46 protein-coding genes and 1 pseudogene (1 of these 47 running past the window's edge) are annotated in these 53,235 nt (G+C 72.3%); 17 read left to right on the top strand and 30 right to left on the bottom strand.

The window, feature by feature from the left end:
• Window positions 1-329: 329 nt before the first annotated feature.
• From ABZS77_RS17345 to ABZS77_RS17335, 3 genes are all read right to left on the bottom strand, one after another.
• Window positions 330-2,063: a DEAD/DEAH box helicase gene (locus ABZS77_RS17345; protein WP_354823611.1), complete on the bottom strand. Its 1,734-nt coding sequence runs from the start codon at window positions 2,061-2,063 to the stop codon at window positions 330-332.
• 179 nt (window positions 2,064-2,242) lie between these two features.
• On the bottom strand, window positions 2,243-2,887 hold the full coding sequence (locus ABZS77_RS17340; RefSeq protein WP_354823609.1) for a trimeric intracellular cation channel family protein: 645 nt from the start codon (window positions 2,885-2,887) through the stop codon (window positions 2,243-2,245).
• 40 nt (window positions 2,888-2,927) lie between these two features.
• On the bottom strand, window positions 2,928-3,146 hold the full coding sequence (locus ABZS77_RS17335) for a DUF3039 domain-containing protein (RefSeq protein ID WP_007456912.1): 219 nt from the start codon (window positions 3,144-3,146) through the stop codon (window positions 2,928-2,930).
• Window positions 3,147-3,236: 90 nt separating this feature from the next.
• Between ABZS77_RS17335 and ABZS77_RS17330 the strand changes: the two genes are divergently transcribed.
• A complete protein-coding gene (locus ABZS77_RS17330) occupies window positions 3,237-4,172 on the top strand; it encodes a pseudouridine-5'-phosphate glycosidase (protein WP_354823607.1) in 936 nt (311 codons plus the stop codon).
• The gene (locus ABZS77_RS17325) at window positions 4,169-5,068 is read left to right on the top strand and encodes a PfkB family carbohydrate kinase (protein ID WP_354823605.1); all 900 of its coding nucleotides are present in this window, start codon (window positions 4,169-4,171) and stop codon (window positions 5,066-5,068) included. The genes ABZS77_RS17330 and ABZS77_RS17325 overlap by 4 nt, the downstream gene beginning before the upstream one ends.
• A gap of 79 nt (window positions 5,069-5,147) precedes the next feature.
• Here ABZS77_RS17325 and ABZS77_RS17320 read toward each other — a convergent pair whose 3' ends face one another.
• Complete coding sequence (locus ABZS77_RS17320) at window positions 5,148-5,507, bottom strand: DUF3099 domain-containing protein (protein WP_354823603.1); 360 nt, start codon at window positions 5,505-5,507, stop codon at window positions 5,148-5,150.
• A gap of 103 nt (window positions 5,508-5,610) precedes the next feature.
• On the opposite strand from ABZS77_RS17320, the gene ABZS77_RS17315 reads away from it, so the two are divergent.
• Both ABZS77_RS17315 and ABZS77_RS17310 read left to right on the top strand, forming a co-directional pair.
• Window positions 5,611-5,898, top strand: coding sequence for a hypothetical protein (locus tag ABZS77_RS17315; protein WP_124771959.1), 288 nt, complete (start codon window positions 5,611-5,613; stop codon window positions 5,896-5,898).
• A 14-nt stretch (window positions 5,899-5,912) separates the two neighbouring features.
• The gene (locus tag ABZS77_RS17310; protein ID WP_354823623.1) at window positions 5,913-6,224 is read left to right on the top strand and encodes a hypothetical protein; all 312 of its coding nucleotides are present in this window, start codon (window positions 5,913-5,915) and stop codon (window positions 6,222-6,224) included.
• Between the two features lie 3 nt (window positions 6,225-6,227).
• Here ABZS77_RS17310 and ABZS77_RS17305 read toward each other — a convergent pair whose 3' ends face one another.
• A complete protein-coding gene (locus tag ABZS77_RS17305) occupies window positions 6,228-6,803 on the bottom strand; it encodes an HhH-GPD-type base excision DNA repair protein (protein ID WP_354823601.1) in 576 nt (191 codons plus the stop codon).
• Between the two features lie 103 nt (window positions 6,804-6,906).
• On the opposite strand from ABZS77_RS17305, the gene ABZS77_RS17300 reads away from it, so the two are divergent.
• Window positions 6,907-8,391 carry a methyltransferase gene (locus ABZS77_RS17300; RefSeq protein ID WP_354823599.1) on the top strand — a complete coding sequence of 495 codons (1,485 nt, stop codon included), beginning with the start codon at window positions 6,907-6,909 and terminating at the stop codon, window positions 8,389-8,391.
• Window positions 8,391-8,813, top strand: a complete 423-nt coding sequence (gene dtd / locus ABZS77_RS17295; RefSeq protein WP_354823597.1) for a D-aminoacyl-tRNA deacylase — start codon at window positions 8,391-8,393, stop codon at window positions 8,811-8,813. The genes ABZS77_RS17300 and dtd overlap by 1 nt, the downstream gene beginning before the upstream one ends.
• 142 nt (window positions 8,814-8,955) lie before the next feature.
• Here dtd and ABZS77_RS17290 read toward each other — a convergent pair whose 3' ends face one another.
• Window positions 8,956-9,744, bottom strand: coding sequence for a sporulation protein (locus ABZS77_RS17290; protein ID WP_354823621.1), 789 nt, complete (start codon window positions 9,742-9,744; stop codon window positions 8,956-8,958).
• Window positions 9,745-9,975: 231 nt separating this feature from the next.
• Here ABZS77_RS17290 and sigB point away from each other — a divergent pair, with 231 nt between their 5' ends.
• Entirely contained in the window at window positions 9,976-10,992 is a 1,017-nt protein-coding gene (gene sigB, locus ABZS77_RS17285) for an RNA polymerase sigma factor SigB (protein ID WP_354823595.1), read from the top strand.
• 51 nt (window positions 10,993-11,043) lie between these two features.
• Here sigB and ABZS77_RS17280 read toward each other — a convergent pair whose 3' ends face one another.
• From ABZS77_RS17280 to ABZS77_RS17270, 3 genes are read right to left on the bottom strand one after another with little or no spacing between them, the layout of a single operon-like run.
• Window positions 11,044-13,599 (bottom strand): GNAT family N-acetyltransferase, encoded by a 2,556-nt coding sequence (locus tag ABZS77_RS17280; RefSeq protein ID WP_354823593.1) that lies wholly within the window; start codon window positions 13,597-13,599, stop codon window positions 11,044-11,046.
• 13 nt (window positions 13,600-13,612) lie between these two features.
• Complete coding sequence (locus ABZS77_RS17275; protein WP_354823591.1) at window positions 13,613-14,794, bottom strand: acetoin utilization protein AcuC; 1,182 nt, start codon at window positions 14,792-14,794, stop codon at window positions 13,613-13,615.
• 38 nt (window positions 14,795-14,832) lie between these two features.
• Window positions 14,833-15,693, bottom strand: a complete 861-nt coding sequence (locus ABZS77_RS17270) for a sulfurtransferase (RefSeq protein ID WP_354823589.1) — start codon at window positions 15,691-15,693, stop codon at window positions 14,833-14,835.
• A 100-nt stretch (window positions 15,694-15,793) separates the two neighbouring features.
• Between ABZS77_RS17270 and ABZS77_RS17265 the strand changes: the two genes are divergently transcribed.
• Entirely contained in the window at window positions 15,794-16,483 is a 690-nt protein-coding gene (locus ABZS77_RS17265; RefSeq protein WP_354823587.1) for a metal-dependent transcriptional regulator, read from the top strand.
• 10 nt (window positions 16,484-16,493) lie between these two features.
• On the opposite strand, the gene ABZS77_RS17260 is transcribed toward ABZS77_RS17265, so the two are convergent.
• Both ABZS77_RS17260 and ABZS77_RS17255 read right to left on the bottom strand, forming a co-directional pair.
• Window positions 16,494-17,042 (bottom strand): hypothetical protein, encoded by a 549-nt coding sequence (locus ABZS77_RS17260; RefSeq protein ID WP_354823585.1) that lies wholly within the window; start codon window positions 17,040-17,042, stop codon window positions 16,494-16,496.
• 99 nt (window positions 17,043-17,141) lie between these two features.
• Window positions 17,142-17,396, bottom strand: coding sequence for a DUF5522 domain-containing protein (locus tag ABZS77_RS17255; RefSeq protein WP_354823583.1), 255 nt, complete (start codon window positions 17,394-17,396; stop codon window positions 17,142-17,144).
• A 141-nt stretch (window positions 17,397-17,537) separates the two neighbouring features.
• Here ABZS77_RS17255 and ABZS77_RS17250 point away from each other — a divergent pair, with 141 nt between their 5' ends.
• Window positions 17,538-18,395, top strand: a complete 858-nt coding sequence (locus ABZS77_RS17250; RefSeq protein ID WP_354823581.1) for an alpha/beta hydrolase — start codon at window positions 17,538-17,540, stop codon at window positions 18,393-18,395.
• 33 nt (window positions 18,396-18,428) lie between these two features.
• Window positions 18,429-19,370, top strand: coding sequence for a MerR family transcriptional regulator (locus ABZS77_RS17245; RefSeq protein WP_354823579.1), 942 nt, complete (start codon window positions 18,429-18,431; stop codon window positions 19,368-19,370).
• A 28-nt stretch (window positions 19,371-19,398) separates the two neighbouring features.
• Here the strand turns inward: ABZS77_RS17245 and ABZS77_RS17240 are convergent.
• The 6 genes and pseudogenes from ABZS77_RS17240 to nrdR all read right to left on the bottom strand — a co-directional run.
• Window positions 19,399-20,331: pseudogene (locus tag ABZS77_RS17240) on the bottom strand (DUF2332 domain-containing protein); the annotation flags it as partial.
• Window positions 20,332-20,423: 92 nt separating this feature from the next.
• Complete coding sequence (pyrE, locus tag ABZS77_RS17235) at window positions 20,424-20,948, bottom strand: orotate phosphoribosyltransferase (RefSeq protein ID WP_354823577.1); 525 nt, start codon at window positions 20,946-20,948, stop codon at window positions 20,424-20,426.
• Window positions 20,949-20,970: 22 nt separating this feature from the next.
• A complete protein-coding gene (locus ABZS77_RS17230; protein WP_354823575.1) occupies window positions 20,971-21,936 on the bottom strand; it encodes a CU044_5270 family protein in 966 nt (321 codons plus the stop codon).
• Between the two features lie 17 nt (window positions 21,937-21,953).
• Entirely contained in the window at window positions 21,954-22,523 is a 570-nt protein-coding gene (locus ABZS77_RS17225) for a sigma-70 family RNA polymerase sigma factor (RefSeq protein WP_354823573.1), read from the bottom strand.
• 171 nt (window positions 22,524-22,694) lie between these two features.
• A complete protein-coding gene (locus ABZS77_RS17220) occupies window positions 22,695-25,601 on the bottom strand; it encodes a vitamin B12-dependent ribonucleotide reductase (protein ID WP_354823572.1) in 2,907 nt (968 codons plus the stop codon).
• Between the two features lie 33 nt (window positions 25,602-25,634).
• Entirely contained in the window at window positions 25,635-26,135 is a 501-nt protein-coding gene (gene nrdR / locus ABZS77_RS17215; RefSeq protein WP_354823570.1) for a transcriptional regulator NrdR, read from the bottom strand.
• A gap of 538 nt (window positions 26,136-26,673) precedes the next feature.
• Here nrdR and lexA point away from each other — a divergent pair.
• A complete protein-coding gene (gene lexA / locus ABZS77_RS17210; protein WP_139586160.1) occupies window positions 26,674-27,459 on the top strand; it encodes a transcriptional repressor LexA in 786 nt (261 codons plus the stop codon).
• Window positions 27,460-27,511: 52 nt separating this feature from the next.
• Here lexA and ABZS77_RS17205 read toward each other — a convergent pair whose 3' ends face one another.
• Window positions 27,512-29,230, bottom strand: coding sequence for a hypothetical protein (locus ABZS77_RS17205; RefSeq protein ID WP_354823568.1), 1,719 nt, complete (start codon window positions 29,228-29,230; stop codon window positions 27,512-27,514).
• A 50-nt stretch (window positions 29,231-29,280) separates the two neighbouring features.
• Complete coding sequence (gene hflX / locus ABZS77_RS17200; protein ID WP_354823566.1) at window positions 29,281-30,735, bottom strand: GTPase HflX; 1,455 nt, start codon at window positions 30,733-30,735, stop codon at window positions 29,281-29,283.
• Between the two features lie 183 nt (window positions 30,736-30,918).
• Here hflX and ABZS77_RS17195 point away from each other — a divergent pair, with 183 nt between their 5' ends.
• On the top strand, window positions 30,919-32,385 hold the full coding sequence (locus ABZS77_RS17195; RefSeq protein WP_354823564.1) for an NAD-dependent malic enzyme: 1,467 nt from the start codon (window positions 30,919-30,921) through the stop codon (window positions 32,383-32,385).
• A gap of 105 nt (window positions 32,386-32,490) precedes the next feature.
• Here ABZS77_RS17195 and dapF read toward each other — a convergent pair whose 3' ends face one another.
• From dapF to ABZS77_RS17180, 3 genes are read right to left on the bottom strand one after another with little or no spacing between them, the layout of a single operon-like run.
• Window positions 32,491-33,333, bottom strand: a complete 843-nt coding sequence (dapF, locus tag ABZS77_RS17190) for a diaminopimelate epimerase (protein WP_354823562.1) — start codon at window positions 33,331-33,333, stop codon at window positions 32,491-32,493.
• Window positions 33,334-33,340: 7 nt separating this feature from the next.
• On the bottom strand, window positions 33,341-34,252 hold the full coding sequence (gene miaA, locus ABZS77_RS17185) for a tRNA (adenosine(37)-N6)-dimethylallyltransferase MiaA (protein ID WP_354823560.1): 912 nt from the start codon (window positions 34,250-34,252) through the stop codon (window positions 33,341-33,343).
• A complete protein-coding gene (locus ABZS77_RS17180) occupies window positions 34,249-35,016 on the bottom strand; it encodes a class III extradiol dioxygenase subunit B-like domain-containing protein (RefSeq protein WP_354823558.1) in 768 nt (255 codons plus the stop codon). Before ABZS77_RS17180 ends, miaA begins: the two co-directional genes overlap by 4 nt.
• A 150-nt stretch (window positions 35,017-35,166) precedes the next feature.
• Here ABZS77_RS17180 and ABZS77_RS17175 point away from each other — a divergent pair, with 150 nt between their 5' ends.
• The 3 genes from ABZS77_RS17175 (at window position 35,167) to ABZS77_RS17165 (ending at window position 40,205) form a co-directional block, all read left to right on the top strand.
• Window positions 35,167-36,375 (top strand): DUF349 domain-containing protein, encoded by a 1,209-nt coding sequence (locus ABZS77_RS17175; protein ID WP_354823556.1) that lies wholly within the window; start codon window positions 35,167-35,169, stop codon window positions 36,373-36,375.
• A gap of 726 nt (window positions 36,376-37,101) precedes the next feature.
• Window positions 37,102-38,739 (top strand): cellulase family glycosylhydrolase, encoded by a 1,638-nt coding sequence (locus ABZS77_RS17170; protein ID WP_354823554.1) that lies wholly within the window; start codon window positions 37,102-37,104, stop codon window positions 38,737-38,739.
• 89 nt (window positions 38,740-38,828) lie between these two features.
• Window positions 38,829-40,205, top strand: coding sequence for a cellulose binding domain-containing protein (locus ABZS77_RS17165; RefSeq protein ID WP_354823552.1), 1,377 nt, complete (start codon window positions 38,829-38,831; stop codon window positions 40,203-40,205).
• A 65-nt stretch (window positions 40,206-40,270) separates the two neighbouring features.
• Here ABZS77_RS17165 and miaB read toward each other — a convergent pair whose 3' ends face one another.
• Complete coding sequence (gene miaB / locus ABZS77_RS17160; RefSeq protein WP_354823550.1) at window positions 40,271-41,764, bottom strand: tRNA (N6-isopentenyl adenosine(37)-C2)-methylthiotransferase MiaB; 1,494 nt, start codon at window positions 41,762-41,764, stop codon at window positions 40,271-40,273.
• Window positions 41,765-41,981: 217 nt separating this feature from the next.
• Here miaB and ABZS77_RS17155 point away from each other — a divergent pair, with 217 nt between their 5' ends.
• Window positions 41,982-42,890, top strand: coding sequence for an alpha/beta hydrolase (locus tag ABZS77_RS17155; RefSeq protein WP_354823548.1), 909 nt, complete (start codon window positions 41,982-41,984; stop codon window positions 42,888-42,890).
• A 38-nt stretch (window positions 42,891-42,928) separates the two neighbouring features.
• Here ABZS77_RS17155 and fxsT read toward each other — a convergent pair whose 3' ends face one another.
• From fxsT to ABZS77_RS17130, 5 genes are all read right to left on the bottom strand, one after another.
• Window positions 42,929-46,795 (bottom strand): FxSxx-COOH system tetratricopeptide repeat protein, encoded by a 3,867-nt coding sequence (gene fxsT / locus ABZS77_RS17150; protein ID WP_354823546.1) that lies wholly within the window; start codon window positions 46,793-46,795, stop codon window positions 42,929-42,931.
• Window positions 46,792-48,042, bottom strand: a complete 1,251-nt coding sequence (locus ABZS77_RS17145; RefSeq protein ID WP_354823544.1) for a TIR-like protein FxsC — start codon at window positions 48,040-48,042, stop codon at window positions 46,792-46,794. Before ABZS77_RS17145 ends, fxsT begins: the two co-directional genes overlap by 4 nt.
• Before the next feature lie 122 nt (window positions 48,043-48,164).
• The gene (locus ABZS77_RS17140) at window positions 48,165-48,983 is read right to left on the bottom strand and encodes an AAC(3) family N-acetyltransferase (RefSeq protein ID WP_354823542.1); all 819 of its coding nucleotides are present in this window, start codon (window positions 48,981-48,983) and stop codon (window positions 48,165-48,167) included.
• Complete coding sequence (locus ABZS77_RS17135; protein WP_354823540.1) at window positions 48,967-51,258, bottom strand: FxsB family cyclophane-forming radical SAM/SPASM peptide maturase; 2,292 nt, start codon at window positions 51,256-51,258, stop codon at window positions 48,967-48,969. The genes ABZS77_RS17140 and ABZS77_RS17135 overlap by 17 nt, the downstream gene beginning before the upstream one ends.
• Window positions 51,259-51,321: 63 nt before the next feature.
• Window positions 51,322-51,510, bottom strand: a complete 189-nt coding sequence (locus ABZS77_RS17130) for a hypothetical protein (protein WP_354823538.1) — start codon at window positions 51,508-51,510, stop codon at window positions 51,322-51,324.
• 162 nt (window positions 51,511-51,672) lie between these two features.
• Here ABZS77_RS17130 and ABZS77_RS17125 point away from each other — a divergent pair, with 162 nt between their 5' ends.
• On the top strand, window positions 51,673-51,927 hold the full coding sequence (locus ABZS77_RS17125; protein ID WP_354823536.1) for a DUF2277 family protein: 255 nt from the start codon (window positions 51,673-51,675) through the stop codon (window positions 51,925-51,927).
• 43 nt (window positions 51,928-51,970) lie between these two features.
• On the opposite strand, the gene ABZS77_RS17120 is transcribed toward ABZS77_RS17125, so the two are convergent.
• Both ABZS77_RS17120 and selD read right to left on the bottom strand, forming a co-directional pair.
• Window positions 51,971-52,450, bottom strand: a complete 480-nt coding sequence (locus ABZS77_RS17120) for a hypothetical protein (protein WP_354823534.1) — start codon at window positions 52,448-52,450, stop codon at window positions 51,971-51,973.
• Between the two features lie 227 nt (window positions 52,451-52,677).
• Window positions 52,678-53,235 carry the 3' portion of a selenide, water dikinase SelD gene (selD, locus tag ABZS77_RS17115; protein WP_354823532.1) on the bottom strand. It continues 432 nt past the right edge of the window, so the window shows 558 of its 990 coding nt (coding positions 433-990); the start codon falls outside the window, past its right edge; the stop codon is at window positions 52,678-52,680.

The following is a 53,235-nucleotide window of genomic DNA, read 5'->3' as shown; positions in this document are numbered from 1 at the left end:
ACCCGACCCTCCTCCGCTCCGCCCCGCGCCCCGCGCCCCGCGCCCCGCGCCCCGCGCCCCGCGCCCCGCGCCAAGATCGTGCTCGATCCCGGAAGTAGTGGCCTCAGCGACGCGCCGAGGCCACTCGATCCCGGATGTTGCGCGATCTTGATGAATGGCGGCTCCTCACCGGCCCCGCCCGCCCCGATCCGGCCAAGATCCAGACAACGTCGGGGACGCGACGCGCCGGGGGACATGACACGTCGGGGACATGACGCGGGGCGGAGTCGATGCCCGAGGCGCGCACGGGACGGGCCCCGCGTATCGGGACGGACTGGCCAGAGACGGACTCAGAGGGTCTGCACGGTGGCGATGCGTTCTTCGAGTTGCTCGATGGTGGCCTGGGCGCTGGGCGGGCCGCCGCAGAGCCGGCGCAACTCGGCGTGGATCTTGCCGTGGGGTTGGCCGGTGCGGTGGTGTCGGGCGGCCACGAGGGCGTTCAGTTGGCGCCGGAGGGCCACGCGACGCTGGGCGGCACTCAGTGGTGCCGGAGGCGCTGCGGCGGGCGCAGCGGCCGGCTGAGCGGCCCGCTCGGCGGTACGGCGGCGTTGGGCGGCGAGTTGGGCGGCCTGTCGTTTGGTCAGCAGCAGGGAGACCTGGTCGGCGGTGAGCAGACCGGGCAGGCCGAGGTATTCCTCTTCTTCGGGGGTGCCGGCCTGGGCGGCGGTGCCGAACGACGCGCCGTCGAAGATCACCTGGTCCAGTTCGGCGGTGGCGGAGAGCGCGGCGAAGCGCTTCTCCAACTCCCCGCTGGCCTGGTCGTCGCGCTGTGCCCGTTCCAGCAGGTCGTCGTCGAAGCCGTCGGCTTCCTTGGGTTTGCCGAGCACGTGGTCCCGCTCGGTCTCCATCTCGCTGGCAAGGCCGAGCAGGTGCGGCACGCTGGGGAGGAAGACCGACGCGGTCTCCCCGGGTCGTCGGGCCCGGACGAACCGGCCGATCGCCTGGGCGAAGTAGAGCGGCGTGCTGGCGCTTGTGGCGTAGACCCCGACCGCGAGGCGGGGGATGTCGACGCCCTCGGACACCATCCGCACCGCGACCAGCCACCGCTGATCGGATGCCGCGAACGTCGCGATCCGCGCGGACGCGCCCTGGTCGTCGGAGAGCACCACGGCGGCCTTCTCGCCGGTCACCTGCTCGATCAGCTTCGCGTACGAGCGGGCGGTCTGCTGGTCGGTGGCGATGATCAGGCCGCCGGCGTCGGGCATGCCGGCGTTGCGCAGCACGGTGAGGCGGGCGTCGGCGGCCCGCAGCACCTGGGGCATCCAGTCCCCGGCCGGGTCCAGGGCGGTACGCCACGCCTGCGCCACCAGGTCCTGGGTCATCGGCTCGCCGAGCCGGGCCGCCAACTCCTCCCCGGCGTTGGTGCGCCAGCGGGTCTCCCCGGAGTACGCGAGGAAGAGCACCGGCCGGACGACGCCGTCACGCAGCGCGTCGGAGTAGCCGTACACCGAGTCGGCGCGGGAGCGCAGCAGCCCGTCCCCGCCCCGCTCGTAGCTGACGAACGGGATGGGGTTGTCGTCGGAGCGGAACGGCGTCCCGGTGAGCATCAGCCGGCGTACGGCGGGTTCGAAGGCGTTCTTCACCCCGTCGCCCCAGGACCGGGAGTCGCCGGCGTGGTGGATCTCGTCGAGGATGACCAGGGTGCGTCGGGTCATGGTGCGCCGCCGGTGCACCTGCGGTGCCATGCCGACCTGGGCGTACGTGATGACCGCGCCGTGGAAGTCGGCCGCGGAGTGCACGTCGGCGTTGCGGAACGCGGCGTCGAGCTGGATGCCCACCCGGGCGGCGGCATCCGCCCACTGGCTCTTCAGGTGTTCGGTGGGGGCGACCACGGTGACCGCCTCGACGGTGCCGTCGGCGAGCAGTTCCGCCGCGATCCGCAGGGCGAAGGTGGTCTTGCCGGCGCCGGGGGTGGCGACCGCGGTGAAGTCCTCGGTGCGCCGGCGCAGGTACTCCACCAGGGCCTTGCGCTGCCAGGCACGTAGTGCCGGGAACGTCTCGAGCACCGGCGTCCGGGCTGCCACGCGAAGCTCCTCTCCGACCGCACGACGGCGGATCCGGGGCGAGGGCCACGAGTACCGCCGCCCATGAAAACGCCTCCGCGCAGTAGCTGCCGCGAAGGCCGACTCAGCATAACCAGCGCGGGCCGCACAGCCCAGGCGACGCCACGCTGGTCACATCTGTCACCCGGGGAGCGGGGGCCTCACCATCGAGGGTCGCCGGTGTGCGGTGGTCGCAGTGTCGCCACCGGGGCGGACCAGCGCCGGCGCAGCGCGATCAGGCGCAGTCCGAAGACCAGCACGGCAGCGGCGGTGAGGGGCGCCGGTCCGGTCTGCCCGGTGACGTACAGCACGACCACCAGCACCGAGCCGGCCAGCGCGGCCAGCGCGTAGATCTCCCGGCGCAGCACCACCGGGATCTCGGCGGTGAGCAGGTCCCGGGCGAGCCCGCCGCCGATCGCGGTGAGCATGCCGATCAGGCAGGCGCCGACGGCCGGCACCCGGGCGTCGAGCGCCTTGAGTGTGCCGGTCACGGTGAACAGCGCGAGGCCCGCCGCGTCCAGCACCAGCACGGTGGTGCGCAGGCGGGCGAGCTGGGGGTGCAGCCAGAACACGGCGAGCGCGGTGACCGCGGCGGTGGCCGCGTACCGCCAGTCGGCGAAGGCCAGCGGCGGCACCTCGTCGATGACCAGGTCACGGAAGATCCCGCCGCCGAGCGCGGCCACGAAACCGACGAACGCGACGCCGAACAGGTCCAGTCGCTTGGCCACCGCGGCCGAGGCTCCGGAGGCGGCGAACACCGCCACCCCGGTCAGGTCGGCGAGGAGCAGGGCGGTGGAGGTGGTCACCGCCGCAGGCTACGTCGCCGGCGTGATCGTCGGCCGGGCTTCACTCGCGGTACGAGTCGTAGATCTCCTTGCACTTGGGGCAGACCGGCGACCCGGGCTTGGCGGCCTTGGTGACCGGGAAGGTCTCCCCGCAGAGCGCGACGACGAAGGTGCCCATGACGGCACTCTCGGCGATCTTCTCCTTGCGGACGTAGTGGAACATCTCGGGACCGGTGTCGGCGTCCTTCAGTTCCGGACGTTCGAGAACCTCTGTGCTCACGTCTGCACCTCCGACCGTCAAGTTTGGCAGGTCATCACGGCCGGGTCCACTTGAGGTCGGCCGGAGCCCCACCCCGTACCGTTGCTTAATGTGACTGAATTTCGCATCAGCTACGGCACCGAGGTCGCCGACGCCCTGCGCGACGGCCGGCCCGTCGTCGCCCTGGAGAGCACCATCGTCTCGCACGGCCTGCCCCGGCCGCAGAACCTGCGGGTCGCCCGGGAGATCGAACAGACGGTCCGGGACGCCGGGGCCGTCCCGGCGACGATCGGCATGGTCGGCGGCGAGTTGGTGGTGGGCCTCGACGACGCGCAGCTGACCCGGCTGGCGACCGTCGACGGCGTGAGCAAGCTCTCCGTACGCGACCTGGCGGTGGCGGCGGCGACCGGAGCGGACGGCGCCACCACCGTGGCCGCCACCAGCGCCGTGGCAGCCGCGGCCGGGATCGGGGTGTTCGCCACCGGCGGCCTCGGTGGGGTGCACCGGGAGGCGACGCACACCTTCGACGAGTCGGCGGACCTGATCACCCTGGCCCGGACGCCGATCACGGTGGTCTGCGCCGGCGTCAAGTCGATCCTCGACGTGGGCGCGACGCTGGAGCGCCTGGAGACGCTCGGGGTCGCCGTGGTCGGCTACCGCACCCGGCGCTTCCCCGGCTTCTACCTGACCGACGGCGGATTCGACCTGGACTGGTCGCTGGAGTCACCGGAGCAGGTGGCGGACGTGCTCGCCGCCCGCGACGGGCTGGCCGTACACGCCGGCGGTCTGATCATCGCCAACCCGCTGCCGGTCGACGAGCAGCTCGACCCGGAGCTGCACGACCGGACCCTGACCGACGGCCTGGCCCTGCTGGAGCGCGACGGGATCACCGGCAAGGCCGTCACGCCGTACCTGCTGGCGCACTTCCACTCGGCCACCGAGGGCGCGAGCCTGGAGGTGAACGTCCGGATCATCCTGCGCAACGCCGACCTGGCCGCGCGGATCGCGGTCGCCTCCGCCACCCGCAGCACCACCGTCGCGGCATGACCGGAGCGGCCCGGGTGGTCGTCGTCGGGGACGTGCTCACCGATGTGGTCGCGGTGCTGGCCGGGCCGCTCGCGGCCGGTTCGGACACCACCGCCGAGATCAGCCTCGGCGGTGGCGGGCAGGCGGCGAACACCGCTGCCTGGGTCGCCGCGCAGGGGGTGCCCGTCACGCTCGTCGGCGCGGTCGGCGACGACGAGGCGGGGCGGGAACGGGTGGCCGAACTCGATCGGGCTGGTGTCGACTGCGCGGTGCAGCGGGTCGCGGACGTGCCGACCGGCACGGTGATCGTGCTGGCCGGTGACGGCGAACGCACCATGGTCACCCAGCGCGGCGCCAACCTGCGGCTGAGCGCCGAGCACGTCGACGGCATCCTCACGGCGCTGCCCGACGCCGGGCATCTGCACCTGTCCGCGTACACCCTGTTGGACGCCGGGTCGCGCGGCGCGGGCCTGCGGGCGTTGGCGGCGGCCCGCGAGCGCGGGCTCACCACGAGCGTCGACGCGGCCTCCGCGGCGCCGCTGCGGCGGGTCGGCGCGGCGGCGTTCCTGGCCTGGGTACGTGACGTCGACCTGCTCCTGGTCAACGCGGACGAGGCCACCGTGCTGGCGGGTGGACTCGACCCGGCGGCGCAGGGGCGGGCGTTGTCGGCGACGGCCCGTCGGGTCGTGGTCAAGCGGGGCGCGGCGGGCGCGGTCTGGGTGGACCGGGGTTCGGTGGTGAGCGTGGCGGCGGCCCGGCGGGTGGCGGTGGTGGACGTCACCGGCGCGGGTGACGCGTTCGCGGCCGGTCTGCTCACCGCCTGGCTCGGCGGCGCCACCCCGGCGGCGGCGATGGGCCGCGCGACCGACCTTGGCGCACTTGCCGTCTCCACCGTCGGCGCGCGGCCACAGCCGTAACCGTCGGCGCGCCGCCACAGCCGCGATCGTCGGCGCGCGGCCACAGCCGTGGTCGATCGGACCCTGGCCCGGGGACGGGTCAGGGTTCGGCGTCGATGACCTTGTGAGGGCGTTCCTCGGCGGTGAGACTCATCGGCGGGGTGTCGTCCTGCTGACGGCGGTGGAACCGGTTGGCCAGCCGGTGCTCCTCCTTGGGTGGCCGGTCGTTGGCCAGCAGCACGGCCAGCCACGGGATGAGCACCATGCCGAGGGCGCACAGGGGCAGCCAGAGCCACAGCAGTGGGGCCTTCGCGCCGACCAGGATCGCGCCGGCGACGATGCAGGCCACCCGGATGCCCATCATCAGGACATAGCGGCGCTGACGGCTGGTGAGCTGATCGTGTTGGCTGCGCGAGGCGTCGGTGATCAGAATCGGCTGGTACGCCTGCCGCTTCACCATGGACCTCCTCGAGGGGGTTACGCCTCATCCTGTCACCGCGCGACCGTGATCAGCGAACTTCGACTGATCCGGTGCGTGTTACGTACGTGGTACGCTGCCCGGCGTGGGCAGCAGGTTCAGCTTCACCGACGAGGCGTTGGCCAACCTGAGGGTCTACGACGTCACGCCCGGGGAAGTCTGGGAGGCGCTGCACAGCGCCCGACGGGTGATCCGCCACCTGGGCGACGACGTGATGGTGGTCTACGCCGCCGCCCGCCGGGGCCGCCGACTGGCCGTGCTGCTCGCCGAAGCCGATGGCACCGACAACGACTGGGACATCCTCTCCGCCCGCGAGCTGAGCGACGTCGAGTCCAAGCGCTACGACGAGGCCGTACGGAGAGACCGCCGATGAGGGGGGCCGTGACGATGCACCGTAACGACGCGACCAAGCAGTTCCACAGCGGCGACGACCGGGTCGCCGATCTGATCGACGACGGCCCGGCGGTGGACCTGCCCACCCCCGACACCGACGTGCCGATGGTCAGCCGATCGGTCCGGCTCCCCCTGGACACCTACGAGCGGGTACGCGTCGCCGCCGACGCCCGTGGCATCGGCGTCACCACGCTGATGCGGCAGTGGATCGAGGCTGGCCTGGCCGACCTGGACGACTCGGCCACCGTTTCGCTCGCCGACGTCCGGCGCGCACTGGCGTCCCTGGCGCACCCCACCGCCGCCTGAGCGTCAGCTCCCCGCGGCCTTGGCGGCGGCCTTCATCTGCTGCTTGTACTCGCGTACCCGGCGCAGCGACTCGGCGTCGGTGACGTCGGCCACCGACCGGTACGCGCCCGGGTCGCCGTACCCGCCAGCCGCTTCCCGCCAGTCCTGCGGCGTCACCCCGAACCGCTTGCCGAGCAGCGCCACGAAGATCTGCGCCTTCTGCTTGCCGAAGCCGGGCAGCCCGGACACCCGGCGCAGCAGCTCCGGGCCCTCGGTGACGTCGGACCAGAGCTGGGCCGCGTCGCCGTCGTAGCGTTCCACCAGGACCTGGCACACCTCCTGCACCCGGGCGGCCATCGCCTTCGGGAACCGGTGCAGCGCGGGCGGGGTGGCGAAGAGCGCGACAAGCGCCTCCGGGTCGTACCCGGCCAGCTCCGCCGCGTCCAGCTCGTGGCCGAGCCGCTGGGTGAGCACGTACGGCGAGGAGAACGCCTTCTCCATCGGCACCTGCTGGTCGAGCACCATGCCGAGGAGCAGGGCCAGCGGGCTGCGCTCCAGCAGCCGGTTGGCCTCAGGATCGATGGGAAGCACGAGCGTCATGCGGACATCCTGCCTCGCCCGCCGACCCACCGGACACCGACGCTCCGGATCGGATGCGGCGGGTGGTGCCGACCGGGGACACGGCGAGGGGCAGGATGGCGGCGTGGACGAACACGACATGCTGCTCTCCCCCGCCGGCGTCGACGCGCTGCGGACCGCGCTGACCCGAGCCAGCTTCACCAGCAACGGCATCGCCGAGAGGCTCGGCGTGCAGGCCGCGACGGCGGTCGCCCGCAACGACTACCGGGCGGCGCTGCGCGCCACCGAGGACGGCGACCCGCTCGCAACCCTCATCCGGGTGTTCATCTGCGACCAGACCGAGCCGGAGGCGGCGGTGGCCGCCGCGCTGGCACCGCTGAGCATCGAGGAGGCGCTGGCCGGCGGGTTGGTCGAGCGGTACGGCGACGGCGTGCGCGCCGGCATCGACCTGGAGCCGTACGGCGACGACTGGTGGGTTCTCGCCGACGTGCCGGGCAGCGCCCGGCCGGGCCGGCCACTGCACGCCGAGCACGTGCTCGGCGTCGGCGGGGCCACCCAGACCCTGATCGGCGCGACCATGCGCCGGCCGGTCGAGAGCGCACTGGATCTGGGCACCGGTTCCGGCGTGCAGGCCCTGCACCTTTCCACTCATGCCCGTTCGGTGACCGCCACCGACCTCTCGGAGCGGGCCCTGCGGTTCGCGGCGACCACCGCCGCCCTCAACGGCCAGGACTGGGAGCTGCTGCGCGGCGACCTGGTCGCGCCGGTGGCGGGCCGGCGCTTCGACCTGGTGGTGAGCAACCCGCCGTTCGTGGTCGGTCCGGGCACCACCACGCACGTCTACCGCGACTCGGGCCGCGTCGGTGACGCGATCGGCGCCGAGCTGGCCGCCGCCGCTCCCGGCCTGCTCACCGAGGGCGGCGCCATGCAGTACCTCGCGAACTGGGTGCACGTCGCCGGTGAGGAGTGGGACGAGCGGGTGGCCGGCTGGTTCGCCGGTACCGGCCTGGACGCCTGGGTGATCCAGCGCGAGGTGGCCGACCCGATGGCGTACGTCGACCTGTGGCTCACCGACGTCGGCGAGACCGCCGACCCGCAGCGGATGGCCGCCTGGCTGGACTGGTTCGACGCGCACAAGGTGGAGGGCATCGGCTTCGGGATCGTGTCGCTGCGCCGGGGCGGGCACGCCGACCCGGTGGTCCGGGTGGAGGACCTGCGCCAGCGGGTGCAGCCGCCGCTGGGCGCCCAGATCAGCGCCTGGTTCGACCGCCAGGACTTCCTTCGGGTACGCGACACCGACACGCTGCTCGCCGAGCGCTACCGGGCCGCCGACGGCCTCCAGCTACGGCAGGAGGCCACCATGGGCGACGAGGGCTGGGCGGTGGACCGGCAGGTCCTCGCGATGCCGCACGGCCTGCGCTGGAGCGAGGAGATCGACCCGCTGGTGCTGGCGCTCGTCGGCGGGGCCGACGGCCGGCTGCCGCTGCGGGACCAGCTCGCCCTGCTCGCCGCGGCGCACGACGTCGAGCCGGACGAGATGGCCGAGGCCGCAGGCCCGATCGTGGCGCACCTGGTGGAGCGCGGCTTCATCGAGCCGGTGACCGCCTGATGCGTGCGGTGGTGCAGACCGTCGGGCGGGCCAGCGTGACGGTCGACGGCGAGGTGGTCGGCGCGATCGGGAACGGACTGCTGGTGCTGCTCGGGGCGACCCACACCGACACCGCGGAGACCGCTCAGACGATGGCCCGCAAGGTGCACGAGTTGCGCATCCTGGACGGCGAACGGTCAGCCGCCGACACGGGCGCGCCGATCCTGGTTGTCAGCCAGTTCACCCTCTACGGCGACGCCCGCAAGGGTCGGCGTCCAAGTTGGACCGCAGCCGCCCCCGCCGAGGTGGCCGAACCCCTGGTGACCGCAGTCGTCGACGCGCTGCGTCGACGCGGCGCCACGGTGGAGACCGGCCGGTTCCGCACCCACATGCTGGTGGAAAGCACCAACATAGGCCCCCGAACAATCCTCCTGGACCTCTAACCCCACCCCACCCCACCCCACCCCCACCCCCACCCCCTCGGCCGGTGCAGCCCGGTTGATCATGGGGTTGACGAGCCTCTTGAAGATCGAATCGCCGGTCAACCTCATGATCAACGCAGGAGACGGCGGGCCGGGGGTTGGGTTAGGAGAAGAGGCCTCGGCGGGACAGGGACTGGCGGAGCCAGTTGTCGAGTTCGGCGGTCCAGTCGGTGCGGTCGGCGGTGGCGTGGTCGACAGTGAACCGGCCGAACGCGTCCCGCCCCTCGGTGAAGACGCCGCCGCGCTTGTCGACCTCAAGCACCACCTGCATCTGCCGCTCGTCGGCGATGAAGGTGACCTCCAACTGCTTGATCGAGCGGGCGTACTGCGGCGCCGGACCGAACTCGATCTCCTGGTAGAACGGCAGCGTCTGCCGTACGCCGTAGATGTGACCCCGCTCCACATCGGCCCGCGCGAACCGGAAACCCAGCCGCAGCAACGCGTCGAGCAGCCGCTCCTGTGCCGGCAGCGGGTGCACCGACACCGCGTCCAGGTCACCCTTGTCGACCGCGCGGGCGACCTCCAACTCGGTACGCAGTCCCATCGTCATGCCGTGCAGACGCTGGCCGTACAGCTCGGTGACCGGCGTCTCCCACGGCACGGCGAAACGGAACGGGATGTCGTACCGCTGCCCCGGCTCCAACCGGAACGCCCCGGTGACCCGCTGCCGGTGGAACTCCTGGGTGGTGTCGTAGTCGTTGTCACCGCTCTCCACCTCGACCCGGGTGACCAGGCCGAGCGTGACGTGGTCGATGTCGACCTGGTGGTCGCCGCCGAGCACCTGGACGCGGCCCTCCAACTGCCCTCCGGGGCGACAGTTCGGGTCGGCGAGCACCGTCTCGACCGACGGGCCGCCGACACCCATCGCCTTCATGAGCCGCTTGAAGACCACACCGTCCTCCATCTCCTGCGCCGCCGACCCGGGCTGGCCGACCGTCCGCAACGTAGCCGGACCGGGCAAGAGCACACCGTGACGACACACCGCGCCGGCGATCCGACCGGTTCGTGTCGGGTGCCCGATCGCCTCACTCCCGTTTCACGTCCCGCCCGCCAAGCTGTGTGTCACACCGGCACCACTGGGCCGGACGACACGGCACAGACGTGGATACGGGGAGAGACAGAGATGGCCCTGCAGATGACGGAACACCGGACCCGCCCGACCACGAGCATCGACACCGACGGGACCGTCGAGGCTCTCGCCGACCTGGACGCCACCGACGAGCGTGGCATCTCCACAGACCTGGTTCGGGCGTACCTCAACGGGATCGGTCGGACGAAGCTGCTGACCGCCGCGCAGGAGGTCGACCTGGCTCGGCGCGTCGAAGCCGGCCTGTTCGCCGACGAGAAGCTGGCAACCTGCACCCCGGTCTCCGAGGAGCTGCGGGCCGACCTGGAGCTGATCGTCGCGGAGGGCCGCGCCGCCAAGGACCACCTGCTGGAGGCGAACCTGCGGCTGGTGGTCAGCATCGCCAAGCGCTACACCGGACGCGGCATGGCCTTCCTCGACCTCATCCAGGAGGGCAACCTGGGGCTGATCCGGGCGGTGGAGAAGTTCGACTACGCCAAGGGTTACAAGTTCTCCACGTACGCCACCTGGTGGATCCGGCAGGCGATCACCCGCGCGATGGCCGACCAGGCCCGCACCATCCGCATCCCGGTGCACATGGTCGAGCAGGTCAACCGGATGGTGCGGGCCCGCCGCGAGCTGGCGGTGACGCTGGGCCGCGAACCCACGGTCGCCGAGGTCGCCCGGGCGCTTGAGATCACCGAGATCCAGGTCATCGAGCTGATCTCCTACGACCGGGAGCCGGTCAGCCTGGACCAGGCCGTCGGCGACGACGGCGAGAGCGCGCTCGGTGACTTCGTGGCCGCGGTGGACCCGCGTACCGAGCCGGGTGACGCGGCCGCGCAGGGCGAACTGCGCAACGAGGTGAGCATCGTGCTGGCCACGCTGTCCCAGCGGGAGCAGGCGGTGATCCGGCTCCGGTTCGGTCTCGACGACGGCCGGCAGCGCACCCTGGACGAGGTCGGCCGGGAGTTCGGCCTGTCCCGGGAGCGGATCCGACAGATCGAGAAGGTGACGCTGCTCAAGCTGCGCGCGCCGGAGCGGGCCCAGCGCCTGGAGGCGTACGCCTGCTGACACCCTCGCTCCGCGACAGGCCCCGGCGGTTCGCCGGGGCCTGTCGCGCGTTCAGAGCCGGCGGGGGCCGGTGTCGGGGCGGGCGATCACTCCGCCGACGCGTACCTCGGCGTGCAGGACCGAGACGCCGTCCGGGCGGGCGAGCACCGGGTTGAGGGTCAGCGAGCGCACCCGGGGCTGTTCGTCGGCGAGCTGACCCACCCGCAGCAGCAGGTCGGCCAGGGCCGCCCGGTCGACAGGCGCCGCGCCCCGGTGCCCGCGCAGCAGCGGCGCCGCCCGGGGCTCGTCGACCAGTTCGGCGGCGTCGGTGTCGGTCAGCGGCACCGCCCGCCACGCCCGGTCGCCAAGCAACTCGGTGGCGACCCCACCGAGACCGAAGCCGACCACCGGCCCGAACGCCGGATCCTCCACCAGCTCCACCACACAGGCCACGCCGGGCGGGACCATGGGCTGGACCAGCACGTCGGCACCGAACAACGCCGCCACCTCGGCGTACGCCCGGCGCAGTGTCGGTTCGTCGGGCAGGCCGAGCCGGACCGCGCCCAGATCGAGCCGGTGCCGCAGCCCCGGCGCGGCGGCCTTCAGGGCGACCGGGAAACCGAGGCGCGCCGCGGCGTCTACCGCCCCGTCGGCCGAGTCGGCGGGCAGCGACGTCACGGTCTCGATGCCGTACGCGGCCAGCAGCGCGCCCGGGTCGATGGTGTCGGCGCGCAGCGCGGCCTGCGCGGCGTCCCGGTCCACCCGGGGCAGCTCGGGTGCCACGCCGGGCGGCCGGCGCAGCCACTCGGCGTACCGGTGCACGCGGGCGAGAGCGCGTACCGCCTCCTCCACGCCGCCGTACGCCGGCACCCCGGCGGGCAGCCGACCGACCAGGAACGTCGCCACGGTCGGCTTGCCGAGCGCCAGCGCCGCCGGCAGCGCCGCGGTGACGTCGGCGTCCACATCGGTGCGTTGGCCGGGCAGCGGCGGCGCGAACACCACCACCAGGGCGTCCACGCCGTCGTCGGCGGCCGTCTCGGCGAGGGCGGTGGCGAACTCGGCGGCGCCGGCGCTCGGCCCCACGTCCCGCGGGTAACCCTCGGCGACGGTGAGCCCCTGCCCGGCGCACGCGGTGGCAGCCAGACCGGTCAAGGCCGAGGAGTTGCCGACCACACCGACCCGACCGCCGGCCGGCAGCGGCTGGTTGGCCAGCAGCACCCCGACGTCGAGCAGCTCCGACACGGTGTCCACCCGGATCACCCCGGAGTGGGCGAACAGCGCCGCCACCGCGACCTCGTCCGGGCCGTCGGTGTCACCCACACCGACCTGGCGGGCCGGCGAGGCGAGCGCCACAACCGGTTTCTCCCTGCCGATCCGACCGGCCAGCCGGGCGAACTTGCGGGGGTTCCCGAAGGTCTCCAGGTACAGCATGATCACGTCGGTGCCGGGGTCGTCCTGCCAGTACTGCAGCAGGTCGTTGCCCGAGACGTCGGCCCTGTTGCCGGCCGACACGAAGCTGGACAGGCCGAGGCCACGCCGGTCGGCCTCGGCGAGCAACGCCACCCCGAACGCGCCGGACTGGCTGAAGATGCCGACCCGGCCGGCCGGCGGCAACGCCGGGGCGAGGGTCGCGTTGAGGCGTACCGTCGGGTCGGTGTTGGCCACCCCCAGACAGTTCGGGCCGACCACGCGCATGCCGGCGGCGTGCGCCGCGCGCACCAACGCCCGCTGGGTGGCCGCGCCCTCGGGGCCGGCCTCGGCGAAACCCGCCGAGATGACCACCAGACCATGCGCCCCCGCGGCCGCCGCGTCGGCCACCACCGTGATCGCCGCGTCCGGCGGGACCGCCACCACCGCCAGGTCCACAGGCGTCCCGGCGTCGAGCGCCGACGGGTACGCGGGCAGGCCCGCCACCGTCGACGCGCTCGGGTGCACCGGCACCACCGCACCAGTGAACCCGCCGTCGCGCAGGTGCCCGAGCACCGCCGCGCCGACGCCCTGGCCGGTGGCGCTGGCGCCGTAGACGGCGATGCCGCGCGGGGCGAGCAGCCGGGCGATCGACCGGGCCTCGGTGCGGTGCTCCCGGCCCCGCTGCACCTCGAGGGTCGCCTCGGTGGGCGCGATCGGGAAGCTCAGGTGCACCACGCCGTCGGCGTACTCGCGTTGGACCTGGTAGCCGAAGTCGGCGAACACCCGCAGCATCGTCCCGTTCGCCGGCAGCACCTCGGCCACGAAGCTCATGATGCCGTTGCGCCGGGCGGCGTCGGCGAGGTGCTCCATCAGCACCGAACCGATGCCCCTGCCCTGGTGGGCGTCCTCCACCACGAAGGCCACCTCGGCCTCCGGTGCCTGCGGTCCGAGCCGCTCGTAGCGGCCGACCGCGATGATCTGCTCGCCGGCCAGCACGACGAACGCCTCCCGGTCGCGGTGGTCGACAGTGACGAACCGGACCAGGTCCCGTTCCGGGATGCGCGGGTACGGCGAGAAGTAGCGCAGGTAGCGGGTGCGCTCGGAGAACCGGCTGTGCATCGCCACGACGCCCGGCGCGTCAGCCGGCCTGATGGGCCGCAACTGGACGGTGCTGCCGTCCCTGAGCAGCACGTCCACGGGCTGGTCCACGGTCGTCACCGCGACGGCCGGCTCAGTCCCGCGGATCGTGCGGGTCGAGCCCGAGCAGCGGGAAGACCGTCCTGCGGGTGGCCGCGATGGCCCGGTCCACGGCGTTCGGCTCGCCGGTCGGCTGCCACGGCTCGTACGACGGGTCGGCGTCGTCGGTCATCCGCAGCGGGATCTCCCGGCCCGGACGACGGGCCGCGGCCAGCTCCCGCCAGGCCGGCGGGGTCAGCGTCGCCGGGTCGACCGGGTCGCCGGTGGCCACGGCCAGCAGGTGGCTCCAGGCCCGGGGCACGACCTCGACGAGCGCGTACCCGCCGCCGCCGGTCGCCACCCAGCGACCGTCGCACAGCTCGTCGGCGAGCGCCCGCAACGCCAGGTAGGTGGCCCGCTGCCCGTCCACCGTGAGGTTGAGGTCGGCGAGCGGATCCAGTCGGTGCCCGTCCGCTCCGCACTGCGTGACCAGCACCTGCGGCCGGAACGCGCGCAGCACCGACGGCACGATCGCGTGGAACGCCCGCTGCCAGCCGGTGTCGTCGACGCCCGGCGGCAGCGGCATGTTCACTGCGGTGCCCTGCGCGCCCGGCCCGCCGGTCTCGTCGGGGAAGCCGGTGCCCGGGAACAGCGCCAGCGGCGTCTCGTGCAGGCTCACCGTCAGCACCCGGGGATCGTCCCAGAAGATCTGCTGCACCCCGTCGCCGTGGTGCACGTCCACGTCCACGTACGCGACGCGCTCCGCGCCCAGGTCGAGCAGGCGGGCGATGGCCACCGCCGGGTCGTTGTAGACGCAGAAGCCGGACGCCCGGGCGGGCATCGCGTGGTGCAGGCCGCCGGCCACGTTCACCGCCCGGCGGGCGTCGCCACGCCAGACCGCCTCGGCGGCGGCCACCGTCGCGCCCGCGATCAACGCGCTTGACTCGTGCATCCCGTCGAAGACCGGATTGTCGGAGGTGCCCAGCCCGTACCCGGCGAAGAGCGGGTCGCGGGGGGCGGCCCGCACCGCGGCCAGGTACGCCGGCTGGTGCACGCGGGTCAGCAGGGCGTCGTCGGCGGGCTCCGGCTTGACGACGCGCACCCCCGGCCGATCCAGGATGCCCAGCTCGCGGGCGAGCGCGACGGTCAGCTCCACCCGCACCGGGTCGAGCGGATGGTCACCCATGTCGTAGGCGAGCAGCGACTCGTCCCACACCACCACCGTGTCGTCGGACATGAGCCCATCGTCGCACGAGGACCGTCCGCACACGCAGGTCAGCGACCGGGTGTCGGACCGGTGGCGACCGGCCGGGTCGGGTCAGCCACCCAGTTGCTCCACGATCCGACGTAGAGCGCCGCGTCCGTCCGGCCCGCCAGGTGCAGCGCCAGCACCGCCTGCGCGGCGGTCACCCCGGAGCCGCAGTACGCCCCGACGGACCGCCCGTCGGTCACGCCCGCGGCGGCGAACCGCTCGCGCAGCACGTCGGCCGCCGCGAAGCGCCCGTCCGGGCCGACGTACTCGCCGGCGGGCAGGTTCGCCGCACCCGGCACGTGACCGGCGACCGGGTCGATCGGCTCGACCTCACCGGCGTAGCGCGGCGCGGCCCGCACGTCGAGCAGGACGGCGTCGTCCGCGGTGGCCAGCCGGGCGGCCTGCGCCGCGTCGAGCACCGGCAGGTCACCGGGGCGCACCTCGACATCGCCGGGCACCGGATCGGGCGCCGTCGTCGGGACGGGCCGGCCGGCGGCCACCCACGCCGGGTAGCCGCCGTGCAGCACGCGCACCGCCCGGTGCCCCGCCCAGCGCAGCGTCCACCAGGCACGCGCGGCGGCCAGGCCGTCGCCGCCGTCGTACACGACGACGGGGTGACCGGCGCGGACCCCGGCGGCCCGCAGCGTGGCCTGCAACGCGGCCGGGTCGGGCAGCGGATGCCGGCCGCCGGCCCCGGGCGGCCCGCACAGCGCGGTGTCCAGGTCGACGAAGACCGCGCCGGGCAGGTGACCGGCGAGGTAGTCGTCACGGCCGGGCGGCCCGGTGAGCCGCCAGCGAACGTCGAGCAGGGTCGGCGGATCGTCGCGGTCGAGCTCGTCGACGAGCCGATCGACCTCGACCAGCGGATCCTCGGTACCGGACATGGCGACCATCCAACACCATTCGCGTCAACGGCACACGGCTCGGCGGCGGTCGTCGCCGACGAGCCGAGGTAGCATTCTGCACCGGAGGGCCGCTGACCTTATGAAGTCTCACGACCTGGTCGACACGACCGAAATGTACCTGCGCACCATCCTCGAGTTGGAAGAGGAGGGGGTGCCGCCGCTGCGTGCCCGCATCGCCGAGCGGCTGCGGCAGAGCGGCCCCACCGTGAGCCAGACGGTCGCCCGGATGGAACGCGACGGCCTGCTGACCGTCGAGGGTGACCGTCATCTCACGCTCACCGCGCTGGGTCGCGGCACCGCCGTGTCGGTGATGCGCAAGCACCGCCTCGCCGAGTTGCTGCTGGTCAACGTCATCGGCATGCCCTACGAGGAGGCCCACGAGGAGGCCTGCCGCTGGGAGCACGTGATGAGCGACGCCGTGGAGAAGCGGGTGTACGACCTGCTCAACCGGCCGACCCGCTCCCCGTACGGCAACCCCATCCCGGGTCTGGAGGAGCTGGGCTCGCCCGAGGCCGCGCCCTCCGCGCCCGGCGACGGTGAGCGCAACCTGGCGTTCCCCGGCCTGTCCGGTCCGGTCGTCGTCCGCCGGATCTGCGAGAGCGTGCAGACCGACGCCGACGTGCTGCGCCAGTTGCACGCCGCCGGTGTCGACCCGGGTGCCACGGTGACCGTGGCCCAGGAACGCGACGGGGTGTCGATCGACCGCTCCGGCGACCGGGTCCGGCTGCCCCGGGAGGTCGCCTCCCGGGTCTTCGTCGCCGCCAACTGACCGAGCGGCGTCACAGCGCCCGCGTGTCGACCTTCCTGGCCAGCGTGACCAGCTCACCGGTCAGTTCCTCGGCCGCCGCCCGCTCGCTGTCGCGGGCGCCGGTCCAGCTCAGCGAGGCCAGTCGGCCGTCGCTGGCCAGCCAGCCCACCTCGGCCACCGGCCCGTGCGCGCCAGTCGCGGCGGTGGTCCGCCGGTACGCCTGCTGACCCAGCCCGGTGACCTTCGCCGCCCTGTCCGGCACCACGTCGGCGCCGAAGGTGGTCTTGTCGATCGTGGTCTCGGTCACGACCAGCGTCAGCTCCGGCAGTGTCGCCGCCTCCGAACGGACCACGCAGGTGTGGGTGTCGTCGCGTTCGCTCGCCGCCGCCACGTCGAACCGCACCTTGACCGCCTGCTCGATCAGCGCGAAGTCCAGCAGCCGGCAGGCGCCGCCCGAGGAGGCCGCCGCCACGTCCACGTCGTTCGACACCGGTGGCGGCACCGCCACCGGCTCGGCCTCGGCGGCGCAGCCGCTCACCAGCAGCCCGGCCAGCCCCGCGACCACGATCCGCCCGCGCACGTTCCACCCTCTCGCCGACCGACGGCGGTAGGCGCCCGCCGGATCTCCGTCGGAAACCGTACGGGGTGTCCGGGTCCGGCGGAAGTCCTCGTACCGCCGTTATCCGCAGGGTGGATCGTCCACGTACGGGCAGTGCCGGCAGCCGCGTCCGCAGCACGTTCCGCGCCGGGCCAGGAACGCCGCGCTGAGCACGAACAGCCCGCTCGCCGGGTCGAGGTAGCCGGCCTCACCGGCAGCGAGCGCGGCGGTGTGGGCGGCGATGATCCGGGCCCGGCCGGGATGCTCGGGCGGCAGCCGGGACGGGTGCGGCTCGGTGAGTGGCCGGTCGGCCAGGGGTTTGCGCTCTCCGGTCACCGCAGCAGTCTAGGGACGGCCTGGTCCGGCTCATCCGTGCCGGGCGAACGCCACCCCCGGGACCGGCTCGCGGTGGACGGTCGTTCGTCGTATGGTCCGGCGCACCCTCACGTCGAACCGGCACGAGGGGTACGCTCGCCGATGATCAATACCTTCACCGCGTTCGATGGGACCGCTCTCGCGTACCGGACGGTCGGGGCCGGAGACCCGCTGGTCTGCCTGCCGGGCGGGCCGATGCGTGACTCCGCGTACCTCGGTGAGATCGGGAGGCTGGGCGCGCACCGTACGCTGGTCATCCTCGATCTGCGGGGCACCGGCCGCTCGGCGGCCCCGGCGGACGTCTCGACCTACCGCTGCGACCGGATGGTCGACGACGTGGAGGCACTGCGCGGGCACCTCGGCCTCGACCGGCTGGACCTGCTCGGGCATTCGGCCGGCGCGAACCTGGCTCTGCGATACCTGACCCGGCACCCCGCCCGGGTGGGCCGACTCGCGCTGGTCAACCCGAGCATCAGAGCGGTGGGGCTGGAGATGACCGCCGCGCAACGCCAGGAGGTCGTCGATGCTCGGACCGGCGAGCCGTGGTTTCCGGCGGCGGCAGCGGCGTTGGAGTTGGCCCTGTCGGGCCGGACCGGCCCGAACACTCGGCAGGCAATCGCCCCGTTCCTGTACGGCCGGTGGGACGAGACGGCACGGGCACACCAGGCGGCCGAGGATGATCAGCGCAACGACGAGGAGGCGTCGATCTTCAGCTCCGAAGGCGCCTTCGACCCGCCGGCCACCCGTGCGGCGCTCGCCGCGCACCGGGGCCGGGTGCTGCTGCTCGCCGGTGCGGTCGACCTGGCCGCACCGCCCGGCCTGGTGGCCCAGTTCGCGGAGCTGATTCCCCACGGCGAGCTGGTCGTTCAGCCGGGCGCCGGGCACTACCCGTGGCTCGACGACGCCGAGGCGTTCACCGCGACGGTCGCGGCGTTCCTCGCCGGCTCGGATGGTGCTTGAGTCTCCACCGGGGGGAGACGCGAGGGTGGGGGCATGAGCGGGGAGACACATCACACCATCGGCGAGCTGGCCCGGCGGACCGGCCTGAGCGTCAAGACCATCCGGTACTACGCCGACAGCGGGCTCGTGCCCCCGACGGACCGGAGCCCGGCCGGTTACCGGCGGTACGACCCGGGGGCCGTGGCCCGGTTGGAGCTGGTCCGAACGCTGCGTGAGCTGGGCCTGGACCTGGCCACCATCCGGCGGGTGGTGAACAAGGAGGTGTCGTTGCACGAGGTGGCGGCCGCGCACGCCGAGGCGTTGGCGGTTCAGATCCGGGTGCTGCGGCTGCGCCAGGCGGTGCTCACCGTTGCGGCGAGGCGCGGGGCGAGCCCGGCCGAGGTGGATGAGCTGCACCGGATGGCCCACCTCACCACCCGCGAACGGGGGCAACTCGTGGCCGACTTCCTGGGCAGCATCTTCGACGACCTCGGCGACCAGCCGGCGTACCCGGGGGCGATCGTCTCGATGACACCGGAGCTTCCCGATGACCCCACCACCGGGCAGATCGAGGCGTGGCTGGAGCTGGTCGGGTTGTGCCGGGACCCCGAGTTCCGGGGTCGGATGCGGCAGCTGGCCCGGCAGCACGCCGCCGACCACGACGTCCCGGGGCTGCCCCGCCCGGACGCCGTCGCGGTGGTCCGCGACGGCGTGGCCTCCGCCCTGGCAGCCGGTCTCGATCCGACCGGCCCCGGAGCCGATCCGGTGGTGGCGACTGTCATCGGCCGGTACGCGGACCTCACCGGCCGCGCCGACGACGCCGACCTGCGCCAGCGGCTGCTGGCTCGGCTGGACGCCGCGAACGACCCCCGCCGGGACCGGTACCTCGACCTGCTGTCGGTGGTCAACGGCTGGCCGACAGGCGGCGGTGTGGCACCGGCCGTGGACTGGTTCAGTCGTGCGCTGCGCGCCCGGATGCCCTCGCCGGCCCGCTGAGATCGGATCGGCGCGACCGGGCGGCGTCACCGAACCAGGTCATCGCCTGGCCGTGCCCCCGCGTCCAGGCCAGCGGCGTGCCGTCCAGCGCGAGAACGTTGTGCAGTCCCTCGCCCGGCGGGTCGGGCAACGTGTCGTACGGCAGCACCTCCGGGGCCTCGATGGCGACCCAGTGCCCGGGCAGGCCACGGACCAGCCGGACGAACGCCTCCCGGCGCGCGACGGGCACCTGGTAGAGCACGGACGTGTGGAAGATGACAAGCGTCGCGTCGGCCGGTGCCCGCGCGGCCAGCGCCGGCAGGTCGTCCACCAGGTCGCCGCGGACCAGCAGCGGCGGGTCGGCCGCGGCGACCGCCGCCGCCGCGCGCAGCCTGGCCCGCCGGTGCGCGTGCTCCGGCCAGATCAGGGCGTCCAACCAGGACACGTCGTCGGGGTCGGTCACGTCGAGTGGGTTGAGGTCGAGGCCGGCCCGCCACACCACCTCGGGTACGCGCGCCGGCGGCTCGAACCCGTCGGCCGCGCACTCCAGCACCGGCTCTCCGGAGCCGACGAGGTGTTCGCCATACCGGTAGGAGTACCGGTCGGGGTAGAGGCACAGCCCGGCGGACGCCCCCACCTCCAGCAGGGCGAGGGGCTGCGGCAGCGCGGCGAGCACGGGCAGCAGGACCGCGCACCGGCCGGCCTCGTTGGTCTGGGTGGCCCGGGTACGCATCTGCGCCTCGACGGCCGGCCAGTTCGCCACCGTGAAGTCGTGGAACGCGGCCGGGTCGTCGACCGGGCCGCCCAGCCAGCGGACCACGCCGAACAGCAGGTTGGGTTGCCGTTTCGCCGGCGGGAGCCCGTCGAGCAGCGCGAGCAGATCGTCGTCGCGGGCCACCGCCCGGGACAGCCGCTCGTACGCGGGCGAGATCCCGCGCACCTCGCGGTTGGCGAACGTGTCGTACGCCTCAGCCGTCGTCATGCCCTGATCGTCGCAGCCGGCACGAGAAGTTTCACACCCGGCCGCCGCAGGCGGTGACAGGCGTCGGAGGCCGGTGGGCCCGACGTCCTCCGTCATTCGCGCGGGGAGGATTCCAGGTCGCGACGGGTGAGGGCGGCGCGCAACAGCAGCCCCTCGGCCGCGAGATTCTCCCGTCCGCCCTGCTCGCGGTCGATGGCGCAGACCACCACGTCGACCTTCGCCCCGGCGGCCCGTAGCTGCCGGCACGACGCCAGTAACGCCCCGCCGGTGGTCACCACGTCCTCGATCACCACCACCCGCCGACCGTCCACAGGGGTGCCCTCGGCGGCCTTGCCGGTGCCGTACTCCTTGGCCTGCTTACGAACGAAGGCGGTCGGCAGCCCGGTCAGCTGCGACATCACGGTGGCGATCGGAATGCCGCCCATCTCCATCCCGGCCAGTACGTCGCACTCCGGCAGCACGGCGACCATCGCCTCGGCCACCTCCCGCAGCAGTGCGGGCTGTGCCTCGAACAGGTACTTGTCGAAGTACTCGTCGCTCGTCTGACCGGAGCGCAGGAGGAACGCCCCGGTCAGACGGCAGGTGTCGGAGACTCGACGCGCAAGCGGGGACGTCACGCAACCAGTCTCGCACCACAGCTCAGGGCAGCTGGCCCGGCCGGTCGACGATGGCGATCCGCAGTCGCGCGGCAGCCCAGAACAGCGACTCCTTGCCGTCGCGCACCAGGGAGTCACGGTTGCCGAGGAAGAGGTGGGTGTCCCGGTCGAAGACGAAGTCGATGTTCGCACCGGTGACGCCGGGCATCCGGATGGCCACCCCGTTTCGGCCGGCGGCGTCCGCCACGTTGCCGGAGATGACCGTCGCTCCGGGCTCGCGAGCCAACAGTTCGTACAGCGCCGCCAGCGCCAGGGGTGGCACGTAGCCGTCGAGCATCGACCGGGCCGTGGTGTACGGCATGCTCCCGTCCCCGTAGACGGCCGCCTCGTCGGCTGCTTCGGGAAGGTGCAGGTCGACCGGGTGTTCCTGAAGGTATCGAAGCAGCGCGTCCGGATCGGTGGGCAGGTCGCCGTGGTACGCGGGCGGCGGGAACGCGTCAAGTTCCTTGTCGGGGTCGGCGGGATCGTCCATCCGGAGCACCTTCAGCTCGCTCCACCCGTTCGGGTCGGTCTCCGGCCGACTACGTCCCTGCGTGTACGCGACTCCCCCGGCCGACTTCCACAGTTGCGTACGCACGGTCCGGTAGGGGCCACTGCCCGGCGTCTCCCGCGAGGTCACCAGGAGTTCCGTGAAGACGTACTGATCGGGTCGGGCGGTGAGCGCGGGCTGCTGCCGTGCGGCGTCGGCCGCCATCCGGAGGATCTCCGACGCGTTCGCCGTGGGCGGTGACTGATCGCCCAGCCTCATCGTCTGGACCGTCAGCCCACCCGCGCTCAGTGTGACTGCCAGCCCGAACGCCCCGGCGAGGCGCCACGCGCGCAGCGACCGGGCACGGCATCCGGCCGGACTGGCCACCGGGACCCCCTCGGCGCGCCGGGCGACGTGTGCCGTCAGATCGCTGAGGAGTTGCGCCTCGAAACCCTGCGGCGACTCTTCGGTCCTGTTCATGTGTCAGCTCCTTGTGATCAGGCGAGGGTGATGGCCGGGCGGGCGAGCATGGCGCGGACGACACGACGGGCACGGTGCAGACGCACCCGCGCGGCCACCGGTGACACGCCCAGCGCGGCCGCCGCCTCCGCGATGGTGAGACCGTCCACGGCGACGAGTTCGACGAGCGCCCGGGTGTCCTCGGGTAGGTCGCTCAACGCCCGATGGGTACGGCGGGCCGCCGACTCGGCGTCGATCCGCTCCTCGATGCGGGCGATGTCGTCCGGGCCCAGGTCCCGTCGTCCCGCCAGGCGGCCGTTCACCCGCAGCCGTTGGGCCGCCCGCCGCCGCTCGTCGCCGATGACGTTGCGGGCCACCCCGTACAGCCAGCCGATCTGGCTACCCCGGTCCGGCCGGTAGCCGGCCGCCGATTCGATCACCGCGAGGAACACGTCGGCGGTCAGGTCGGCGGCGAGGTGCGGGTCGTCGACCCGTCGCGCCACGAATCGGCCCACCGCCTCCACGTGCCGGCGGTAGAAGACCTCGAAGGCCAACGGATCAGCTCCGACGCCGGAGATGTCACCGTCCAGTCGGTTGGGCTCATTCACGGGCCGTCCTCTCGTAGCCGTTACACCCCTTCTTCGTCGCGTGGAGCGCGGGTGTTACCGGTCCGGACGAACGGGCACACGATCGACACCGCTGCCCCTGCCGGACCTCCCCGGAAAACAGCGCTGCCCCGACCTCCCATCAGGGAAGCCGGGGCAGCGCTGGGGCGTACGTCAGCTGCAGCCGCTGGTGGAGCCGCAGCCCTCACAGACGTAGCAGCTACCGGCGGGGCGCATCTTCGTACCGCAGGTGAAGCAGAGCGGCGCGTCGGCGGCCTTGCCGATCACGGCCTCCAGCAGTTCGGTGCTGGAACCCACGTTCGGGGCCGGCTTGGCGGCGGCCACGTCGGCCATCTCCTCGGCCGGCTGGGCGACGGCCTCCGGCTTGGCCGGGGCCTCCACCGGCGCCGACGACGCCATCGCGGTGAGGTCCGCTCCGGTGACGGCGGCGGCTTCCGCGTCGGCCTCGGCCCGCAGCTGGGCGGCCCGCTCGCTGGCGGTGAAGATGCCCAGCTCGGCGCGGCGCTCGTAGGGCAGGAAGTCCAACGCCAGGCGACGGAAGATGTAGTCCATCACCGAGGCCGCCATGCGCACGTCCGGGTCGTCGGTCATGCCGGCCGGCTCGAAGCGCATGTTCGTGAACTTGCTGACGAACGTCTCCAGCGGCACGCCGTACTGAAGGCCGATGCTGATGGCCACCGAGAAGGCGTCCATCACGCCGGCCAGGGTCGAGCCCTGCTTGGACATCTTGAGGAAGACCTCGCCGAGGCCGTCATCCGGGTACGACGACGCGGTGAGGTAGCCCTCGGCGCCACCGACGGAGAAGCTGACCGTCTCGGACGGGCGCTTCTTCGGCAGGCGCTTGCGCACCGGCCGGTACTCGATGACCTTCTCCACGGCGGCCGGCGCGGCGGCTGCGGTCTCGACGGCGGCCGGCTCGGTGGCCTTGTTGGACTTCGCCACCGAGAGCGGCTGGCCGACCTTGCAGTTGTCCCGGTAGATCGCCAGGGCCTTGAGGCCGAGCTTCCAGCCCTCGAAGTAGATCTTCTCAACGTCCTCGACGGTGGCCGCCTCCGGCATGTTCACCGTCTTGGAGATGGCGCCGGACACGAACGGCTGGATCGCCGCCATCATCCGCACGTGGCCCATCGGGGCGATCGACCGCTCACCCATCGCGCAGTCGAAGACCGCGTAGTGCTCCGGCTTGAGGCCGGGGGCGTCCACCACGTGACCGTGGTCGGCGATGTGCTCGACGATCGCCTCGACCTGCTCCTCGGGGTAGCCGAGGCTGCGCAGCGCACGCGGCACCGTCTGGTTGACGATCTGCATCGAGCCGCCACCGACGAGCTTCTTGAACTTGACGAGCGCCAGGTCCGGCTCCACGCCGGTCGTGTCGCAGTCCATCATGAAGCCGATGGTGCCGGTCGGGGCGAGGACGCTGGCCTGCGAGTTCCGCCAGCCGTTCTTGTCACCGATCTTGTTGCCCTGGGTCCACTGCCTGGTCGCCTCGCGGACGATCGCCGTGGCCACCGGGCTGGTGGGCTTGATCTCGTCGTTCGCGGCGGCGTGCTTGCGCATGACCCGCTTGTGCGGCTCGGCGTTGCGGGCGTAGCCGTCGTACGGGCCGACGACGCCGGCCAGCTCGGCGGAGCGGCGGTACGCGGTGCCGGTCATCAGCGAGGTGATCGACGCGGCCACCGAGCGGCCCTGCTCCGAGTCGTACGGCTGGCCGGTGGCCATCAGCAGGGCGCCCAGGTTGGCGTACCCGATGCCGAGCTGCCGGTACGCGCGGGACGTCTCACCGATCTTCTCGGTCGGGAAGTCGGCGAAGCAGATCGAGATGTCCATCGCGGTGATGACGAACTCGACGGACTTGACGAACTTCTCCACCTCGAAGCCACCGTCGGCGCGGAGGAACTTCATCAGGTTGAGCGAGGCCAGGTTGCACGAGGAGTTGTCCAGGTGCAGGTACTCCGAGCACGGGTTCGACGCGGTGATCCGGCCGGTCTCCGGGCAGGTGTGCCAGTCGTTGATCGTGTCGTCGTACTGCAGGCCCGGGTCGGCGCACTCCCAGGCTGCCTGGGAGATGGTGCGGAACAGCTTCTTGGCGTCGACGGTGTCGATCGTCGAGCCGTCCAGGCGGCTGCGCAGGTCGAAACCGCCGCCGTTCTCCACCGCCGACATGAACTCGTCGGAGACCCGGACCGAGTTGTTGGCGTTCTGGTACTGCACGCTGACGATGTCCGAGCCGCCCAGGTCCATGTCGAACCCGGCGTCGCGCAGCGCGCGGATCTTGTCCTCCTCGCGCGCCTTCGTGACCACGAACTCCTCGATGTCCGGGTGGTCCACGTCGAGGATGACCATCTTGGCCGCGCGGCGGGTCGCGCCACCGGACTTGATGGTGCCGGCGGAGGCGTCCGCGCCGCGCATGAAGCTGACCGGGCCGGAGGCGGTGCCACCGGAGGAGAGCAGCTCCTTCGACGAGCGGATCCGCGACAGGTTGACGCCGGAGCCGGAGCCGCCCTTGAAGATCAGCCCCTCCTCCTTGTACCAGTCGAGGATGGAGTCCATCGAGTCGTCGACGGCCAGGATGAAGCAGGCGCTGACCTGCTGCGGCGACGGCGTGCCGACGTTGAACCAGACCGGCGAGTTGAAGCTGAACACCTGGTGCAGCAGCATCCAGGTCAGCTCGTGCGCGAACACCTCGGCGTCGGCCGGGCTGGCGAAGTAGCCGTACTCCTCACCCGCGGTGCGGTAGGTGGTGACCACCCGGTCGATGAGCTGGCGGAGCGACCACTCCCGCTCCGGGGTCCCCACCGCTCCCCGGAAGTACTTGGTGGTCACGATGTTCGCCGCGTTGACGCTCCACGACTCCGGGAACTCCACGCCGCGCTGCTCGAAGTTGATCGAGCCGTCCCGCCAGTTCGTCATCACGACGTCGCGGCGCTCCCAGGCGACCTCGTCGTACGGGTGGACCCCCTCGGTCGTCCACACCCGCTCGATCTTCAGCCCCGCGCCTGCCTTGTTCCGTGAACGGCTCGTTGTCACGCCGTCGCCCCCCTCGTCTGCGCGGTCACCCACCGCGCGTCCTGAACTCTCGAAAACTGTGAAGACTCAGCTGGTACGGCCGGCGGCCTCGACCGCGTCGGCCCGGCCCTGCTCGCGGGCGCGCGCCGCGTCCCGCAACGTCTCGATCTCGCGCTCGAAATCGGCGAGCGAGTCGAACGAGCGGTACACGCTGGCGAACCGCAGGTAGGCGATCTCGTCCAGGTCACGCAGCGGACCCAGGATCGCCAGGCCCACCTCGTGGCTGGGGATCTCGGCGGCCCCCCTGGCCCGGACGGTCTCCTCCACACGCTGCGCGAGCAGCGCGAGTGAGTCGTCGTCCACCGGCCGACCCTGGCACGCCTTGCGCACCCCGCCGATGATCTTCGTACGGCTGAACGGCTCGGTCACCCCGCTGCGCTTGACCACAGCGAGCACCGCCTCCTCGACGGTCGTGAACCGCTTGCCGCACTCCGGGCAGGAGCGTCGCCGTCGGATGAGCTGGCCGTCGTCGGCCTCCCGCGAGTCGACCACCCGGGAGTCAGCGTGCCGGCAGTACGGACACCGCATCGCGCCCCTCCTAATCATGATCAACCACGTCGTACCGGACGCACCCGGGCACGCTCCATCACGGCGGTGCCATGCGCTCAGGGCGCCCGCCGTGATCAACGTTACGGGAGTGCGGTCGGTAGTCGGACCCAACCTGTAGGCAACTTACGCCCGTGTCACTACTACATCTAGGGGTTGACCGTATGTCGCTCGGCAACCCGGGTCAAGTTGACCGGCGTGTCCGGCGCGTCACGGACCATCCGGTCATCCGAGCCCATCCCTCCGCCGGAAGACCCAACGCCGGCACCCGTCCCGGGTTACCGGCCGGGTGGACCGAAGTGACCCGAAAACGGCCGAAGATCGAACACGTGTACCAGTCGACGTACCATTTATCAGAACATCCGTACGAGCGGAGCGCTTTTTCACCCCGACACGCCGGTGAGAGGTCGTACAGATGTTTGAAAATGACCGATCTCACCTATACGGTCAGGAACAACGTGGCACCACCGCACGCACCACGAGCCGACGAGGCACCCAGCGCCGACCAGGGAGGACGGACGTGACCGAGGACCGGGCCAGCCGGCCGAAGACGCCGCAGCACATCACCGAGGCGGGCCCCCCGGCCACCCGACGCCGCAGCGCCGCGCGCAGCCGGACGGGCCAGCCCGCCGTGCGCCCGGTCACCCCGGTGGTCAGTGCCTTCCCCGACCCGGCGACGGTCGACCTGACCGCCCGCCAGCGCCGCATCCTGGAGTTCATCCGCACCTGGGTGGAGCGGCACGGTTACCCGCCGAGCGTGCGCGAGATCGGCGAGGCGGTCGGCCTGGTGTCGCCGTCAAGCGTCGCCTACCAGCTCAAGGAGCTGGAGAAGAAGGGCTTCCTGCGCCGCGACCCCAACCGGCCGCGCGCGGTGGACGTACGCGCCCCCAGCGAGGCCATCGACGACGAGCTGACCCGCGCGCAGCGGCCGACCCCGGCGTACGTGCCGATGCTCGGCCGGATCGCCGCCGGTGGGCCGATCCTCGCCGAGCAGGCCGTGGAGGACATCTTCCCGCTCCCCCGCGAGTTGGTGGGCGAGGGCGAGGTCTTCATGCTCCAGGTCAAGGGTGACTCGATGCTCGACGCGGCGATCTGCGACGGCGACTGGGTGGTCGTCCGCCAGCAGCCGACCGCCGACTCCGGCGAGATCGTGGCCGCCATGCTCGACGGCGAGGCGACCGTCAAGACCTACCGGCACCGCGACGGGCACGTCTGGCTGATGCCCCAGAACCCGGCCTTCGACCCGATCCCCGGTGACGACGCCACCATCATGGGTCGCGTCGTGGCGGTGCTACGCCGGATCTGAGCGGGCAACGGGTGGGTGCGCACCGCACTCACCCGTGCCCGTCGGCCGTGACCTAGTAGCGGTCGCCCCGGGGGCCGCGCCCCGGATGCTGCCCGTACGGGTCGACGGGCGCGTCCTCGTCCCGTCGTCGGGGTCGCTGACCTCGGTGGTCGGGCTCCGGCCCGCCCCGCCGGGGCGGCTCCGCACGACCCCCGCCCGGCTGGCCGGCACCGCCGTACACGCCGCCGCCGGGCCGACCACCGCCGCCCGCCGGGGGACGACCACCGCCACCGCCCACGGGTCGACCGCCACCGCCGCCACCGCCAGCGGGTCGACCGCCACCGCCGCCAGCGGGCCGGCCGCCGCCATCCGCCGGGGGACGCGCGCCGCCGTAGACGCCACCACCACCCGCACCGCCCGGCCGGTTACCGCCGTAGCCGCCGTCGGCGGGAGCCGCCGGACGGCCACCGCCGTACACCGCTCCGGACGCCGGAGCGGGACCGCCACGGCCGCCGCCGCGACCCGCGCCGCCGCCGGCACCGTAGACCCCGCCGCCCGCGGCCGCGCCGGCACCGTAGACGCCGGCCGGACGTTCCCCACCCGACTCGGTACGCCCGCCACGCGGGCCACCCAGGGGCTCGCCGTCGGGGTCGGACCGGTCGGACGGCTCGGCCGGCGGCCGGCGACGCGCCCGGACGATGCCGATGATGCCGGCGCCGACCAGCAGCAGGCCGAGCACACCCACCGCGCCGACCAGGTACGTGATGTCGTCGAAACTCAGGCCGGCGGTCCACGACTTGGCAGCGGCCGGTTTGGCGCCACCCTCGGCCGCCAGCGGCACCGAGGTCGAGCTGGACGGGGCGTAGCTGAGGATGTCGATCGGGTCCTCGGCGCCCAACTGGCCGCCGTCGGAAACGGTCAGGAAGCTCTTGCCGTCCGGGGAGTAGCTGATGGCCTCGCCGAACGGGTCCGTCAGCGGCGTCACCCGGGGCTTCCCGGTGGTGAGCGCGGTGACGACGTCCCCACCGGTCACGTCGAACTCGAAGGCGTCCGCGTACGTGCGCAGGACCACCCGGTTGCCGTCCGGCGACCGCGCCGCGCCGGTGATCGCGACCCGCCCGAACGTGTTGAGCGGGTTGTCCGTCTGCGTCTTGGGCAGCGTGATGTCGCCGACCTTGCGCATCGGCACCGGTTCGGTGTCACCGGTCTTGAGCGCCGCCGACGGGGTGAAGATCTCCGCCTTGCCGCTTGTCACCTTGGTGATGATCAGCGGCTTGTTGTCGTTGCCGATGAGCAGCGCCTCGGCGTCGTGCGGCTTGCCCTCCGGGTACGAGAGCCGGTGCAGCACCGGTTGCTTGGTTCCGTTCAGCGGCATCGACCAGAGGGCGACCCGCTTACGGCGCTCCTTCGAGGAGACGTTGTCGCCGATGTCGCCGATCCAGAGTGTGGCGCCGTTCGGGGACAGCGCCAGGTCCTCGGTGTCGAACGGACCCTGCCCCGAGTAGCGGACCGGCTCCTTCGAGATCCTGCACTTGGTGTCGAGGAAGAAGACGCGCTTGCGGGCCTCGTCCTCGGTGCCGTCGTTGATCACGATGAAGCCGCTCTTGGTGGCCACCAGGCCGGACAGCTCGCGCAACCGCTCGTCGGCGATCGTGCACTGCTTCTTACCGGGCTTCACGGCGGGCGGCTCGGACGCTCCAGGGGCCGGAGCCGCCGCGGCGACTCCGGCGAGCGCCACGGTTGCCCCGAACAGGCCGAGGGCAACCGTGACCGAGGAAACAACGCGGCGCATTCGGCCAGTGTCGCATGCCGCAGGTTTCCCGTGGATGACGCCGTGTGCGCTCAGGACCGGCTGGTGGCCGCCTGGCCCTGCCGTTCCACGTCGAACCGCGCCAGCTCGGCGGCGAGCTCGGCGCTCACCCGAACGTGCAGCAGAGTGCCCTCCGGCAGGTGCGCGGTGCTGAGCACCTCGCCCGTGCGGTGCACCCGGGACACCAGGTCACCCCGCTCGTACGGCAGGACCGCCCGGACCTCGACGGCCGGCTGCGGCAGCCGGTCCTCGATGGCGGCACGCAGGCCGTCGACGCCTCGGCCGGAGTGCGCCGACACGAAGATCGCGTCCGGCCAGAGCCGCTTGAGGCGCAGCAGCGTGTCCTCGTCCGTCGCGTCGGTCTTGTTGACCACCAGCAGCTCGGGGAGCCGGTCCGCGCCCACCTCGGCGAGGACCTCGTGCACCGCCCGGACCTGCTCCTCCGGATCCGGGTGGGTGCCGTCGACGACGTGCACCACCAGGTCCGCCTCCGCGACCTCCTCGAGCGTCGAGCGGAACGCCTCGACGATCTGGTGCGGAAGGTGCCGGACGAAACCGACCGTGTCGGACAGCGTGTAGAGCCGCCCGTCCGAGGCGGTGGCCTTGCGGGTCGTCGGGTCCAACGTCGCGAAGAGCGCGTTCTCCACCAGCACGCCCGCGCCGGTCAGCCGGTTGAGCAGGCTGGACTTGCCGGCGTTGGTGTAGCCGGCGATGGCCACGGCGGGCACCGAGTTGCGGGTGCGTCGGGCACGCTTGGTGACGCGTACCGTGCGCATGCTCTTGATCTCGCGGCGCAGCCGGGAGATGCGGTGACGGATCCGCCGCCGGTCGGTCTCCAGCTTGGTCTCACCGGGACCACGCACACCCACACCGCCGCCGGCGCCGCCACCCCGGCCGGAACCACCGGTCTGCCGGGAGAGCGTCTCACCCCAACCGCGCAGCCGGGGCAGCAGGTATTCGAGCTGGGCCAGCTCGACCTGCGCCTTACCTTCCTTGCTCTTGGCGTGCTGGGCGAAGATGTCGAGGATCAGCGCCGTCCGGTCGACGACCTTGACCTTGGTGCGCTGCTCCAGGTTACGCAGCTGCGACGGGGACAACTCGCCGTCACAGATGACCGTGTCGGCGCCGGTGGAGAGCACCACCGCACCGAGGTCATCGACCTTGCCGCGGCCGATGTAGGTGGCCGGGTCGGGTCGGGTACGGCGCTGGATGAGCCCTTCGAGCACCTGCGAACCCGCGGTCTCGGCGAGCGCGGCCAACTCGGTGAGTGAGTTCTCCGCGTCGGTCACCGAGCCCTCGGTCCAGACGCCCACCAGGACGACCCGCTCCAGCCGCAGCTGGCGGTATTCCACCTCGGTGACGTCGGTCAGCTCGGTCGACAGGCCCGGGACGCGTCGCAGGGACTGCCGCTCGGACAGCTCCATCTCGCCGGTGGTGACGTCGTCGAGCTCGTCCTCGACGGGGACAAAGCTCTCCTGGTCTCGCAAGCGGTTCTCCTGTCCGTTTTGATAAGTAGAACGTAATCCTGACATGAGACAACGTCTGACGCACCTGCTATATGCCCGTGCCGAAGCTCGCCAAAAGTGGGGGCGAATGCTGGTCGGCAGCGACAACCCGGTAGAAATGCGGGCGGCGGCCGATCGGCCGCACAGCCGTGACGGAGGGATCCCGTGGCCATCACCCGACTGCCGAGCGCCGGCTTTTCGATCACCATCCGAATCGCCGTGACCGCGGACGCCTCCTCGATCGGCCGGCTCACCACCTCCGTCGGCGAGGCCGGGGCGATCGTCACGGCGCTGGACGTGGTGGACTCCGACCCGACCAACGTGATCGTCGACCTGACCTGCGACACCGCCGACGCCGGCCACGCCGACCAGGTGGTCGACGCGCTCACCGCGCTGGACGGCGTGGACGTGCGCAAGGTGTCGGACCGGACGTTCCTGCTGCACCTCGGCGGCAAGATCGAGGTGACCTCGAAGGTCGCGCTGCGCAACCGTGACGAGCTGTCCCGGGCGTACACCCCCGGGGTGGCCCGGGTCTGCATGGCCATCGCCGAGAATCCGGCGGACGCCCGGCGGCTCACCATCAAGCGCAACACCGTCGCCGTGGTCAGTGACGGCTCGGCGGTCCTCGGCCTGGGCAATCTCGGCCCGGCCGCGTCGCTGCCCGTGATGGAGGGCAAGGCGGCGCTGTTCAAGCGCTTCGGCGGGGTGGACGCCTGGCCGGTGGTGCTGGACACCCAGGACACCGACGAGATCGTGCAGATCGTCAAGGCGATCGCGCCGGCGTACGGCGGGATCAACCTGGAGGACATCGCCGCGCCGCGCTGCTTCGAGATCGAGGCCCGGCTGCGTGAGGCGCTGGACATCCCGGTCTTCCACGACGACCAGCACGGCACCGCGATCTGCGTGCTGGCCGCGCTGACCAACGCGCTGCGCGTCGTGGGCAAGCAACTCGCGGACGTCCGGGTGGTCGTCTCCGGTGCCGGCGCGGCCGGGACCGCGATCATGAAGCTGCTGCTGCGCCAGGGCGTCGGCGACATCATCGCGTACGACCGCGACGGTGCCCTGCACCGCGGACTGACCGGGCTCAACCCGGCCTGGCAGTGGCTGGCGGACAACACCAACAAGGAGAACTACTCGGGCGACCTGCCCGGGGCGATCCGGGGCGCGGACGTCTTCATCGGGGTCAGTGCGCCGAACCTGCTCAGCGGTGACGACATCGCCCAGATGGCGAAGGACTCGATCGTCTTCGCGCTGGCCAACCCGGACCCGGAGGTCGACCCGCGGGAGGCGCGCAAGCACGCCGCGGTGGTCGCCACCGGCCGCTCCGACCAGCCGAACCAGATCAACAACGTGCTCGCGTTCCCCGGCGTGTTCCGGGGCATGCTGGACGCGCACGCCGAGGAGTTCACCGAGGAGATGGCCATCGCGGCCGCGCAGGCGATCGCCGACGTGGTCGGCGAGGACAAGATCAACCCGACGGTGATCGTGCCGAGCGTCTTCGACTCCCGGGTCGCACCGGCGGTCGCCGCCGCCGTCCGCGCCGCCGCGCACAACCCCAGCCCGCTCCCGGCCGCCGACCCCGGCCCCGCCGACCTCCCCGAGATCGCCGCCAACGCCAGCGCAACCCCCTGAGCCAGACCCACCCACCCCCACGACCACGCCGTTGATCAAGAGGTTTGCGTCAGGAACCACGCGAATCTGACGCAAACCTCTTGATCAACACGGGTGGGGGGTAGGTCAGGTGGGGAGGGGTTGGGTCAGCTCGCCGGTGGCTACCAGGACGGCTGGGCCGGAGAGCCAGCAGGAGTTCTCGGTGATCGTCACCGTGAGGCGGCCGCCGGGCACGTCCACGGCGACCACTCCGGTGTCCCGGCCGGCGTCGCGCAGGACCACCGCACCCACCGCGCAGGCACCGGTGCCGCAGGACAGCGTCTCGGCGCTGCCGCGCTCGTACACCCGCATCACCGTGTGCCCGTCGGTGCCGTCGATGGGGTCGCCCGCCGCGATGAACTCCACGTTCACCCCGCTCGGGAACACCGTCGGGTCGAACCCGGGCGCGACGGTCAGGTCCAGCGCCGACACCTCCACGCCGGCCGGCAGGACGCAGACCAGGTGCGGGTTGCCGACGTCCACCACCGCACCGGTCAGGGTCAGCCCGCCGAGGGTGGCGGTGGAATCGTCGTACACCCGGGGTCGCCGCATCTCGACGGACACGGCGTCGCCCTCGACAAGCGCGCGCACGACGCCGGCCCGGGTCGCCACCGGCAACGCCGCGCCGGCGGGCGTCGCCAGGCCGGTGTCGAGCAGGTACCGGACGAAGACCCGCGAGCCGTTGCCGCACATCTCGGCGAACGAGCCGTCGGCGTTCCAGTAGTCCATGAACCACTCGGCCTCACCGGCCTGCCCGGCGCCGTCAGGATGCTTCGCCGCACGGACCACCCGCAGTACGCCGTCAGCGCCGATGCCCCGCCGCCGGTCGCAGAGCGCCGCGACCAGCTCCGGAGTCAGATCGAGCTGACCGTCCGGGTCGGGAAGGATGACGAAGTCGTTGCCGGTGCCGTGGCCCTTGGTGAACTCCACACCCCCATCATCGCGCAGCGGCCGGCACCAGACGCACGGCGGTCTCGAACAGGTCCGGTGCGGCCGAGTCCAGCCAGCGGATCCGCGGGTCACGCCGGAACCACGACCGCTGCCGGCGGACGAACCGCCGCGTCGCCCGGACCGTCTCGTCGCGCGCCTGCGCCTCGGTCAGCTCACCCGCGAACATCCGCAGCACCTGCTGGTAGCCCAGCGCCCGACTCGCCGTCCGCCCCTCGGCCAACCCCCGACCCACCAGCTCGCGGGTCTCCCCCACCAGGCCGTCGGCCCACATCCGGTCCACCCGCGCCGCGATCCGCTCGTCCAGCAGGCCGGTGTCCAGGTCGACGCCGAGCTGCACGGACGGGTAGTACGGCGTCGGCTGCGGCAGCGAGGCAGTGAACGGCGCACCGGTCAACTCGATCACCTCCAGAGCCCGCACGATCCGGCGACCGTTGCCCGGCAGGATGCCGTCGGCGGCGGCCGGATCGGCGGCGCGCAGCCGCGCGTACAGCGGCGCCGGGCCCACCTCGGCCAACTCCCGCTCCAGCCGCTCGCGCAGCGCCGGGTCGGTGCCGGGGAAGTCGAAGTGCTCCAACACCGCCCGCACGTACAACCCGGACCCGCCGACCAGCAGCGGCACCCGCCCCCGGGACAGGATGTCGTCCACCGCTGCCCGGGCCAGCCGCTGGTACTCGGCGACGCTCGCCGGCTCGCCGACCTCCCAGATGTCCAGCAGGTGGTGCGGCACCCCGTCCCGCTCGGCCGGGGTCAGCTTGGCCGTGCCGATGTCCAACCCCCGGTAGAGCTGCATCGAGTCGGCATTGACCACCTCACCGTCCAGCGCGTGCGCCAACGCGATGCTCAACGCCGACTTGCCCGCCGCCGTCGGACCGACGACCGCGACGACCGTGCCGCTCACACCCGCTCCCAGGACGCCACGAAGTAAGCCACGCCGTAGGGCGCCGCGTCGTGCAGCAGCTCAGCGCGCCAGTCGCCGCCACTCGACCGGGCCGCGCCGGCCAGCACCTGCCAGGACGCCCGGCCGGCCGCCTTCAGCTCCGCCGACACCACCGGGTCGAGGCCGAGCAGCACGTCCACGTCCGCCCCGGCCAGGGCCGTGGCGACCCGCCTGTCGTACGCCTCGGCGCGCGGATCGTCGTACCCCGGGGACTTCTGCCCCCGGCACGCCGACCCGTCGCCGAGCACCAGCAGCGCCACCCGCTCGCCCGCGGCGTCGACCGACTCGGCGAGTGCCCCCACCTCGGCCGGACCGGCGTCGGCGGCCACCTGCACGGCGGACACCGGCGCGCGTACGCCCTGCCGGGCCAGCAGCCACGCTCCGACGGTCAGGCTCAACGGCAGCACCGCGCCCCGGTCCGGTTGACCGGGCAGCAACGGCACGTCCAGGTCGACGCCCCACGGCTGGAGGGAACCCGTCGCCGTGGACCGGACCGGGCCGGTCGTCGGACCGGCGCCGAGCAGGACCACGGCGTCCGGGTCGGAGGTGAACAACCGCCCGACGGCGGTGTCACAGGCCGCCCGCAGATCGTCCAACTCGGGTGCGGCCGCGCCGGCCACCTCGGGCACGAGCAGGGGCGGATGCGGGCAGACGGCGGCGGCGACCAGTGGCACCAGACCACCGTAGCGGGAATCCCCGGAGCGTCTCCGCGCCGATCCGGTCATTCGGTCCCTAGGACACCGTATGGTCACGGTCGGCGATAGGCGCTCGACGGGGACCGGGTTGGACCTGTGACAATGCCGGAAGCAAGTTGACTGCGCCGTGGCGGCGACGGGGGACTCGTCCTTCGACGCCGGGAGATCGAGGATGGGCACATGAGCGACTGGACTGCCTTCGGACGGGTGGACGCGGACGGCACCGTGTACGTCAAGACCGCCGAGGGCGAGCGGGTGGTCGGATCCTGGCAGGCGGGAGCACCGGAGGAGGGGCTGGCGCACTTCGCCCGTCGCTTCGCCGACCTGGTGACCGAGGTGGATCTGACCGAAGCGCGGCTCAACTCGGGCGCGGCGGACGCCGGGCACTCGCTGAGCACGATCCGGCGGATCCGCGCCACGCTCCCCGAGGCACACGTGGTGGGCGACATCGACGCGCTGGCCGCGCGGCTGGACAAGCTGGCCACCCTCGCCGAGGAGAAGGCCGGGGAGGCCCGGGCCGCCCGCGACGCCGCACGCGTCGAAGCACTGGCGCGCAAGACCGCGCTGGTCGAGGAGGCCGAGACGCTCGCCGCCGAGTCCACCGGCTGGAAGACCGCCGGCGACCGGCTCAAGGAGATCCTCGACGAGTGGAAGACCATTCGCGGGGTCGACAAGAAGGCCGACGGTGAGCTGTGGAAGCGGTTCGCCGCCGCCCGGGACGGCTTCACCCGGCGCCGGGGCGCCCACTTCGCCTCCCTCGACGCGCAGCGCAAGCAGGCGCAGACCGTCAAGGAGGAGCTGGTCGCCGAGGCGGAGAAGCTCAGCGGCTCCACCGAGTGGGCGGCCACCGCCAACCAGCTCAAAGAGCTGATGACGCAGTGGAAGGCAGCTCCGCGCGCCTCCAAGGAGGCCGAACAGAAGCTCTGGGAACGTTTCCGGGGCGCGCAGGACGCCTTCTTCAGCCGGCGCAGTGAGGTCTTCTCCGCCCGCGACAACGAGCAGCGCGGCAACCTGGAGCGCAAGCAGGCACTGCTGGCCGAGGCCGAGGCGCTCGACATCGACGCCGACCCGAAGGGCGCCCAGGCCAAGCTGCGCGAGATCCAGGCCCAGTGGCACGAGGCCGGCCGGGTACCCCGCGAAGCCGCCGCCGGGCTGGAGCGCCGACTGCGCGTCATCGACGACAAGGTCCGCGAGGTGATGGACTCGGCGTGGCGTCGCACCACCAAGGAGGACAACCCGCTGCTCGCCCAGATGCGGGCGCAGGTCGCCGAGGCCGAGGACCGGCTGGCCCGGGCGCAGAGCGCCGGCGACGCCCGCCGGATCAAGGAGGCCGAGCAGGCGCTCGCCGCCAAGCGGCAGTTCCTCCAGCTCGCCGAGCAGGCCGGCTGAGCCGACACGTCTCCGGGAGCCCCGGTCCCCTGACGGGACCGGGGCTCCCGCATGTCCGCCCCGCGCCCTCACGCCCCCTGCCCCCGCGCCCTCGCACTCCCGCACCTCGCGCCCGCGCCCGCGCCCGCGCCCCGATGCTCGCAACTTCCCTGAAGTTGCTGCCTCAGCTGCGCCGGAGGCAGCGGTTTCCCTGAACTTGCATGGATCTTGCCGGGCTTGCTGGGCGAGGGCTGCTCGAAGGCCGCTTCCGACGCGAACGCCGCTCATCGAGCGTGATCTTGCAGGGCGCGGGCGCGGGACGCGGGGCCAGCGCGGGACGCGGGGCCAGCGCGGGACGCGGGGCCAGCGCGGGACGCGGGGCCAGCGCGGGACGCGGGGCCAGCGCGGGACGCGGGGCCAGCGCGGAACACGAGCGCGGGACACGAGCGCGAGCCGACGCGGGACGCGAACGCGGGACGGTGGGCCGGGCCAGCCGGACGGCTGGTTGACGCATCGACGCGGGCTGATCAGAATGAGCGACGGAGCCAGGTAGGGCCACCGGCACGAGGGCGACGACTGCGGGACACCGCCGTCGAAGGGTCGCCGGTGAGCGTTTCGCGAGTGTCCACGTCCGCGTGACCTGGGCCGTCGCGCACTGTCCGCGTACCCCTTGAGGGCCGTGACGTGCGGACGGCCGCCCGCCGACGTCGTTCATCGACGGCGTCGGACCTCCGAAGTGGAGCTCGAATGTTCCGTCCCACCGCTCTCGGCGGCGCGTTGACCGCGCTCGCCACCGTCGCGGCCGGCGTGTTCATCGCCGCCACCGTCAGCACCAGCCCGGCCGTGGCCGCCGGCACCGGTACCGGGTACCTGCACACAAGCGGCAACCAGATCGTGGACAGCACCGGCGCCACGGTCCGGTTGACCGGTATCAACTGGTTCGGCATGGAGACCGACAACAAGACCTTCCACGGGTTGTGGTCGAGCAACCCGTGGCGGGGGCAGCTCGACAAGATGGCCAGCCTGGGCTACAACACGTTGCGGGTGCCGTACTCGAACGACGCGCTGAAGCCCGGCGCGACGGCCAGCGGGGTCAACGACTTCGTCAACCCGGACCTGGTCGGGCTGTCGCCGTTGCAGATCCTCGACAAGGTCATCGACTACGCCGGCAGCAAGGGGATGCGGATCATCCTGGACCGGCACCGGCCGACGGCGGCCGGACAGTCGCCGCTGTGGTACACGCCGACGGTCTCCGAGGCGACCTGGATCAACGACTGGAAGATGCTGGCCCAGCGGTACGCGGGCAACCCCACGGTGATCGGCGCGGACCTGCACAACGAGCCGCACGCCGAGGGCACCAACCCGGCGGCCACCGGCGCGTGCTGGGGCTGCGGCGACACCGCCCGGGACTGGCGACTGGCCGCCGAGCGGGCCGGAAACGCCGTCCTCGGTGTCCAGCCCAACTGGTTGATCTTCGTGGAGGGGGTGAGCTGCCCGAGCGGTGGCCTCTCCAACGTGTGGGACAACGACCCGAGCAACGACGAGGACTGCGGCTGGTGGGGTGGCAACCTGTCCAAGGCCGGCCAGTTCCCGGTACGGCTGAACGTGGCGAACCGGCTGGTCTACTCGCCGCACGAGTACGCCACGTCGGTGTACCGGCAGACCTGGTTCGACGCCCCGGACTACCCGGCGAACATGCCGGCGATCTGGGACAAGTACTGGGGTTACCTCTACAAGCAGAACATCGCGCCGATCATGATGGGCGAGTTCGGCAGCACCCTGGCCGACCCGAAGGACAAGGTGTGGCTGGAGAAGCTGATGGCGTACACCGGGACCGGGGTGACCGGGATGTCCTTCACCTACTGGTCGTGGAACCCCAACTCGGGTGACACCGGCGGCATCGCGCTTGACGACTGGACGACCATCAACACCGCCAAGCAGGCGATCCTCCAGCCGTACCTGATCGCGCCGTCCGGCGGCACGGGCGGGCCGACCGGTGGACCCACCGGCGGGCCGACGGGTGGGCCGACGGGTGGGCCGACGGGTGGGCCGACGGGTGGGCCGACGAACCCGCCGACGGGTGCCTGCACCGCCACCTACCGGCAGGTCAATGCCTGGCAGGGCGGCTTCCAGGGTGAGTTGACAGTGAAGAACACCGGCTCCGGTGCGGTGAACCCGTGGTCGGTCACCTGGAGTTGGCCGTCCGGGGTGACGTTGGGCAGTGGTTGGAACGCCACTGTCACGCAGTCCGGCACGACGGTCACCGCGGCCGCGCCGAGCCACGCCCCCTCCCTGGCGGCGGGCGCCTCGGTCACCGTGGGCTTCACCGCCAACGGCACCGCCAGCGCCCCCGGTGCGGTGAAGCTCAACGGCACGAGCTGCTGAGCAACCGGGACGGCCGGTGCCCACGGGACGGGCACCGGCCGTCCCCGCCCACGGGCCGAGGGTCACCCGTCTCATCGAAAGGAAGCAGCATGCGCACAGGACGGCGTCGGATGACGCTGATCGCCAGCACCGCCGCAGCCACCGCCACCCTCGTCACCGCCAGCCTGTTGAGCGCCGTCACCGCGCAGGCGGCGGCCGGCTGCCAGGTCGCGTACTCGGTCGCCAGTCAGTGGCCTGGCGGATTCACCGGCAACGTCACTGTCACCAACCTCGGCGACCCGGTCGCCGGGTGGACGCTGCGCTGGTCGTACGGGGCCGGACAGCAGGTCAGCCAGGCGTGGGGCGCGACCGTCGCGCAGAGCGGCGACCAGGTCTCCGCGACGAACGTCGACTACAACGCCAACCTGGCGACGAACGGCAGCACCTCGTTCGGCTTCAACGCCAGCTGGAACAACTCAGGCAACCCGGCTCCGACCGGCTTCACCCTCAACAACGTCGCCTGCACCGGCGGCCCCACCCCGACCACCCCGCCGCCCACCACACCCCCGCCCACCACGCCTCCGCCGACCACACCTCCGCCCACGACGCCCCCGCCCACGAGCCCGCCGCAGACCGGCCTTGTCGGCTGGGCCACCCAGAACGGCGGCACCACCGGCGGCGGCAGCGCGGCCACGACCACCGTCACCAACGCCTCGGCGCTGACCAGCGCGCTGAACGCCACAGGCGCCGCGGTGATCCGGGTGTCCGGGACCATCTCCTGCTCGGGCATGCTGCGGGTCCGGTCCAACAAGACCATCCTCGGCAACTCCGGCGCGACGATCGCCGGCTGCGGGCTCAACATCAGCGGTGACCGCAACGTGATCATCCGGAACCTGACCTTCCGCAACTGGAACGACGACGCGATAAACGTGCAGGAGTCGGCCACCAACATCTGGATCGACCACAACACCTTCAGCAACGGGTACGACGGCGCTGTCGACATCAAACGCGGATCGGACTTCGTCACCGTGTCCTGGAACCGGGTCTTCAACCACGACAAGACGATGTTGCTCGGCCACAGCGACGACAACGCCAGCCAGGACGTCGGCCACCTGCGGGTGAGCTACCACCACAACTGGTTCGACGGCAGCAACCAGCGCAACCCCCGGGTGCGCTTCGGCAACCCGGTGCACGTGTTCAACAACTACTACCGGGCCAACGGCGGCTATGGCATCGCGTCCACCGAGAACGCCGGCGTGCTCGTCGAGGGCAACTACTTCGAGAACGTCGCCGACACGTACCACCTCGGCGAGGGTGACTCCGGTCCCGGCCGCCTGGTGGCCCGGAACAACCACTTCGTCAACTCACCCGCCGGGCAGACCGGCGGCAGCGTCGCCAGCATCCCGTACCCCTACCAACTGGACACCGCGAGCACCGTCAAGTCCACCGTGACGGCGGGCGCCGGCGCCGGCCGGATCACCGTCTGAGCAACTGCTGTGCAAGGAAGGGCCCCTTATTAACGCCTGGCGTTAATAAGGGGCCCTTCCTTGCACTAGTGGGTGGCGCAGCCCGCGGCGGGCGCGGCGACGACCGGCGGCGCGCCGATCGTCGGCAGACCCAGCAACACCCCGGGGGTACGCGGGGAGCGGCCCGCCTCGGCGGCATCGCCGGCCCTGGTCCGGCGGTGCGACAGGAGCGGCCCGTCGGCGTTGAGGTGGTGCGGCGCGGCGTACGTGACGGCGGTGTGCACGATGTCGCCGGGCCGGATCTGGTCGGCCAGCGACCCACCGTCGGGCGTACCCGTCGCGAAGTGGACCAGCCGACCGTCCCGGGCCCGGCCCGACATCCGCCCGGTCCGCTCGTCCTTGCGGCCCTCGCCGACCGCGACCAGCACCTCGACGGTCTCGCCCACCAGCCGCTTGTTCTCCGTCCAGGTGATCTCCTCGACGGTGGCGATCAGCCGCTCGTAACGCTCCTGCACGACCTGCTTGGGCAGCTGGTCGTCCATGGTCGCGGCGGGCGTCCCGGGGCGCTTGGAGTACTGGAAGGTGAAGGCCGAGGAGAAGCGGGCCTCGCGCACCACGTCAAGGGTGCGCTGGAAGTCAGCCTCCGTCTCGCCGGGGAACCCGACGATGATGTCCGTGGTGATCGCCGCGTCGGGCATGGCCGCCCGGACCTTCTCGATGATGCCCAGGTAACGCTCGGAGCGGTAGGACCGCCGCATCGCCCGGAGCACGTCGTCGGAGCCGGACTGCAACGGCATGTGCAGCGAGTGGCAGACGTTCGGAGTCTCGGCCATCGCGGCGATCACGTCGTCGGTGAAGTCCTTCGGGTGCGGGCTGGTGAACCGGACCCGCTCCAGGCCGTCGATGTCGCCGCAGGCGCGCAGCAGCTTGCCGAACGCGTACCGGTCGCCGAACTCCACACCGTAGGAGTTGACGTTCTGCCCGAGCAGCGTCACCTCCAGCACACCCTCGTCGACCAGGGCACGCACCTCGGAGAGGATGTCACCGGGGCGGCGGTCCCGTTCCTTGCCGCGCAACGACGGGACGATGCAGAACGTGCACGTGTTGTTGCAGCCCACCGAGATCGACACCCAGCCGGCGTACGTCGACTCGCGCCGGGTCGGCAGCGTGGACGGGAACACCTCGAGCGACTCGAGGATCTCCACCTCGGCGGCGGAGTTGTGCCGGGCCCGCTCCAGCAGCACCGGCAGCGAACCGATGTTGTGCGTGCCGAAGACGACATCCACCCAGGGCGCCTTGCGGACGATCTCGCCACGGTCTTTCTGGGCCAGGCAGCCGCCGACCGCGATCTGCATGTCCCGGTGCTTGTCCTTCACCGGGCGCAACCGACCGAGATTGCCGTAGAGGCGGTTGTCGGCGTTCTCCCGCACCGCGCAGGTGTTGAAGATGACCACGTCCGGGGTGTCGTCGCCGGCGGGCGCGCGCACGTACCCCGCCTGCTCCAGCAGGCCGGAGATGCGTTCCGAGTCGTGCACGTTCATCTGGCAGCCGTACGTGACGACGTTGTAGGTCCTAGCCACCCTGTTGGCGCCCCTTCCCCTCGGGCTACCAGGGTAGCGGCCCGCTCCGGACGCGGAGACCGCCGTTGTCCCGCTGCCCCATGACGGGGGTTTACTGCGGACAGTACGCTCCCGAACAAGAACAGGTTTCTGGGCGGTTTCGGGGCCTATGTACTCGGGGCCGCTGCCCGGCTGCTGTCGATCGGGAGTTGCACCACGACCTGTGGGGAGGCCATCCGTGACGCGATCGCACACGCCACAGCGCTCCGTCGTCACCCCGGACGGGCGGCACCTCGCGGTGGAGAGTTCGGGGGCTCCAGACGGCGCCGTGGTCGTCCTGCTGCACGGCACCCCGGGCAGCCGCAGCGGCCCCCGCCCCCGCAGCATCACCATGCACCACCTCGGCGTACATCTCGTCTGCTACGACCGGCCCGGTTACGGCGACTCCGACCGGCACGAAGGCCGGCGGGTGGCTGACGCGGCGGCCGACGTGGAGGCGATCGCCGACGACCTGGGCATCGAACGGTTCGCGGTGGTGGGTCGCTCCGGCGGTGGGCCGCACGCCCTGGCCTGCGCCGCACTGCTGCCGGACCGGGTCACCCGGGCCGCCGTGCTGGTGGGGCTCGCTCCGGCCGGCGCATCCGACCTGGACTGGTTCGCGGGCATGTCCGAGACGAACATCGAGGCCTTCGGGCGGGCCGACGAGGATCTGGCGGAACTCACGCGCACCCTGACGGTGCGTGCGGCAGAGGCCCGGCGGGATCCGATGACGCTGCTCGACTTCCTCCGCCCTCATCTGGCCGACGAGGACGTCCGGGTCGTCGACGATGTCACTCTCCGCCGACTGCTGACCGAGATGTACGCCGAAGCTCTGCGGCACGGCCCCGAGGGCTGGATCGACGACGTACTGGCGATGCGGCAGGGCTGGGGGTTCGACCTCGGAGCCATCCGCGCACCCGTGCGGCTCTGGCACGGCGAGCAGGACCGGTTCTCTCCGGTGGAACACTCCCTGTGGTTGGCGTCGCGGATCCTGAACGCCGAGGCGCAGGTGCAGCACGGCGCCGCCCACTTCGGCGCGATGGAGATCCTGCCACAGATCCTGAACTGGCTGGTCGGACCGGATTTCGCAGCCGCCCGGCGGCTCTGAATCCGCAGCACGGCCGCCGGGAGCGCGCGCCGACCCGGTCAGAATGGATGGGGGTCGATCACCCGGACGACGAACCGCCGTTCCCGCAGGGTCTGCACGGTCGGGTGCTCCGAACCGATCATCTCGGCCAACCGGTCGGCCACCACGTCGACATCCTCGGCCGAGCCTGCGTCAGTGATGCGCTCAGACACCAGCGCGAGGTCGCCGAGGCAGCGCAGCGTGTCGGGGTGATCCGCCCCGATCACCGTGGCCAGGCGACCGCCGGTCTCCCGCAGTCGCTCATGCGCCGAGTCCCACTCCCCCTCCTCGGCGAGGCACACGGCGTGGTTCACGTCCGCGGCGAGGGTGTGCGGGTGGTCGGGGCCGAGCACCTTGCGCAGCTCGCCGGAGGCCCGGGCCGCCGACGCGCGAGCATCCGACCTGCGCCCGAGCGCCCGCTCGGCGGCGGAGATGTTGCTCAGCGTGGCCAGCGTGTGCGGGTGCTCCGGGCCGAGGCGCAGTTGCTCCTCGTACACCTGGCTCACGGCGGTCATCTCGGTGAACGCCCTCGCCGCGTCGCCGACGGCCAGCAGGTTCGCCGCCCGGCTCGACCGGCACGCCACCGTGTCCGGGTTGTCCGGCCCGAAGCGTTCGTCGAGCTCGCGGTAGGCCGCCTCGAACATCGGCGTGGCCTCGGCTCCCCGACCGGCGCTGCGCAGGGACACCGCCAGGTTGACCTGGGCGGCGAGACTCTGACCGTCATCCGGCCCGAGCACCTCGCAGTACGTGTCGTACACGGTGCGCAGCAGGGTGGCCGACCTCTCGTACTCACCGGCTTCCCGCAGGTCGCTGCCCAGGCGCACGGCGGAGACCAGGGTGTAGGGGTGCGTGGGGCCGAGCACCAGCCGCCGCCGCTGGTGCACCTCGTCGTCCCATCTGCGGGCGGACCGGTAGTCGCCGACCAGCCGGTAGGAGAGGGCGAGGTTGTTGGCCGCGCTCAACGTCCGGGGGTGGTCCTCGCCGAACACCTGGAGCCAGGAGGCGTAGGTGGACCGGTCCCGTTCCAGTGCCTCGGCGTAGCGGCCGAGCGCGCGCAGGTCACCGCCGAGGCTGCCGGCGGTCATCAGACTGTGCGGGTGCATCGGGCCGAGCAGCCGGCGTTGCTCGGCCAGCACCGCCTCGTCCAGGTCCCGGGCCTCGTCGAACCGGCCCAGGCTGCGCAGGATGTTCGCCCGGTTGAAGCGCAGGTGCAGCAACTGTCGACCCAGCGCGGACGCCCCGACCTCGTCGTGCGTGTCGCCGAGCCGGGCGGACCAGGTCTCGTCCACCTCCCGGCTGAACCAGTCGGCCTGGTCCAGGCCGCCGCGCTGCCACAGGTAGCGGACCCGGTCAATCAGCAGCTGACATACCGACTCGTCGGGGCAGGTCAACGCCCCGGAGACCTCCAGGTGCGGCCAGAGCATCCGCAGTCGGGGCCAGGTGGTCGGGTCGTCCACGTCACCGCGTGGTCGGGACGCGGCCAGCACCAGGTGCACCTGGTGTCGGGCCTCCTCGATCTCGTCGTCGGTCATCCGGTCTCGTACGACCGCCTGCAACAACCGGTGCACCTGGACCCGGCCGCCCTGCACGTCGAGTTTGAGCAGCGCGAGGCGGTTGATCTGCTGGACCAGCGCGCCGCGCACAAGCCGTTCCGACACCGACGGGTCGAACGGCACCAGGGCCGCCGCCATCTCGTCGCTGTAGATCAGCTCCAGCGCGACCTCCGGGGCCAACACCGAGCAGAGCTGCAACAGCCGGTACGCGGCGGGCGCCTGATCGTGCAGCCGGTTCAGCGACAGGTCCCAGGTGGCCTCGACGGAGAGGGCGCTCGGGCCGTGCCGCTCGATCTGCCGCAGGTAGTCGCCGACGGACGTGCCGGTGTCGGCGAGCCACGCACCGGCCGCGGCCACCGCGATCGGCAGGTCGCCGAGCGCCTCGGCCACCCGGTCGGCCTCCTCGGCGCTGATCGGGGGCACCCGTTGGGCGAGGTGCGCGACGCTCTCGGTGCGGTCGAAGACGTCCACCTGGATCGGGTTCGCCCGGTCACCCCAGGCGCGGTTGCGGGAGGTCAGCAGGACGTGCCCGGGGCCCTGGGGCAGGAAGGGCTCGATCTGGTCGAGCTCCTCGGCGTTGTCGAGCACGACGAGCCACCGCTCGTACGGGTCGCCCCGGTGCAGCACCTGCAACACGGAGCGGACCGTGTCGGGCAGGGTCGGCCCGGCGAGGATGCCGAGGCGGCTGGCGAGGTCGGCCAGTGCGGTGTCGACGAACTGCGGCGGGTCGGCCACGATCCACCAGACCACGTCGTACGCGGTCTTGAACCGGTGCACGTACTCCAGGGCCACCTGTGTCTTTCCGACGCCGCCCATGCCCTGGAGGGCGACCGGCAGCACCACCGCGCTGCCCCCGCTCTGCAGTTGCGCGCGCAGCCGGGCCAGGTCGTCCTCCCGGCCGGTGAACCGGGCGTTCCGGTTGGGGGCGTTGAAGATCAACGGCTCGGTGCCGGGAAAACGGGTGTTCCCGCCCGCCGGGCCGTCCGCCGACGACACCGGTCGGCCGACCAGCCGCAACACCCGCTCCTCGGCGGTCGCCGCGCTCACGTTGACCAGGTTGGTGGAGTTCTGGGACGGGAACTCCGCCAGCGGGCGCACGTCGGCGACGTACACGGCGAGCGGCGTGGAACCGGTGCTGGTGTCACGGTCGGGCAGACTGCCGGACGGCGTCGCCGCGTAGGCCGGCGAGACCACTGTCAGCGTGTGCGGCGCGGGCGTGCCCGCGGACCCGACGGCGGCGGTCAGCTCCACCACCCGCAAGCCGGCCGAACTGAGCACCCGCTCCAGCCACTCGGCCCAGACGGCATCCTCCGGCGCGTACCGGAGCACGATCTGGTCGTCGATCGCCTCTGTGCGCCGACGGAAACGGGCCATGCCCCGCTTCCGCACCGACTCGTCCATCAGCGGCAGCGCGGTCACCGCGCCGTCGGTGAGGATCCCGGTCAACCTCTCGAACGCCGCCAGCAGCGACGTCGGCGAGCCGGACGGATCCCCGAACGTCGCCAGGATCTCCTCGTACGCGTAGGACGGCCGGTAGGGAACCTCGACCGCGGCCCAGTAGCGGCGCCGATCGGCCTCGGTCATGCCCGCAGGCAACCCGGCGAAGCGCCGCATGGCCAGCAGACGACCCGCCTCGGCCCGCTCCTTCTCGGCGTGGTCGACCCGCGTCGGCACCGGCAGCACCCGGATGTCGCGCCGCCGGTACCGGTCCCGGACCGAGTGCGCCACCCGCGCCGCACCGTCGATGCCCTGGTCGCTGAGGGTGAAGCAGTCGACCAGGGTGTCCGGAAGGTGCAGGGTGCAGATGTCGGCGACGTCGCTCAACCCCGTCCGGCTGTCGATCAGGGTGAAGTCGTACTGGCGCTTCATGTCCGCCCGCAGCGCCTCGAAGAACTGCGCCCCGCCCAGCCGGTTGTAGAAGTTGTCCCAGTCCAGCCCGCTCACCGAGACGGCGTAGTCGCTGTTCTGCCGGCCGGCGGAGAGGAAGTCGAGGCCACCGCCGTCGGGGAAGTTCCAGCGCAGCGAGAAGGCGTGCCGCCCGACCCGGGCGTACTGCTCCATCCAGCGGTCCGGCCGGTCGTCGACCCGGGTGGTCTCCCACTCGTAGTCGCGGATCATGTCGATCACGCCGCTGGCCCCCTGGATCGCGTCGACGTCCAGGAACGGGTGGAAGAAGCGGTGCAGGCCGGGTGACTCCAGGTCCCAGTCGGCGACGAGCACCCGTCGGCCGCTGGCGGCGAGGATCCAGGCCACGTTGGCCAGCGCCATCGTCCGGCCGGTCCCGCCCTTGAACGAGTAGAAGGTGACGACCTGGCCTTCGCGACCGTTGTTCATCGGTCTTCTCCGCCGCGGCCCGTTGATGCCGGATCAGCAGGAGGGGACGCGGTGTGCGGGGCAACCGCCGCACTGTCGCGCAGGCTCGGCACCGGCTCCGGCTGGGGTTCGAAGGAGACCACCGGGCCGTACCTGAGGAACTGACGGCGAGCCTCGGTGACCAGCGCCGGCATCAGGTCGACGAACTCCCACAGGTTGCACGCCCGTTTGACCTGGGGCAGACCGGCGTCGTGCAGCAACTCCATCACCTCGGTCGACCACCGGCCGGCGTCCTGGGTGTCATCGTCGTCGGTGACCAGCAGCGGAACGACCCACTCGGGTAGGCCGTGCAGCGCCTGGGCGAGGATGTGGGACGCGTTCGGCGTCGCCGCGATCCACGGGTCGACCAACAGCACGGCCGGACGGCGATCGAGCAGCCCGGCGGCCTGCCCGAAATCCGCCGTGCGGGCCGATAGCCCGAGCCGCTGGGCGGTGCCGGCCGCGTACTCGGCGGCGGGCACCTCCTGGCGATGCCCGTACGGCCGCCAGAGACGGCCGCTCGACGCGTAGCCGGCGGGGTCGCGGTCGGTCGGCAGCTGGCCCGTCGTCGGCGCCAGGACGGCGACGACGAAGTCCGGGTCGGTCGGCTCCGGGCCGACGACCTCGTCGAGGCCCGGCGCGCGGGACGGTCCCAGCGGCTGCCGCTCGGCGGTGTGCACGATCCGGCCGGCCAGGCGGCTCAGCAGAAGCTCGTACTGTGCCCGGTAGGAGGCCAGCATGCAGAACGCCCGCAGGCCGTTCTCGGCGTACTCCGGGACGTCCCGGCCCAGGTCCAGGGCCCTGTCCATCTCGGGATGGGACTCCCAGGGGGGAAACGGGATCCACAGCACGGGGACCAGATGACCGGCGGTGACCCGGTCCGGCCCGGCGGCGGCCAGCCGGGCCCGGAAGCACTCCTGCTCCCCCAACGCCCACGGGCGACTGAAGTAGCCGGGCGAGTAGAGCGGCACGAAGACCTCGGCGTCACCGAGCGCCTCGGCGAGGGCCGCCTTCCAGTCCGCACCCAAGGGGATGTGCTGGTCGGAGAAACCGATCCGCATCCCGGCCGTCGGCTGCGCCTGGCGGGCCACCTCCTCGGCCAGATCGGCGAAGAACCGGCCCACCCAGACGTCGACCCGGTCGCCCGACGGCGGTACGGAGTGGGCGTAGCTCAGGAAGAAGTACGTGCCTCGCGCCGCCGACGGACGTCGGTCCACCGGCGGGCTCACCCCAGCTCCTCGGCAAATCGGGTACGCCAATCGTCCACGATGGTCAGCACGTCAGCGACCCCATCCATGATGCTCACGGCTCGGTCCGCCCAGGTGGCCGGGACACCAGCGTAGACCGCGAATCAACGGTGACCCGCCAGGCGATTCGCGGCGAGCCAGCCGACCGCGAAATCCACAGCGGTGCGCGCCGACAGCAGGTGCGCGACAGACCGGCCGACCCGGCCACGGCGGACGAGTGACGCGGCGCTGAGCGCGGCACCCAACTCCGGGAAGTCTCGATCGTCCAGGTCGAGAGCACGGAAGTCGAGGCGTATTCGGCGCCCGTCGTCGAGCCGGAAGCAGCGGTAGTCCCGCTTCGGAGGCGGCACCGGCAGCCGGTACTCGGCAAGGTGCAGGGCACTGCACGCCTCGAAGCCGACGCCGAGCAGCAGGATCTGCCCGTCCGCCGCGTAGAGCCGGCCGATCGGCGAACGCTCGCCGAGGTGACAGGTGAGGGCATGGTCGTCGGTGAGGTGCCGCGCCTGTGGGCCGAGCGCGGCGAACGAGACCTGCGGATGGTCGCTGCGCACCGCACCGGGGGCACGCCTGACGAACTCGGCGAACGCCCCCATCCGCTCCGAGGGGGTGGTCCCGCGGTCCCACCCCGGCAGACTGGCCTCGTATCGGGCAAGCTCAGCCCCGTCCATTCCGTCGGTGGCCGCCAGGTAGGTCCGGGACGTGGTCGAGTTGCCGGCGGTCTGCGTGGGCACGAGCAGCGTCCCGGCCGGGCCGAGGACGTCCCGCAGAGCGTCCGCGAGCGTCGCGGGGCCCCGCTCCAGCGGCCCCACCCGCCGCAGGCCGCAATGCACCAGGAGGCAGACGCCGGGACGGACACCCAGTGCCAGCAGGTCCTCGGCGACGCGGGGTCGGCCCAGTGCCGTCCGCTCATCCCGGATCGACACCGGTCCCCACAAGGGCCTGGCGCATCTGGTCCACGAACCGTTCACCGGCGGCCGTGAGCGAGTGGCTGGCCAGCAACGCGTCCGCACCTTCGCGGGTCCACGCCAGGAACCGGGCCGCGTGCTCCGAGGCGTCACCGTGAGCGGGCCGACCGGCGGCGGCGCGGGCCCGCCACACCTGGGTGACCGCCAGATGCGCGTAGACACCCTGGAGCACACCCTCGGGGGGCCGCGGATCGGGACGCCAGGGCACGCGGATCCGGGTGGTGCGCCCCGGGTCGACGAGGTCGTACAGGTCGAGTGCGGCACCGAGCTTCGCGTGCTGCCACTCGTGCACGAGCAGCACGGCTACCGTCTCCGGGTCCCCGACGGGGGTGAGGGCGACCGCGCCGAACGCGTGTCGGGCCGTCGCGCTCCGCACCGGCCTGCTCTGCTCGGGCGCCAGCGGCACGACGGCCCGCAGACCACCGGCGAGCGCGGCCGCGTGGCCCGGCACGTCCCGGTGCGCGACCTGCCAGGCCGCTGCGAGGGTACGGCCCAGCGCCTGCGCCGCCGAACGCTCCAGGCGGGAGGTCACGGGTTGGCCGTAGCAGTCCCGGTACGGGTCGTCGTCCTCGAGGAGCACCTGGCCACTGGAGACCGGTACGGGGCGGGTCGGTCGCCATCCGGCCGCTTCCGGTTCGCCTGGTTCTCCGCCCGGATCGAGGAGGACCGTCTGCTCCTCGGTACCGACGCGGACCCGGAGGCCGTTGGGCCGGACGGTCACCTCGGCGGTGCCGTCGACAGCGTCCGGGAGCGCCAGGGTGCCCAGGGTGGGCAACGTGATCACGCCGGAACGCACCGGAACGTCCACCGTGGCCGGGAAACCTGACCGGACGGCGGCGGCGAGCGCGAGGGCCGGCAGCGGGTCGTCCGCGCGGCGGGCGTCGACCGACGGGGTGAGGAGATGGACCAACCACGGACGGACGAAGGGGTGAGCGAGGACGGCCTGGACCGCCTCGGGCTCCTTCCCATCGAGGTCCACGAGCAACTCCCAGGCGGCCGTGGGGCCGGACCTCTCCCGCCAGGCCGCCAGCAGCGCCCGGTTGATGGAGAGCTGCGCCCCGGCCAGCAGGTCGAGAGTCTGCGCCGAGCCGTACCCGGTCGCCAGATCGTCCAGCAGGTCACCGGCGGTCGGGGTGTCCACGTCGGTCTGCTGCCCGGTGGGCACCCCCGGCGGCCGGTAGGTGTCGATCGTGTCGATCAGGCGGAGCAGGTCGGCGCAGTACACCGACGGATTGTCGAAGCCGGAGCCGGTACGCCAACGGTGGGCGTAGAGACCACCGCCGCAGCGCTCGACCACCGGGCAGGACCGACAGGTCGCGCAGAGCCCGTCCACGCCGGCCTGTCGGACGGCGACCCCGGGATGCCGGCTGGCCTCGTCGACCGAATGGCCGAACACGTCGAAGCCGGTGCCGGCCGCACCGTGGTACGCGGTCTTCAACGAGTCGACCTGCTCCCAGCTGCCATCCGTCTCGACGACGAGCACGTCCGCCGGAGCGAGACCGAACGCCTCGGTGCCGCCACCGCCGGGCGTCAACGCCTCGAACAGTCGGATCGGCAGGGGCCGTCCCTCGTCCACCCACCGCTGGTGGATGCGCCCCAGCCAGTCCGCGTACGGAGTGGGGCCGGGGCGGTACGGCGGGCGGTCCCAGGTGGCGTGCGGCAGCAGCAGATCGACCCGGGGTGGGCGCTCGGCCAGTAGTGCCTCGTACACCTGGTCAGGATCGTTGCGGACATCGATCGTGCAGAGGATGCCGGCGTAGCTCGTCAGGTGTTCCGGGCGGCGGAGCAGGGAGAGCGCGCTGCGAACGTGGTCGTGACTGCTGCCGCCGTGGGCGAAGACGCGGTGGCGGTCGTTGGCCGCGCGGTCCCCGTCGAACGACACTCCCACCCGCACGTCGTACTCGACAAGCAACCGGCACAGTTCCTCGTCGAGCGACACGCCGTTGGTCTGCATGCGCAGGTCGAGCATGGTCCACGGGGTGATCGCCGCCCGCAGCTCGGTCAGGGCCTCACGCAGCCCGGCCGCACCCAGGAGCAACGGCTCACCGCCGTGCAGCACGACGTGGACGACCGGCAGGTCGTGCTCACGGGCGTGCGCGGCGATCCGCCTGGCCGCCGCCCGCACGGTCGCCTGCGCCATCCGGACCGGTCGCCCACGCCAGGTCTGGTCGGCGTGCTCGTACACGTAGCAGTGGTCGCAGCTGAGGTCGCACCGGCTGTGCACCTTGAGCACGAACTGGCTGATCCCGTGGCAGGGCCCGCCCGTCCCCGGCGGACGGCACCGGCAGGCCATCGCTCAGATGGACGAGTTGAAGGCGGCGACGGCCACCGTCTCGGAGGAATCGGACCCGTTCCGGACGACACGTCGGCGGATCACCTCGACGAGATCGCCGTGCTCGCCGGCGATCCGCTCCAGGGGGGTGTGCAGGCTGCGTGTCAGGTCGTCAAGATGGGGATGGGCTGCACGGGTGGGGGTGTGGTCCACAAGAAGTCTCCGGAGGGCCCGGCGCTGGAAGCGCGAACGGCGACAATGGCTCGAAGGGCTCTGGTCCGTGACCAGGATAGACAAACATCGACCCAATGTCACCGTCGGTAAAATTTCCGACACCCCCGGTGGCCGTGGACACCGATCGAGGAGGAGCACCGCATGTGCCGGAGCATCAAGACGCTGCGTGAGCCGTTCACCCCGCAGGTGACGGACAGGGACATCGAGGCGGCGGCGTTGCAGTACGTCCGGAAGATCTCTGGCTTCCGGGCGCCCGCCGCGCACAACGCCGCCGCCTTCGACGCCGCGGTGGCCGCCGTCGCGGAGGCCACCCGTACCCTGCTGGATCAGCTCGTGGTCCGGGGTGCCGGTGCGGGCACCGCGGACCGGCCGGTCGCCGCCCAGGGCCGCGGCTGACCGCCGGCACCGCGCCGGACGCCGGCCGGACCGAACCCCCGGGTCAGGCCGCGGCGAGCGCCGGCGCGACGGTGTCCGGTGCCCACCGCGAGCGGTGACACTGCGACCAGCCCCGGCAACCGGGGTCGCCGAGCGTGCAGAGCCGCTGCCGGCTGAGCACCTCGCCCTCGTCGGTGTCCCGTACGTCGAAGTGCACCGGACGGACCGTCCCGTCCGGGACGACGAGCAGGTGCCGCGTGGCGTCGAGCGTGTCGTCGCGCAGCAGACAGTTGCGGCCCAGCAGCCGGGCCAGCGCGGCGATGCTGGCGTGCTCGGGGAGCCGCTCGGGCACCCCGTAGCAGTCCACCACCGTCGAGAACTCGCCCGGCGCCTGCCAGACGTCACAGACGACCGCGTACGCCGGCAGCCGGGCCGGATCCGCCGCCGCCAGCGGCATCACCACCCGGCCGAGCGCCTCGGCCAGTGCCGGGTAGACCTCCACGGGTCGTGCCCGGTCGATTCTCCAGTTCCACAGCTCGGTCATTCCGCCTCCTCGCTGCGTTCGTCCCACCGGCCTCCGGATCGGGCCTTACTGACGATGGTGGGGGGCATTTGACCCCAGCCGGGGGCAAGTTACCGGTCTGTGACCATTCCGGGCAAAATTTCCCTGAGCCGCATTGCTCGGAGTAGCGGGAAGGTGACAGTTTATCGGGTACGGTGCGCGATCCACACCACCGCCACCGCGTGTCCGACGGCCGTCACGGCCAAGGGTCAGCGCAGGACGATGAGATGTTCACCACGGGGCAGCAGCTCACCCACCACGGGAGCGCCCGGCACCTCACCGGCGACCAGCAGACCACCGGAGGTCTGCGCGTCGGCCAGCAGCAACCGCTCGGCCTCGTCAGCAGTGCCGAAGTCGGTCCACGGGGTCACCCAGTCCAGGTTGCGCCGGCTGCCGCCGCTGACGTACCCGTCGCGCAGCGCCTCCCGCGCGCCCGCCAGATAGGGCACCCGGGCGGTGTCGATGGCCACCGTGACCCGGCTGGCCCGGGCCAGCTTCGAGGCGTGCCCGAGCAACCCGAACCCGGTCACGTCGGTCCCGCACCGGATGCCGGCGGCGACCGCCGCGCGGGCGGCACCGGCGTTGAGCGCGCTCATCGAGGCGACCGCCTCCGGGAAGCGCTCACCGGTGGCCTTGTGCCTGGTGTTCAGCACGCCCACACCGAGCGGCTTGGTCAACGACAGCGGCACCCCGGCCCGGCCGGCGTCGAGAGTGATCAGTTCCTCGGGGCGGACCGTGCCGGTCACCGCCAGCCCGTACTTCGGGCC

Origin of the sequence: Micromonospora sp. NPDC005298 (genome assembly GCF_040607375.1) — a bacterium.
Classification (GTDB): domain Bacteria; phylum Actinomycetota; class Actinomycetes; order Mycobacteriales; family Micromonosporaceae; genus Micromonospora.
This window is presented reverse-complemented; position numbering and strand designations above follow the sequence as displayed.

What these genes read in the sequence shown, in the direction of transcription:
- ABZS77_RS17180 (WP_354823558.1), bottom strand. Translation starts at nt 35,016, where the DNA reads ATGACCGGATCGGCGCGGAGACGCTCCGGGGATTCCCGCTACGGTGGT.
- ABZS77_RS17325 (WP_354823605.1), top strand. Translation starts at nt 4,169, where the DNA reads ATGACCGGAGCGGCCCGGGTGGTCGTCGTCGGGGACGTGCTCACCGAT.
- ABZS77_RS17310 (WP_354823623.1), top strand. Translation starts at nt 5,913, where the DNA reads ATGCACCGTAACGACGCGACCAAGCAGTTCCACAGCGGCGACGACCGG.
- ABZS77_RS17270 (WP_354823589.1), bottom strand. Translation starts at nt 15,693, where the DNA reads ATGTCCGGTACCGAGGATCCGCTGGTCGAGGTCGATCGGCTCGTCGAC.
- dtd (WP_354823597.1), top strand. Translation starts at nt 8,391, where the DNA reads ATGCGTGCGGTGGTGCAGACCGTCGGGCGGGCCAGCGTGACGGTCGAC.
- ABZS77_RS17275 (WP_354823591.1), bottom strand. Translation starts at nt 14,794, where the DNA reads ATGTCCGACGACACGGTGGTGGTGTGGGACGAGTCGCTGCTCGCCTAC.
- ABZS77_RS17305 (WP_354823601.1), bottom strand. Translation starts at nt 6,803, where the DNA reads ATGACGCTCGTGCTTCCCATCGATCCTGAGGCCAACCGGCTGCTGGAG.
- ABZS77_RS17125 (WP_354823536.1), top strand. Translation starts at nt 51,673, where the DNA reads ATGTGCCGGAGCATCAAGACGCTGCGTGAGCCGTTCACCCCGCAGGTG.
- ABZS77_RS17250 (WP_354823581.1), top strand. Translation starts at nt 17,538, where the DNA reads ATGATCAATACCTTCACCGCGTTCGATGGGACCGCTCTCGCGTACCGG.
- ABZS77_RS17320 (WP_354823603.1), bottom strand. Translation starts at nt 5,507, where the DNA reads ATGGTGAAGCGGCAGGCGTACCAGCCGATTCTGATCACCGACGCCTCG.
- sigB (WP_354823595.1), top strand. Translation starts at nt 9,976, where the DNA reads ATGGCCCTGCAGATGACGGAACACCGGACCCGCCCGACCACGAGCATC.
- ABZS77_RS17265 (WP_354823587.1), top strand. Translation starts at nt 15,794, where the DNA reads ATGAAGTCTCACGACCTGGTCGACACGACCGAAATGTACCTGCGCACC.
- fxsT (WP_354823546.1), bottom strand. Translation starts at nt 46,795, where the DNA reads ATGAACAACGGTCGCGAAGGCCAGGTCGTCACCTTCTACTCGTTCAAG.
- ABZS77_RS17230 (WP_354823575.1), bottom strand. Translation starts at nt 21,936, where the DNA reads ATGAACAGGACCGAAGAGTCGCCGCAGGGTTTCGAGGCGCAACTCCTC.
- ABZS77_RS17245 (WP_354823579.1), top strand. Translation starts at nt 18,429, where the DNA reads ATGAGCGGGGAGACACATCACACCATCGGCGAGCTGGCCCGGCGGACC.
- ABZS77_RS17175 (WP_354823556.1), top strand. Translation starts at nt 35,167, where the DNA reads ATGAGCGACTGGACTGCCTTCGGACGGGTGGACGCGGACGGCACCGTG.
- nrdR (WP_354823570.1), bottom strand. Translation starts at nt 26,135, where the DNA reads ATGCGGTGTCCGTACTGCCGGCACGCTGACTCCCGGGTGGTCGACTCG.
- ABZS77_RS17170 (WP_354823554.1), top strand. Translation starts at nt 37,102, where the DNA reads ATGTTCCGTCCCACCGCTCTCGGCGGCGCGTTGACCGCGCTCGCCACC.
- ABZS77_RS17120 (WP_354823534.1), bottom strand. Translation starts at nt 52,450, where the DNA reads ATGACCGAGCTGTGGAACTGGAGAATCGACCGGGCACGACCCGTGGAG.
- ABZS77_RS17165 (WP_354823552.1), top strand. Translation starts at nt 38,829, where the DNA reads ATGCGCACAGGACGGCGTCGGATGACGCTGATCGCCAGCACCGCCGCA.
- ABZS77_RS17205 (WP_354823568.1), bottom strand. Translation starts at nt 29,230, where the DNA reads ATGCGCCGCGTTGTTTCCTCGGTCACGGTTGCCCTCGGCCTGTTCGGG.